Origin of the sequence: Pseudomonas sp. Irchel 3A7, from assembly GCF_900187565.1 — a bacterium.
Classification (GTDB): Bacteria; Pseudomonadota; Gammaproteobacteria; order Pseudomonadales; family Pseudomonadaceae; genus Aquipseudomonas.
Genome location: NZ_FYED01000016.1, coordinates 115,343 through 173,013, shown reverse-complemented (window position 1 = coordinate 173,013; position 57,671 = coordinate 115,343). Strand labels below are relative to the sequence as shown.

Here is a 57,671-nt window from a genome sequence, read left to right as displayed (position 1 = left end):
CGGGCCACCGGTTTCGACTTTCCAGCCACTCTGGCCGTCACGATTGAGCAGGCACAGTTGCAGATCGCTCCAGCCCTCGAGGTGATGAGCGGCGGCATTGATCACAGCCTGACGGTCAGTGGCGGCGGTGAGTTTGCGCGACAGGTCGAGCAGTTCGGTCGTTTCCTCCTGGGTGTCGCGCAAGGCCTGCAGCTGGCGCCGCTGTCGTGCCGCGAGGTTGCCGGTGAGGGCCGCCATCAGCAGGAAGAACAGCAAGGTCAGCACGTCTTCTTCGCGCTGGATGTGAAAGGAAAAATTCGGCGGAATGAACAGGAAGTCGTAAGTCAGAAACGACAACACGGCACAGGCCAGCGCCGGGCCGAGGCTGCTACGCACCGCCACCAGCAACACGGCGGCGAGGAACACCAGGGAAATATTCGGCAGCGGCAAGACACTCGCCACCGCCCAGGCCAGGGCACTGGCGAGCACGGTCGCGATCAGCGCCAGCGCGTAGTCAAACCACACCAGCGAATGAACCGGACGTAGTCGTGGCTGATCCTGTTCGATATCGCTGTCGATGACGTTGATTTCCAGCCCGCGTGCATGGCGCAACAAACGCGCCGCCAAACCACCACCGAACAATCGACGGCGCAAACGCTGGCGGGACTGTCCGACCAGCACCAGGCTGGCGCGACGCTCGGCGGCATGCTGGATCAGGGTCTTGGCCACCTCGCCGGCCCGCAGCAACACCACTTCGCCGCCCAGGCGTTCGGCCAGTTGCTGGGCACTTTGCAGGCGCAGGCGCGATTGCTCGTCACGCACACTGCCAGTGTCCACATGCACCAGGCTCCACGGCAGATGCCGGCGCTGGGCGACGCGGCTGGCGTGGCGCACCAGACGCTCGGCCTGGGCATCGCCATCGATGCCGACCAGCAAGCGCCCGCGCACGGCGGGCGCCGCCTGACCGAGCTGACGATACCCCTGGGCCAGATCGTTATCGACCTGAGCCGCGGCGGTTTGCATCGCCAGTTCACGCAACGCGGTGAGGTTGGTCTGGGAAAAGTACGCATCGATGGCCGCCCGCGCCTGCTCCGGCACATAGACCTTGCCGTCACGCAGACGCTCAAGCAGCTCGCGTGGGGGCAAGTCGATCAACAGCAGTTCGTAGGCTTCTTGAAGCACCCAGTCCGGCAGCGTTTCGCGGATCTGCACGCCGGTGATGCCACGCACCTGATCGTTGAGACTCTCCAGATGCTGGACATTGACCGTGGTGTACACATCGATGCCGGCGGCGAGCAGTTCCTGAATATCTTGCCAACGTTTGGCGTGACGACTGCCCGGGGCATTGGTGTGGGCCAGTTCGTCCACCAATACCAGTTTCGGTTTGGCAGCGAGCAAGCCGTCGAGGTCCATTTCTTCGAGCATCACGCCACGGTATTCCGAGCGCACCAGCGGTTGCTGCGGCAAGCCGCCGAGCAGCGCTTCGGTCTCGGCGCGGCCATGGGTCTCGACCACACCGGCAATGAGCTTCACGCCTTGACGCAGTTGAGTGTGGGCCGCTTGCAGCATGGCGTAGGTCTTGCCGACCCCGGGCGCGGCACCGAGAAAAACCTTGAGCCGGCCACGACCGTCGCGGGGCAGGTTGGCTAACAGCGCGTCGGCGCGGCCGGAGTCGCTCATGTTCGGGATTCTCTTATTTCAGATGTTCATGTAGTGGCTGTTCTGCCGTCTTCGCGAGCAGGCTCGCTCCCACATGGGAATGCGTACCCCTGTGGGAGCGAGCCTGCTCGCGAATGGCCGCACCGCCGCTCTACAACTTTTCCAGCGCCCTGTTCAGCGCCAACACATTCACCACCGGCGGCCCCACCAGCGGCTGTTCGATGTGCGCGTCCAGCAGGTTTTGCAGGGTCGCGACCGGCAGGTTGCGCGCCGCGGCGACACGCGCCAGTTGATAGGCAATCGCGGCCGGTGGCAAGTGTGGATCGAGGCCGCTGCCGGAGGTGGTGACCATCGCCAGCGGCACCGGCCCCTGACCGGGCGCCAACAGTTTGTTGGCGTCGTCGATCACCCGAGCGGCCAGGGCCGGGTTGCTCGGCGACAGGTTGCTGGCACCGCTCGACACAGTGGCAAATGCACCGGCCGATGGCCGTGGGTGGAACCAGGCGTCACCGACGAAATCCTGGGCAATCAGCGAAGAACCGCGGACCTTGCCGTCGGCATCGCGGACCAGGCTGCCATTGGCCTGATCGGGGAACGCAACCTGCGCCACGCTGGTGACCACCAAGGGGTAGGCAACGCCGGTGATCAGGGTCATCAGGACCAGCAGGCTCAGGGCCGGGCGTATCATTGTGGACATTTCAAAATCCTCGAATTCAATGAACAAATACGGCGTTCAGTCAGATGCATAGTGTCGTGTTCTTCGCGAGCAGGCTCGCTCCCACAGGGCAATGCGTTGCTTTTTGTGGGAGCGAGCCTGCTCGCGAAGGCGGTGTGTCTGGCACACCGCTCACGGGTCAAACCAGATGCAACGCCGTCAACAGCATGTCGATGGCCTTGATGCCCACGAACGGCACCAGAATCCCGCCCAGTCCATAGATCAGCAAGTTGCGGCGCAGCAATGCCGCCGCGCTCGCCGCCTGCACCCGCACACCGCGCAATGCCAGCGGAATCAGCACGACAATGATCAAGGCGTTGAACACGATCGCCGAGAGAATCGCGCTTTGCGGGCTGCTCAGGTGCATGATGTTCAACACGCCGAGTTGCGGGTAGATCGCGGCAAACAGCGCCGGCAGGATCGCGAAGTACTTGGCCACGTCGTTGGCGATGGAAAACGTCGTCAACGCGCCGCGGGTCACCAGCAACTCCTTGCCGATCTGCACCACATCCAGCAGCTTGGTCGGGTCGCTGTCGAGGTCGACCATGTTGGCCGCCTCGCGTGCCGCCTGGGTGCCGTCGTTCATCGCCATGCCGACGTCGGCCTGGGCCAGGGCCGGGGCATCGTTGGCGCCGTCACCGCACATGGCGACCAGGCGACCGTCGTTTTGCTCGTGACGAATGCGCGCCAGTTTTTTCTCCGGCGTGGCTTCGGCCAGCACGTCATCCACACCCGCTTCAGCGGCGATCGCCGCAGCGGTCAGCGGGTTGTCGCCGGTCACCATGACCGTACGGATCCCCAGTTTGCGCAACTCGGCAAAACGTTCGCGGATGCCGGGCTTGACCACGTCCTTGAGGTGGATCGCGCCCAGCAGTTTGCCGTCGGCGCAGACCAGCAACGGCGTACCGCCACTCTGGGCAATCCTGTCGATTTCCCGAGACAGCGGCGCGGCCAGATCGGCGCGTTTGAGACCGACGAAGGCCAGCAGCGAATCCACGGCCCCCTTGCGATAGACACGACCCTGATAGTCGACACCCGACAGCCGGGTTTCGGCACTGAACGGCACGGCAGACAGCAACTCAGCGGCCGGCTCAGGCTGCGGTTGAGTGCCACGCAGGTATTCGACGATGGATTTACCTTCTGCCGTGTCATCGGCCAGCGAGGCAAACAAGGCGCCCTCGGCCAGTTCCCGGGCAGTCACTCCCGGAGCCGGAACCACAGCGGTGCAACGACGGTTGCCGAAGGTGATGGTGCCGGTCTTGTCCAGCAGCAGGACATGCACGTCCCCCGCCGCTTCCACGGCGCGACCGGACTTGGCAATCACATTCAGGCGAACCAGGCGATCCATCCCGGCGATACCGACGGCGGACAACAGGCCGCCGATGGTGGTCGGGATCAGCGTGACCAATAACGCCACCAGGAACACCAGCGGCAGGCTGCCGTTGGCGAAGTGCGCGAACGGTTGAAGGGTCACGACCACCAGCAGGAAGATCAGGGTCAGGCCGATCAACAGGATGTCGAGCGCCACTTCGTTCGGGGTTTTCTGCCGTTTGGCGCCTTCGACCAGGGCGATCATGCGGTCCAGTGTCGACTCACCGGGGTTGGCGGTGATCTTCACCAGCAGCCAGTCAGACACCAGCCGGGTATTGCCGGTAACGGCCGAACGGTCGCCGCCGGACTCGCGGATCACCGGTGCCGATTCACCGGTGATCGCCGCTTCGTTGACCGCGGCGATGCCTTCGATCACTTCACCGTCACCGGGGATCATCTCCCCGGCTTCGACGCGCACTACATCGCCCTTGCGCAGGCTGGTGGCGGGCACCACCTGGAAGGTGCCGTTGCTGGTTTTGCGGCGCGCGCTCAAGCCTTCACTGCCCGCCTTGAGGCTATCGGCGCGGGCCTTGCCGCGGCCTTCGGCCAGGGCTTCGGCGAAGTTGGCGAACAGCACGGTGAACCACAGCCACACCGCGATCTGCGCGGCGACGAAGGTGGGTACCGCCGTGTCCGGGACGAAGCACAGAACGGTGGTCAGGATCGCCGTCAGTTCGACCACCAGCATCACCGGTGCGCGTTGCAATTGCCGAGGGTCGAGCTTGACGAAAGCTTGCAACAACGCTGGGCGCCAGAGGGCCGAGATCGCGGTTTTCGGTTGTTCCGGTGCCTTCGCGGCAACCGGTTTTACTACGGGCATATTCATCAAATAGTCCTCAGCTCTTTAACCCAAAAGCAACCATGCTCAAGTGGTCAGCAATCGGCCCCAGCGCCAGGGTCGGCAGAAAGGTCAAACCACCCACCAGCAAAATGGTCACGGTCAGCAGGGTCACGAACAGCGGGCCGTGGGTCGGGAAGCTGTTCTGCCCGATCGGTGCGGTTTTCTTCATCGCCAGGCTGCCGGCCAGAGCCAGGACCGGAAGGATGTAGCCGAAACGACCGATCAACATGCCCAGGCCCAGCATCAGGTTGTGGAACGGCGTGTTGGCGCCGAAGCCGCCGAACGCGGAACCGTTGTTGGCACTGGCCGAGGTGTAGGCGTAAAGCAACTGGCTGAAACCATGGGGTCCGGGATTGCTCACCGATGCCACCGGGCCGGGCAGGCTGGCGGCAATCGCGCCGAGTACCAGTACGCCGATCGGCATGACCATCAGGGTCACCACCAGCAATTGCACTTCCTTGGCTTGCAGTTTTTTGCCGAGGTATTCCGGGGTCCGGCCGATCATCAGGCCGGCGAGGAACACCGCGATCAATACGTTGAGCAACATCCCGTAGAGCCCGGCGCCGACGCCGCCGAAGATCACTTCGCCGACCATCATGTTGACCAGCGCCACCATGCCGCTGAGCGGGTTGAGGCTGTCGTGCATGCCGTTGACCGAACCGTTCGATGCCGCCGTGGTGGTGACTGACCAGAGCACGGTGGCCGTGGTGCCGAACCGGGCTTCCTTGCCCTCCAGCGGCGCGGTTTGTTCGACAGCGACGTTGTTCAGGGTCGGGTTCGGTTGGTATTCGGCCCACAACGAAGTCGCACCACCGATCAGGAACAACGCCAGCATGCAGGCGATGATCGCGCGGCTCTGACGCAGGTCCTTCACGTAGTGGCCGAAGGTGAAGACCAGCGCGACGGGAATCAAGATGATCGACGCCAGCTCGAACAGGTTGGCCCAGGCCGTCGGGTTCTCGAACGGATGCGCCGAGTTGACGCCGAAGAAGCCACCACCGTTGGTACCCAGTTGCTTGATCGCAATCTGGCTGGCGGCAGGACCGAGCGGGATCACCTGATCGACACCCTGCATCGTCACCGCATTCACGTATTGCGCGAAGGTTTGCGGCACGCCTTGCCAGACCAGGTACAGCGCCAGCAGCAGGCACAGCGGCAGCAGGCCGTAGAGGGTAGCGCGGGTCATGTCGACCCAGAAGTTGCCCAGGGATTGGGTGGACTTGCGACCGATGCCACGGCAAAGCGCGACCAGCACAGCGAGACCGGTCGCGGCACTGACGAAGTTCTGCACGGTGAGGCCGGCCATCTGGCTCAGATAGCTCAGCGATGCTTCACCGCTGTAGGCCTGCCAGTTGGTGTTGGTCATGAAACTGATGGCGGTGTTGAACGCCAGCGTCCACTCCTGGCCCGGCAGGTTTTGCGGGTTCAGGGGCAGATGGTCCTGGAACAACAGAATCGCGAACAGCAGCAGGAAACCCGCGAGGTTGAAGGCGAGCAAGGCCAGGGCGTACTTCTGCCAGCTCTGTTCGGCCTGCGGATCGACCCCGGCCAACCGGTAACAACCCCGTTCGACCGGGCCGAGGATCGGCGTCAACCAGGTGCGCTGGCCTTCCATCACCTTGTAGTAGAAGCGCCCGAGAAACGGCGCCGGAACCAATACCACCGCAAAAAAAACGAGGATCAGCCAATAGTCATAACTGTGCATAGCCGCTCCTAGTTCCGGTCCGCGCGCAACAGCGCAACCAACAGATAAATGAACAGCCCCACTGCCAACAGCAGTGACACCCCGTCCAGAACGCTCATGGAAGTTCTCCGTGTTACGGCGCATTGCCGCGTGTGGGTTCATTGTCGGAAGGAAGGCTGTAAAGGAACGAGATCGAGGCCGCGCGCGGGGAATAAAGAAAGCGTAAAGAGTGGGTTTATGCTGGGGTTACAGCTATGTACTGACGGTTTTTTTCCAGATCGGCCCTCGCGCCAATCAGCTCTTTGAGCAAGAATGTCGACCATCGTGCTTATTGCTGGAGAAACAACATGAATGTAATCACCACCGACCTGCCCGGTGTTCTGATCATCGAACCGAAGGTATTTGGTGATGAGCGAGGCTTTTTTTACGAAAGCTTCAACGCAAAAGCTTTTGCGGATGCGACGGGGCTGACCACTCAATTCGTCCAGGACAATCATTCGCGCTCTCAGAAAGGTGTGTTGCGCGGTCTGCATTACCAGCTGGAAAACACCCAGGGAAAATTGGTTCGCGTGACGGTCGGTGAAGTACTCGATGTAGCGGTGGACATTCGCCGCAGCTCGCCACATTTCGGTAAATGGGTCGCTGTGCGCCTGTCCGCCGAGAACCATCGCCAGCTTTGGGTTCCAGAAGGTTTCGCTCACGGCTTCGTGGTATTGAGTGATTTCGCCGAGTTCCTCTACAAAACCACCGACTACTATGCCCCGTCGGCTGAGCGCAGCATTCGTTGGGACGATCCGGACCTGGCCATCGACTGGCAACTGGATGAAGCACCGCAACTGTCCGCCAAGGATCAGGCGGCTGCGTTCTTCAAGGATGCTGAAGTGTTTTCCTGAGTCCGGGCATCTGGGTTCGTCAGAGGCTTGGTGCTGAATGTGCCGACGTTTTCGCGAGCAGGCTTGCTCCCACAGGGGATTTTATTGTTCACAAATCCAGTGTGGGAGCGAGCCTGCTCGCGAAGACGGCAGACCGGGCAACAACGCCCCCAACTGGCGCACCAAAATACAGCTATAAATCGCCGAACATCCCCGATACGACGCCTTTTCATCCATAACGACGACTGTCACCACACTGGCACGCCCACTGCACACGTCCTCCCCGAGCTTTCCAAACCGTTCAGGGAGCAAAGGCATGAACACACAACTCAAACCCACGCTGGGCACGCTACACCTGTGGGGCATTGCGGTCGGGCTGGTGATTTCCGGAGAGTATTTCGGCTGGAGTTACGGCTGGGGCGTGGCCGGGACGCTGGGCTTTCTGGTGACCTCTTTCATGGTCGCCACTATGTATACCTGCTTCATCTTCAGTTTCACCGAACTGACCACTGCGATTCCCCACGCCGGTGGTCCCTTTGCCTACAGCCGCCGTGCCTTTGGTGAGAAAGGTGGATTGATCGCCGGGCTGGCGACGCTGATCGAATTTGTCTTCGCGCCGCCGGCCATTGCCCTGGCAATCGGCGCTTACCTCAACGTGCAGTTCCCCGCCCTCGACCCGAAACACGCCGCAGTCGGCGCGTACGTCGTATTCATGGGTCTGAACATCCTCGGCGTGAAGCTGGCGGCGACCTTCGAACTGGTGGTCTGCGTGTTGGCGGTCGCTGAGTTGCTGGTGTTCATGGGCGTGGTCGCCCCAGCCTTCAGCTTCAGCAACTTTGCCCTCAATGGCTGGGCTGGTTCGGATGTGTTCGGTGCACCGGCGATTGCCGGGATGTTCGCGGCGATTCCGTTCGCGATCTGGTTCTTCCTCGCCATTGAAGGCGCAGCCATGGCCGCCGAAGAAGCCAAGGACCCAAAACGCACGATTCCCAAGGCCTACATCAGCGGTATCCTGACCCTGGTGTTGCTGGCCATGGGCGTGATGTTCTTCGCCGGTGGCGTCGGCGACTGGCGCACCCTGTCGAACATCAACGACCCGCTGCCGCAAGCGATGAAAACCGTGGTCGGCGAAAGCTCCGGCTGGTTGCACATGCTGGTGTGGATCGGCCTGTTTGGGCTGGTGGCGAGCTTCCACGGCATCATCCTCGGCTACTCGCGGCAGTTCTTCGCCCTCGCCCGTGCCGGCTATCTGCCGGCCTCCCTGGCGAAACTGTCGCGCTTCCAGACGCCGCACCGGGCGATCATCGCCGGCGGCGTGATCGGCATCGCCGCGATTTACAGTGATGGCTTGATCAATCTGGGGGGCATGACGCTGACGGCAGCGATGATCACCATGGCGGTGTTCGGCGCCATCGTGATGTACATCATGAGCATGCTCAGTCTGTTCAAACTGCGTAAAACCGAACCGAACCTGGAGCGCACCTTCCGCGCGCCGTGCTACCCGCTGGTACCGTTCATTGCACTGGTGCTGGCGGTGGTGTGCCTCGTAGCCATGGCCTGGTTCAACACACTGATCGGGCTGATTTTCCTCGGTTTCATGGCGGTGGGTTTCGTTTACTTCCAGCTCACCTCGCAACTGCGTGCCGATGCACCAGCGGATGCGATGCTGACCGGGCTTTAAAACGGCCAATGTGGGAGCGAGCCTGCTCGCGAATAAACTGAGGCTGTCGCGGGGTACCTTGCCGACCAGCGCTATCGTTGGCGACTATCGCGAGCGAGCTCGCTCCTACAAGGCCTATCAGGCATAGAATGGAACCACTGCGAAAATCATTCGCTCAAAAGTGGTAGGCACGATCGATTGGCGAAACCCGCCAATCGGCCTGCTTTCAAGGAGAACCCTATGCCCTGGTATGCCTGGTTGATTCTGATCGTTGCAATCGGCTCGATCGTTGGCGGATTGATGATGCTGCGTGACACCGCCAACAAGGTCGAGTTGACCGATGAACAACGTAAACGCGTGGCTGAACGCAACGCGGAAGCGGACGCCAAGGATGCGCAGGACCGCTGAACTGATCTGATAAGGAAATTGTAGGATCGAGCTTGCTCGCGATGAATTCAAAAGCGCCGCGTTTAACCGGAAAACACGCGTAATCGTTTACGACCATCGCGAGCAAGCTCGCTCCTACAAGGACCTGGGACTATTTTTCCCAATCCGCCTTGGCAATGTGCAAGCCATGCAACCCCTTGTACGCCGCACGTTCCGGCTGGCTCCAACCCTCCAGCAACGAATCCTCCAACCGATAAATTTCCACCCCCAGCGGACGACATACGCTCAACGGATCCTGCGCATCCGGTCCCCACATGGCCAGGGAAAGATCACCGCCCGGGCAGGTCGAGAGTGCGCACAGCAGATCGATCTCGGCAAAGAACTCCAGGTAGTCACCCTGCTGCGCCGGGCAGGCTTTCATGAAGTACATGTCGTCGTGATTCAGGCCCGTGCACTGAAAAATGTTCAGCACGTCGTGCACATCGAATTCAGTCAGGCCATGGGGCAGTACCGCGCGGGTCAGGTTGGAGTGGCAGTGATGATGAAAATCTTCGCCGGTGAGCATTTTGTTCACATAGGGATCGCAACGGGTGCCGAGCAAATCGTGCAGGCGGCCACCATGCTCGTCGATGCCGTAACCGGCCAGGCTGTCATCGGTGATGGTCACCAGCGGCCGTAGAAAAGGCAGGTTCGACCACAACCGATCATGGGTGCTGACGTGCGCGCCCTGCAGCTGGCGAGTGCGCGAAGCCCACAGGCGTTCGCGCGGATCGTGGGCATTCCACACGTTGAAGTCGCCCACCTGCGGACCGACAGGCGTCGTCACCCTGAACACATGTCCGGCCGGGACATGCCAGGCGCGGCCGGTGCGAATGGGTACCTCGAACGACTCGATCAGCGTGCGCCCATCCTTCGCGTCGCGCACCCGCTCGTAAAACGCCTTGTCCACCTGCAAGGCCGAACCTTTGCTGACTTGATAGGCCGCCGGATAGTCTTTGTACATGGCACGAATCCTCGATCAGTGATGGGAAGAAGGGGCAAGCATTTGCAACAGCAGATGCTCGGAATCATCGAGATACAGGCTCATCGCCTCCTCGGCGGCGCGTTTGTCACCCTCGACCAGCAGCTCATGGATCAGTCGGTCGCGAGCCAGCCAGGGCGCCTGAAAACTCGATTCATCGGGAGCGGTGCAGAACACCAGGCGCAATTGCGCGACGACGTTGGTGAAGAACTCATCGAACAACGGACTGCGCAGCAACCCGACGATGTGTTGATGAAAGGCCAGGCTGTGGGTGCCGACGTCGCGCCAGTCTTCGCGCTCACGCGCCAGCTCGGTGGCCTCCAGGGCTTCGAGCATCCGGTCGGATTGATAGTCGCGAAGCGGGCGACTCATGCTGATGGCCTGCAGCTCCAGGGTGCGCCGAACCTTGAACAGATCCCGCACATCGTCAAAGCCCAAGCGGCGAACCATGACGCCTTTGTTGCGAACATAACGGGTCAGGCCTTCCTGCCCCAGGCGATGCAGGGCTTCACGAATGGTATTGCGCGAGGCGTTGTAGGCCGACACCAGATCGTTTTCCACCAGCGCCATGCCGGGCAGCAAACGCCCGCCGATAATGTCCGCGCGCAATTCCAAGGTGATGTGATCGGCCAGTGAAAGTCCGTTGCTCATGCTCATTGCCTCAAGATTGTTCAACAATCGTCAAGCAATGAGTAATCACTATTCGTGCCAGTACTTGTGTGCGTTTGAACCAAGTTCGACGCATCTGCATGCTTTTTAGAAGTAGAAGTACAGTCACCATCCAATTTTCATTGGTTAATATGGCGCATTGATGTGGAGATATCAGATGCGTTACTCGCAGGACCATAAAGCCCAGACCCACCAACGCATCATCAAGGAAGCCTCAGAACGCTTTCGCCGTGACGGTATAGGCGCGACCGGCCTGCAACCTCTGATGAAAGCGTTGGGTTTGACTCACGGTGGTTTTTACTCGCATTTCAAATCCAAGGACGAGTTGGTAGAAAAGGCATTGCAGGCTGCCGGCGATCAGGTCGCCGGCATTTGCGCCGAGCTGTTTGCCCAGGAGCGCCCGCTTGAAGCATTCATCGACGCCTATTTGTCTGAATGGCACCAGACTTCGCCCCACGAAGGTTGCCCGCTGCTGACCATGTCATCGGAACTCGGTATGCGCGGGCAGCCGAGCCCAACCTCCGACGAGGTGTTGAACGCCCGGCTTCAACAGATACAAGGCACGCTTGAAGGTGAAAACGTGGTGGACCGAAGCATCGTCATCATGTCGACACTGGTGGGGGCGCTGCTGCTTTCGCGCAGCGTCGAGAATCCCGAGTTTGCCCGGCAGATTCTCGACGTCACGCGGACTCACCTGAACGAGTCCCAGGCCTAGCCGTTCCAGCGCTTGAACAACACGCTGGCATTGACCCCGCCAAAGCCGAAGCCATTGGATAAGGCGTACTCGATGGCCATCGGCCTGGCCTGGCCGTGGACGATATCCACACCCTCGGCAGCAGGGTCCGGGTTATCGAAGTTGAGCGTCGCCGGTACGACCTGATCACGGATGGCCAACAGGGTGAAGATTGCTTCAAGCCCGCCTGCCGCGCCGAGCAAATGCCCGGTGGCGGATTTGGTCGCTGTCACAGCGATCTTGTTATCCGCACCAAACAGCGACTTGATTGCCGCCAACTCACCCAGATCGCCAACCGGAGTCGAGGTCGCGTGCGCATTCAGATGCTGAACCTGCTCCGGCGAAACGCCCGCCTGAGCCAATGCCAAAGACATCGCGCGACGCGCACCGCTGCCATCCTCGGGACCCGCAGTCAGGTGATAGGCATCGGCACTGGTGCCGTAACCCACCAGCTCCGCCAGGGGTTGTGCGCCACGGGCCAACGCATGCTCCAGGGACTCGATCACCAACAGACCGGCGCCCTCGCCCATGACAAAGCCATCACGGCCACTGTCGAAGGGGCGTGAAGCACGCTCGGGGGTGTCGTTGTACCCGCTGGACAAGGCGCGCGCGGCAGCGAATCCCGCGAGGCTGACCCGATCGATCGCAGCCTCCGCACCGCCACACACCGCGATGTCCGCTTCGCCGCAACGAATCAGCCGCGCCGCGTCGCCAATCGCCTGGACCCCGGCCGCGCACGCCGTTACCGGGGCACCCAGCGGGCCTTTGAAACCGTGCTGGATCGACACATGGCCCGCCGCCAGATTGACCAGAAACGACGGGATGGTGAACGGCGACAAGCGCCGAGGACCACGGCTATCCGTCGTACGCACCGCATCGGCAATCGCCCCGAAACCACCCACACCGGAACCAATGATGGTCGCCGTGCGCTCCTGAGCATCGGCGCTCTGCGCCTGCCAACCCGCCTGCTCCAGCGCCTGACGCGCCGCTTCGATGGCGAACAGAATGAAACGGTCCATTTTTTTCTGCTCTTTGGGTGGCGTTGAACGGTCCGGGTCAAAACCCGCTTCCGGATCGTCCACCAGTGACGGCACTGCGCCGCCAACCTTGGCCGGCAGATCGGCCACCACTTCTTCCGGCAAATTACGCAAACCGGAGCGCCCGGCCAACAGACGCTGCCAGACCGCTTCGACTCCACTACCCAGCGGAGACACCAGGCCCATGCCCGTTACAACCACTCGACGATCACTCATACCGCAATACCTCGTGCCGATTTATCGCGCTTCATTTGTAACGCGTAGCGGCTTTGCTTTTGGAAAGGTTAGGCGCCATCACGTGACGGGCCGCGACGAAGGCATCCCAGTCAGCCGCATCCGGCAGGGACGGAATGGTGACCAACTCACCCTGATCCAGGCCCGACAGCGCGGCGTCGACCATCTCGCCCGCTTCCATGACCATCTCCGCCGGGATCTGCGAAGCATCAATACCGGAACGCTCCCAGATTTCAGTACGTGTTACCCCTGGCAACACAGCCTGAACCTTGACCCCGGTGCCATCAAGCTCGGCGTTCAACGATTGGGTAAGGCTCAACACATAAGCCTTGCTGGCGCTGTAGGTGGCATTGAAACGCTCGGGAAACAACGCCACCACCGACGCGATGTTTATGATCGTACCCCGGCCCGCCTTGGCAAAACTGGCCGCTGCAGCCGAAGCCAAGCGCGTGACCGCTGTCACGTTCAACTGAATCATTCGCTCCAGCTGATCGGTGTCGGCATTGGCCAACAACCCATCCGCCGCCACACCGGCGTTATTCAACAGCAGACTGATACTCGAATCGCTGCGCAGCCGTTGCTCGAGTTTGAGCACATCATCCTTTTGCGTCAGATCCGCCTTGAGCACTTCGACCTGAACGCCATACTCGGCGCGCAACTTGCTGGCCGCCTCGTCGAGCCGCTGCTGATCGCGAGCCACCAGCAACAAATCAAAACCACGCGCCGCCAGACGCTGAGCGTAAACCGCGCCAATACCGGAAGAAGCACCGGTGACGAGGGCCGTACCTTGAGACTGGGCAGAATTCATGACTGTGCTCCGCAGGAAATGCTTGTGGGAAGGCCAGGCGCCTGGGCTTTAGGGCACCTGGACGGGAAACTCATTTATTATAGACATAATCTAATCTGAATATGATAGCCGTAATTTTGATGATGCCGATAGAAGGCATGTCTGGTAGCGTTCGCCGAAAAGCAAAAAGGCCGGTCAATGACCGGCCCCTTGGCGTTGAATAATTAGCTTAGTTCACTTCCAGCTTCTCGCGATTGCGATCCAGAATCGCCTTGCCGATGCCCTTCACTTCCAGCAACTCGTCCACCGAGGCGAACGGTCCATTAGTTTCACGATACGCAACAATCGCTTTGGCCTTGGCTTCGCCGATACCGGACAATTCGCGCTGCAAGGTGGGCGCATCGGCGCCGTTCAGATCGACCTTACCGCCCTGTGCCTTTGGCGACACCTCTTGCACCACCGGTGCATTACCCGCCTCCGCCTTCACAGCGGGCGCGGAAATGGCCGCCGCCGAGACACTGGTGAGCAGGGCAAAAACCAGAGAGTAGAAAAAACCAGTACGCATAATGAAGCTCCATGACATCGGTTGAGGAAGCAGCTTTTCCGAAGCTGCCTCCCAAACTTAGGCGATGTCTGGAGCCTGTCAAAAATATGTCCGTTACAGGATATGAAACAATCAGGGTTCGAGGCGACGCTGCTGATAGATCCAGTCAACGATCTCGCCATCGGGGGTGTAGCCACTGACGGTGTCGCGCAGGAGTTGGCGGACGCGTGCGTAATCGTCCTGATCAACGGCAACCAACAGCTCGCGCAAGCGGCCTTTGAGCAAATCCCAGGACAAATGATCCTCGTTGGCGCTCATGATCATCGGATGTTGCGTTGCCGAAACGTTGTCGCCAATCAGCAACTCCTCGTAAAGCTTCTCGCCAGGACGCAAGCCGGTGAATTCGATCGAGATATCGCCTTGCAGGTTTTTCTCCGAACGAACGCTCAACCCGGATAGATGAATCATCTTCTCCGCCAGCTCGACGATCTTCACCGGTTCACCCATGTCGAGCACGAATACATCGCCGCCCTGCCCCATGGAACCGGCCTGGATCACCAGCTGCGCGGCCTCGGGAATGGTCATGAAATAACGGGTGATCTTCGGGTGAGTCACTGTCAGCGGCCCACCGGACTTGATCTGACTGTGAAACAGTGGAATCACCGAACCGGACGACCCCAGCACATTGCCAAAGCGAACCATTGTGAAACGGGTCTTGTTGACCCGGGACACATTAGCCTTGTCGCCGAACAGAACCGGTGCAATCTCGCGACTCAAGGCCTGCAGCGTCAACTCGGCCAGGCGCTTGGTGCTGCCCATCACATTCGTCGGACGAACCGCCTTGTCGGTGGAGACCAACACAAAATTGGACACACCCGATTGCAACGCAGCCTGTGCAGTATTGAGCGTGCCGATCACATTGTTCAGGACGCCTTCGGCGATGTTGTGCTCGACCATCGGCACATGCTTGTACGCCGCAGCGTGATAGACCGTGTCCACGCCCCAGGTCTTCATGACATCCAGCAGCTTGTCCTGGTGACGAATGGAACCGAGGATCGGCAACAGCTGGACAGGAACCGACTCGCGACAGCCGCGCTGCTCCAATTCCGTCAGAATGCTGTAGAGATTGAATTCACTGTGATCGAACAGCAAAAGCGTTGTCGGGCCCAATGTAAAAATCTGCCGGCAAAGCTCCGCGCCGATCGACCCACCTGCCCCCGTGACCATGACTGTTTTGCCTTTGATACAACGCTCGAGCAGATCCGGTTGCGCCGGCACCGAATCGCGCCCCAGCAAGTCAGCGATGTCCACTTCCTGGATGTCTTCGACCTTTACCCGGCCACTGGCCAGATCGGTGAAATTCGGGACGCTGCGGATGTGCAGCGGGAAACGCTCCAGAAAAGTCAGAATTTCCCGACGTCGAGAGCGGGTAGATGACGGCAGCGCCAGAAGGATTTCCTGAGCGCCCGTCACGTCGATCATTTGCTGTATATGTTTGGGCTTATAGACCTGCAGTCCGGCGATCGAACGATCGGCAATGCTTGGATCGTCATCGATAAACGCCACTGGACGCATCGCTCGTCCCATACGAAGCGCCGCAACCAGCTGATTGCCGGCCACGCCAGCACCGTAAATAGCGACTTTGGTGAGCCCGTCATCACGATTGGTGAATGGCACATGCTGGGCGGCAGTGAACCAGTCCCCCATGAAATACTGGCGCATGCACAGTCGCAATCCTCCGATGATGACAAGGCTTAGCCACCAGTAGTTGAAAACGATGGATCGTGGCACCACAGCCTGATGGTTGCTATACCAAAAGACGGTAACGGCCAGAATAAGAGACGAAAGGCTAACGGCTTTAATAATCGCGATAAGGGCATCATTGCCGAAATAACGCATAACGGCGCGGTACATGCCAAAGCGTATGAAGAGTGGGATGGCGATAACCGGTGCGCAAATAAAAAGCCAGAAATGCACCCGGACAGGGTTGTACAAATCGTCAATGCCAAGGCGCACAATAAATGCAAGCCACAACGCAGCCCAGACGAGCAAGACGTCCGTAAGAACCTGAATCAGTCTTTTTTGCCGCCGGGGCAGCCCCAGCAAAAAAGCTCTCAAAACATCCATAAGTCTTTCAAGCACCTCAGTCGCTCCGTTTAACTGAAATTGATGTTTAATACTTCGTCAACCCGACATGGGCAATCGCGCCCCAAGCCTTCCAGAGCCGTTTCAGTCGGTATTGTAGACTCCCTGCACGATGCGCTGGAGAAAAAGCGCCGATACTCGTAGCAAGAGGACAGCCCCTACGCAAAGCTTCTGATGCCAGGAGGAAGGCCTTAGGCCGCCACAGGGTTGGCAATCCCGAAAATTTTGATCTGCCGCTCAATCAGTACACAGAAAACCAGTGCTCCCATCGTCGATCTGATGCGAAAAAAACGCGCGCAATGCTTGTGTTCAGAACCTGTTGGGATCGGAACGGGCTCAGCCTCTAAAGCGACAAGCGCAAAGACCTAAGTGATCGACGACCGGTGCTCAGCTGACCGTATGCAACGAAAATCAAGAAACTAACGCGTGGTTACTATCGAAACCACCTCTTGGCAAGGTTAAATTTATGGATAGACGCGCACGCATTCAGAGCCCCCCCACCGTACGATCTATCACGTGAATTCTACTATTCATCTCAGTACAAAGAGGTATGAATATGCGATTGCCTACCTGCTCTGAAGGTGCCTTGCTGCCAAGTGCTGCCCCCACGGAGTACCGGGTTAGGCACGTATGACACCGGTGGCTCGACCTTAGTCACCCGATTCACCACGGCCGATGTAGCGAAGGTTGGAAAGCTGCTGCAAATCCGAGTCTTGCTCTAACGCACTCCTTTAAGTAGTGCATTTCCGAAAATGTCGCAGCTCATAATGATTCATGGCGAATCAAGTTGTCGCCGCTTATCGTCCATTACGGAAGGGTTGGCGAGGAGATGTCAAGGCTCATTTACTATGATACGATCGCAAAATCTATAAAAGATTATTACATAAGGACGCAGATGGAATTCCCAGCATTTGGTGATGCAGACGCATATGCAACACTCGGACAATCCTGTGCCGATTTCATTGTAAATCTGGGAAGCACAGCTTCAAGTTGTTATAACGGAGTGCGCCCTGTTGGTATTTTGGTCTACCAAGCAATCCCTTACCTGCTGACCAATGACCCCCTAGCATTAAACTACATCACCTTGCTCCTGAATCTCACCTGCCTTTTAATGCTTGTTACAGCCGTATTATTTTTATTCCGAAATCTAAACAATTCGACGCCAGGCCAACGACGTCGAATTGATATCATTGGTGAAACCGCAGTAGTAATCTTCACCTTGATAATTTGTATCGGGTACATTCCTGTTCGCTTGTCCGACATCCAAAGCCTGGCTTTCTTCATCGCATCACTGTCAATACTATCAAACGAAAAAAACAGAGCAAAAACAATTCCACTAATAATAGCTGGACTATTGGCGGGAACTTCTGTTCTTTTGAAGCAAAACTACGTCGTATCAATATTTTTTCTGGTGATTTTTTGGGTTGCGTTCGACCTTAAAAATCAAACCACTAACAAATTCAAACACATCTTCCTGTTTTTAGCCGGAACGTCTGTTTGTTTGATACAAGTCGCCATGGCTTATCATCATGCAGGTGTTTTGTGGTTTTACGAACCAAAAATCATGGCATTGTATGACCCTTCAAATATTCAACCATATGTCGAGCTTGTTGCCTATACAGATCCCGCCCACTCCGTGTATTTGACGCAATTACCAACACCGGTGTCAAAGCTGGAATTCACTGCCGTTAAATTTTATGAAGGTTTCGCAAAATTCTATTGGTCCGTCTACTTAGACAAGCCACCTTTTGATATAAGCCCATATATTCTTGTTTTTAGTAAAATACAGCTAATCTTCCTACAACTCCTGCTCGCTGGAATGTTTTTGGCTGCTTTAGCTACAAGCCTTTTTAAGAACAAATGGATAACAGTGACCTCTCTCGTTGCAGTATCTTCTGGTTTATTGACTGCTGCGATAATGCACACTGAAAACAGATACTATGTGATGACAAAGCTTTTATGCTTCATTGTGGTAGCAGTGGTACTAGTCAATTGGATTAAAAAAATTCGACCGAGACAAAATGCTTGACTATTTGAAGCCAATCAAATACCTGCAGAAACACCATTCTGGCGGTTTTTCCCTGGATTTTCCGCCTGATATGATGTCGCCGACTTGTTGCCTGCAGATGAAAAATCCAGAAAATCAATTTGGAAGATGACAAGCACAATGTTAACTCTATCGACTGTCACCCCAGTGTACTCCGGCCAAGATTATCTTCATGATTTTGTTCTGGAACTCGATAAGGTTCGTATCAAACTCAAGCTTGAGTCTGCACCTATCCAGCTCCAGGAAGCCATTTTTGTCGTAGATGAAGCAATTGATAACTCGGCATCTATTTTGACTGCCTTATCCAAAGAGTTCGACTGGATACGCGTTATTTATCTATCCCGAAATTATGGTCAGCACCCAGCAACGATAGCCGGAATTCTCCACTCCTCAGGTGATTGGATTGCGACACTTGACGAGGACCTGCAGCACCCGCCAAGTGAAATAATCACACTTCTGTCCCAAGCGATCTTGCAGAGCAAAGATGTTGCATATGCCAAGCCCGTTTCGGCGGTTCACGAAAGCTTGATCCGAGATCTTGGCTCACGTGGATTCAAGAGAATGATGGAAATCGTTACCGGCAATAAAAAAATATCTTCATTCAACAGTTTCCGGCTTATGAGAGGCGGGCTTGCAAGAGCAGCAGCCAGCGTTTGTTCTCACGACACATACTTCGATATTTCGCTGACATGGTTTACTAATCGTATCATTTCTGTACCTTTGTCCATAAAAGATCAGCGAGTAATCAGCGGGGAAAAAAGTGGCTATTCACTCAAACAACTACTTTCCCATGCACGAAGAATGGCAATATCAAGCAATACGAAGCTACTACGCTATGCCGGGTTCGCTGGGCTGATCGCTTTTATTGCCTCGATCGTTCTGGTGATTACAACGATTGGTAAGTATTTCTTTTTTCCTGACGGCATAGATGTTCATGGTTGGCCATCCCTATTCACAAGTATTCTGTTTTTTGGCGGATTGCTGGGCATGCTTTCCGCCATTATTGCGGAGTATCTGATGGTCGCCATTCTTCACCTCAATGGCAAGCCTACTTTTTATACAGTCGATAGAAGCCAGGACAATCTCTTGTCCCAATACTTTAATGAGTAATCCATGATTGTTCTTCAAAGTAACCCATCGCTCGACGCCAAGTGCAAAAGAATTGTTCTTATCTTTGGCCTTGGATTAATTGGTAAGGAAATATTCAACTCCTTATTGGCCCAAAGCTATACATACACAACGCATAAATTTGATTGGAACGACAGGGGGCAGCAAGCACAGGACGCTTCCACCTTGATGGCCGAAATCAAAACCATTGTTGCCTGTGAAGCTTATGACAAAGCCGTCGAAGTAGCAGTTGTATGGGCGGCCGGTAGAGCTGGCTTTTCTTCTGGCGACAATGAAATGGCAACTGAAGAGTTATCCTTCAAAGCAATTCTTGATCTTTACAGAAAGCTTGTTGACGCATGCCCGTCAGGTAAATTCAAGTTTCACCTAGTGAGTTCTGCGGGAGGGATATTTGAATCTCAGAGTCATATTGGCGCTGAAAGCACGCCGTCTCCTTGCAGACCTTACGGACACCTTAAACTCAAGTTAGAGATGCTCCTTTCGGAGGTATTGGACAAGGACTCCTGTTTTATATACAGACCAAGCTCCGTGTATGGACTGTTGAATAGCGGTCGCTCGGGTCTAATCTCTACACTGATAAAAAATGGACTATTAAACAAAGAAGTTCAAATATTTGGCAGCATGGATACATTGAGGGATTATGTGTTCAGTGGTGATATTGGAGAATATATAGCGAATAAAATAACAAAAAAACCGGACAATTACGGCACCCATTTCCTGGTATCCGGACGCCCTACTTCCATATTGCAGCTGAAAATCACGGTAGAGCGAATACTAAACAAAAAAATATATATTTGCTCCAGCCTGTCAGGGTCTAACTCGGAGAATATTACCTTTAATCACTCTTGCCTGCCATATGACTGGCGTCCAACTGAAATCAATCTTGGCGTAAAAAAAATTTACTCCGAGTATTTTTTACAAGACCATTATTGAATAATTTACCAAATAGATATTCAAGGAGCATCGGACGTGCCGCCCGAGCTCCATGAAGATCAATCGGTGCGATTACTGATGGGGACTTTTCGAAGCCAAGCCGGGTGAGAATACATAGAAACGCGTCAAAGCATACATTGTTAAGGTGTATACGATAGCTGCAACAATTTGAGCCAGTATTACTGCCAACCCGAATTTGTCCAACGCGATGTGCAGAACAATAAAGTTCAGGGCAAAGGCTACGAAGAATGCGATCAGGTATCGCATGCTTTCTTTTACGAAGCTACCGTTACTACGAAACACCATCTTCTTGGACAATACAAAACCCAAAATGAACCCTGCCGCATAACCGGAGACATTCGCGAGCGATGGCGAAAGACCGGCCCACATTGCCAGAAATATGACGGCAAAACCCACCAGGGTATTAAACAGGCCACTGCCTAAGTAACGCCCTATATAGCTCGACTCAACCTGCCATCTGGACATAGTACTGAGCCCCCAATGGCAATCGTTTGAGCCACGGTTCAAGTTTACGCAGGAAAGCTAATTGTTTAGGGAAAAACAGCGTATAGGAATGTTGCTCCCTCGCATACCCAGCCTTTCGCGCCAATTCGAGGGCAGTACTCAGATTCAACATCTCGGCATCTGCATCGAATGGGCAGCGCTCAAAAATCCAGCGCGTCATGGGATTGTAAGGATTATGTTCAAACATGAACATTTGCCCATCCCTACTTAGGGATTTTCGGCACAGAACAAGCGCCGGCAAGCGCTCGGTGACTGGAATATGATGGAAGACGTTGGCGGCAATAATGGCATCAAACTGCACGTCGCCCAAGGTTGACCAGTCGGAGAACAGGACTGCTTCCGGCAACTGAGTCGAGGCGACTTTCAACGATTCCGGGGAGACGTCGTAACCCCATATTTCGCAGTCCGGGAAGTAGCTCTTCAGAAATATCAGGCTTCTTCCAGCACCGCAACCAAAGTCGAGGATACGAGTAATTTTTTTTCCCTTCAGGCGCGAAGCCATTAGCGCGATCTTGTACTCGGCAAAATAGGCGTCTTCATTCAACGCATCGGGGATGGTCTCACCGAGAACCTGATTATACTCATCCGCAAACTTATCAAACTCGGGTTTGTTCATGTAATCCCGTTCCTTGCCATGTAGTGCTACCAATAATGAACTGCTGCTTGCCGTTTAATTTCAGATAAGTCCGCCCCAGGTATTCCCCTACCATTCCTATACATAATGTTTGAATACCACCGATAAACAGCATAATGGCAATCAATGATCCCCAGCCTGCTTGATATTCTGGATTAAGTATTTTCGCCCCACCCACAAAAACAACTGTAACCAAACTGAGAGCTGTCAGCACAAACCCCAGGTAAGTAGCGATTCGCAGAGGCAGAATCGAGAAGCTTGTGGCCATTTTCAGCCAAAGTGACAACAGTCGCCGAAAGTTATAATTACTTTCTCCCTCATACCGTGCGAGGTGGACAATATCGATAGTGGTAAAGGACTGTGTGACATTCAGGATCAGGCCATCGACATAGGCATATGGACCATCATACTTGACGATATCTTCAACGATTTCTCGCCGCATGGCCTTGAATGAAGAAAGATACAAGTCTTTAGGCTTGTCCAGCAAAACCGAAGCGACAGCGTCGTTGAATCGGCTGCCAGCCTTTTTCCACCAGGCATGTTGTCGATTCAGATATCGGGTGTAGCAGACGTCATAACCACTTTCGAGCGCTCTCACCATGTCTCCGAGGGCGGTTGGAGGGTGTTGAAGATCATCGTCCATGATTGCGACAAATTGACCGCGAACGTGATTGAGCCCTGCCATTATTGCATTGTGTTGCCCGGCGTTTTTTCGCAGGTCGATGCCGCGTACAAAATCATGTGTCGCAGCAAGGGACTGAATGACCGCCCAGCTATTATCGGGTCCGGCATCATTTACGAGGATCAGTTCGAACGAGCCTGACAGCCCCTCCTTAATCATCGCTTCCTGTGTCTGCTGTACCAGCGTCGGCAAAATGGTAGCACTTCGGTAGACAGGCACAACGATCGACAACTTTATATACTTATCTTCTATGATCATCATACGGCGTCATCAGTCTCATTTTCTTCATTTTCCGAAGCTTTGGTTTCTTTCTCGACCACTTACCGACTGTCGGCAACCGGACACTGGCCGATTTCTGAATTACCAGTTGAATCCGCTCATCTCCAGTGCCCCCCCCAGACTGAAAATCAAGCCGCAGGTGCCAACTTCTGATAAGGGGGATGCGGCCGAGCGCCGGACGTTCGTGATTGTACGTCCAAAGTCAGTCCGCGCCATAGTCTTGAGCTTCGGAAGCGACCAAACAACTCCTGAACCAGTCACCCCGAGCCCTCGGATCGTATCGTTCGGCATGTGGATTTTGTACTCGAAACAAATCCACTGCCCGCCCTGACCCGAAGCGGCAGCCCCATTCCGAAGGCCTATTTTACATTGGCCCGGCCCTGGTTCATCCTGCGATCTATCGAACGAATGCACAACCCGAGCATTAATCGTAATGCGATGTAGCAGTCTATACGTGAAAGGAAAGCGAGTGCGTGTGCCTGGAGGTGAACCAGACACACGTCCATTGGATGGCAAAAATACAGGGTATGGGTGTCAGTAATTAAGGTATTGAATTAACGCACTAACTGCAAAAGTACATCTTCAAAAAATTTCAGCTCATTTTTACGTATCGGCTTTGCTGGAACTCCTGTAACGACGGTGTACGGCTCTACATCTTTCGTCACAACCGCACCGGCCCCCACAAATGCGCCTTCACCGATTTTGACGAAAGGAAATATGGTTGCATTTGTACCTATGGTTGCATAGTTGCCTATTTCGACCATGCCTGTAATAGCTGCGTTACCCATCACGTGAACGCCATCACCAATAGTGCACTCGTGGTCAACAGTAGCGTTAGTATTTATTATTGTATGTTTCCCAATGGTACTGAACTTGTGCACTACAGCACCTGGCATGATCTGACAGCCAACTCCAACTGATGCTGTAGGTTCAACAAAACTCCTTTCATGAATGAGGGTTACGGGACTTAGTCCGGCCCTTTCTAAATACTCCGCCGTTCTTACCCTTGCGTAACCATGCTCACCGCCAATACAAACCACATAGTGCGTGACTCGAGATACACTTGACCTAAGGACATTGACATCGTTAATAAACAACGCTGGCGTTTCAAATGGAGCAGCTTGAAGTGTATTATCAAAAATGATGTCAGCCAGACCACTATTACTTTCTTTTAACATCTCTTCGATAATCCGGGCCTTGCTTTTAGCCCCCCATAGCAAGACAGATGGTAATTTGCTATCAGATTTCGTTTCGCATGTATTTTGTGTCATTGCCTATACGTCCGTTTTTAGCGTGGCTGCATTTAACTTTCGACCCGAAAGGAAGTATAGCAAATTGATACGCAAGGCAGCACCATCGAAATAATAAAATCCAAGCCGTACAACCGCTCGACTTCAATCCGTGCGCACTGATCAGATATTCGCTGCGTATATAGGTACGTAAGGCATCCTTGATGCAATAGCTTATTCACAAGCGCGCTGCGCGGGTCCAATTTCAAATGATCAACACGGAAAATCCTTCGGGGCGCACGCTTATGTGACGATCAACCTTGCGCATCGTCTTCCGACGCTTTGAGTTGTAAATCGCTAATCATCTTATGTTGTCGATCGATATAGGATTGTTGATTTTCGATATAATTAGCTTGATTACTGATATACTCGCAAAGCTCGGTCTCGCGCCTTTGCTTACCTTCATTGAGCCTTCCAATATACCAAACAAATACTTCTTGAAGAATATCAGGACCATACCCTGTTACATCAACACCCCCTCCAATAAATTTAGCAGGCAACGTCTCACAAACCATCGACACCGCTTTCTTGTACTTTTTGATTCTTAGAAAATGTTCAAAAAGTATTTGCGCAAACTGCTCCTTTTCGAGTTCATCCATCCATTCGGAAGCCTTATATGGATCCCAATTATCAATATTTTGAATTTGTAGATATGATGTGCGATTGCACTCTTGGTATTTCTTGGCAAGAGAAGCATACAATGTAACACTATTCCCCAGGGAATCAGGAAGTGACATCCCATTCTCTACCGCCAGAACCTTTTCAAGAAAGAGCAGTTCAAAACCTTGTGATATACGAACCCACATATCGTAATCACATACACGCTTTAGCAAAACACTGGGATCAAACCATCCAGTTTTTAAAAAAACGCTTCGACGAATCAACGTAGAACAATTAGGTATGATATTACGCTGTAATAGAGTTTCTCGATCAAAAACCTCTCCGAGAATACTGGATGAATCGCCTAAGTTCATTTGCGCTTGAGCATAGACCATCCCCGCATCAGGATTGCATTTCGCAACTTCAATCAACGAACTTAGAAGATCAGGCTTCCAGACACAATCATCGAATTGCCAGGCAATAAACTCACCACTGGTTTGCCTGAAGGCAAACCCACAAGTGAATGCAGGCAGACCAATATTCTCCTCAAACCGGACATGACGAACGCGGGAGTCTTTGGCAGCAATATCAGAAATAGTGGAAGCCGAATCATCAACGGACCCATCATCAACTACAAATAGCTCGAAATCAGGCATATCTTGCTCTAATACGCTCATAATTGCATCACGCAGGTAACCTGATGCATTTCGGCTATATGTTGGTAGAAGTACAGAAACCAGAGGCATAAATATCACTCCAGTATTAACTCGCACCATTCAATCCTGACTATATCTAAAGAGACAATATAATCAAATTTTCATCAGTTCGACATTATCTTTAATCAGTGTAGCAAAAAAATCGAAGCAGCACGCACATCAAGCGACTTGGGCTCACGACTTGAACAAGCACTATTCTTGCAGGGCGATGCGACCAACACTAATATGTGTTGAAGAATTGTAGGTCGCTCACGCTGTGAGCGACCATAAAAACAGAGGGGCTTTACTATACATCTGAATGTCCGGGCATTCCGAACTACCACACACACTCACGCAAATAATATCTCTACTCTTGTTTGAGTTTCCCAGTTACGCCGGCCACTCCATCCAACGTGCCTTTGAGCATCATTTTCAAACACGCGCTCCGCGACGTCGAAAAGAGCCCAAAGAAAACCAATGCCCGCAAGCATCTCGCCATATCTGCAAACTTCCAATTCAATGGCATATAGGATCTGCGTTGAAGAAGTATGCTATTTCTAAACATATAATAATAGCGAAACGGCGAATGATACGGAACTGTCCTCCACCGTAAAAACCAGAACCTTATTCTGCGGTCACCAATTGAATGAAGCATCACTGCATCGGGTACTCCAAAGAGTCTGTATTCTTTAGATTTAGCCCTAAAGCACCATTCAGTATCAACATGATCGATAAACAAACTCGCGTCCATATCACCAATTTGGTCAATGGCGGAGAGAGGGATAAGCGAGCCAGAAGATATCAAGAAATCAGCTTCGATCGGCCCTCCACCCTCGACACAGGGTGTTCGCTTGAATCCCAAAACACCTACGCGCACAAAGCTCGATAACACCCCCCCCTGCGTGTCTTTGTAACACGGAGCAACAGCGGCTAGCGGTATACCTGCAAGTCGCAAACCAGTAGCTGCCAAATTCAACTTTTTAATCATATTCGCGTCTGGACAACTATCCTGATCGAATAATGCAACGTAGGTGGAACCAGATTTGCGCGCATATTCGATACCGACATTCTGCGCATGAGCAATTCCCAAATTATCACCCAGTCTTAACACAACCAGATTATTAAGATGCCCCTCTGACACCACAAAACTCTCTAAACACTCAGGGGAGCCATTGTCCACAATGACAATGTGATCAACCTGAAGTGCCAGCGAATTAAGCAAATTCTTTAAGTTCGCCAAATCGGGATGGTAGGTGATGACTACGGCACAGACTGATGACACCTGACTATTCATAAAAAACTCGAAAAATAACGCCGTTCCGGCAACACTTTGAAAGTCCACGATTGGAAACCTCAAGAGTAATCACTTGAAAACTCTCTTGGTACGTCTGTAAAACGCGAAAAACAGCGATTTAACACCACCTGATGCATGAATCTGTCGTAAGCGGCTGAACAGTTGAACTGAACTAGTTCGGGCTAAGTAATGACGTCTAACAAGCGTTCGATCGGGTGCGTTTAATATAGTCTCAAACCGCGTGACCAGAGGTCTTACTATCAGATCCCAGTGGAAACGCTCAGAATATTGAAGCGATTTTTTGTGAAACTTTTCAAGCGCGTTTCGATCATTCATCACGAATGCTATGGCCTTTACCCAAGCATCCTCATCTTCATAATCAACAGCTATACCTACTTGTTCAACAGCTAGGGCATCACCAAAGACATCGCCTTTGGTAGCGATTATTGGCAGACCGCACCAGAGATAATCCAGCATCCTGGTGCGAAATGAAAAGCGAGTCTCAGGATTATCAAAGTGAGAACTGATGCCAATGTCCGCGTCCAATAGAAAATTATGGCGATCGTGATAGTCGACCCAGCCAAAATTGAAATGAACGAACTTCCCGCTCAGTCCCAACTCAGAAGCCAGTTCGACGGCCCTGGCACACATATCATGTTGAACAATATCTGGATTAGGATGGGTCACACCAATGAACACAAGGTGTACACGCCGCCCCTCCGAAACTAATCGATGTACTGCTCTAATTGGTGTCAGAGGATCGAACCACTGATAAAGCCCGCCCCCCCAAACAAGAACAAAATCATCGTGGGGAATATCAAACTGCGAACGTAGGGCCCGTTTGGTTAGCACTGGTTTCAGCGCAGACAAACCAAATGGCAAAATCGAGATAAGATCTGAAACATTTGCGTGACTGGCTTGCGGCCATCGATGAGCATTTACACGCCCCGCCAGCGTCAAGGCTCCCAGCCAAAACTGCAGTTGTTTTTCACTCGCGCAAAGAAAGTGATCAGCATAAACAAGTTGTTCGTGAAGCACATCAGATAAAAAATTACTGGTCCCCCCCCTCACATCAAGATCCAGACCTTCAGAAGCCTGGTGATACTCAAGAGGAACAGGACAGTAGAGGTCGGCAACCAAGGTCGCTTTGTTTTTTTTCAGAAATGGATGAGTTCTAAGTGCATCCCCTTGGACAATGATTATGTCGGCGGACTTAGCCCATGGCTTGAATCTCGAATCAGCAACACTGCACATCTCGAAAGAGAAGCTAACATTATCGTCGATTCGAGGCGCGCACAGTTTTACCGTAAAAAACTCAGAGAGTACCTTTGCAATTTCTACACATCTAATTGCTGGACCGGCCATCTTCAGTCCGACAATGTCACTGCATAAAACCATGACTATTTTTTTTGTCACGCAGCGCCAGCCTTAATGAAGTAGAAATTCGCAACAATCAATGAAAATAATGCAATCAGCAACACAATATGCTTAATCGTTAAACGACTTAAAAAGGCTGTAATTTTTCTCTTCAACAGAATTTTGATCAATGTGACTGGGTGATCTGAATTCGCCAATGCAATGGCAATCAGTGGCAAATTATGTGAATGATAACGCTTAACATAGCTAAACCGGAATCGTGACAATGCTGTCGATGGGGGGCTTTCAGGAATTTTTGAAAGTGCAACTTTCCAAATCGGCGCAATGGACTCGTGAGAATAATTTTCATCCACAAAATCGTAGGCGCCCTGTGTTACCTTTTCATTTAAACCCTTGTCATCTATTAACCTTTTTATCGCATCAATCCAAGCCTCGGTAGTATTTTTTACTAAGATCCCAGACTCTCCTGAACGGATAGATTCAATATACGGGCTTGTGTTGCTGTATACACCAGGAATATGGCAACCACCATACTCTCTAAATTTATTGTTAGTTTTAGAAGCGTTGAATTCACTTTCCATCAGCGGCGCGAGACCAACTGTCCATTTTCGAGAAATTTTGAAAGACAGAAAAGCCGCATAATCCGAAGAGCCAGGAAACCACTGAACGTTATTCAGGGCACGCAAGCTATCAGATATGCCTCCGATAAACTCGAAACGAATGTCGGGACGCTCTTTACCAAGCTGCTTGACTACCGGTTCAAGGAACTTGAATTCCTCTTCCTTGAAACCTCCAGCGTATCCAACCACTGGGCTTGAATCCGATCTGGATTCTGTACTGCTCTCAATTTCTCGAATAAGTGACATGTCAAATGGAACAGGCAAAAGATCACATTTGACTCCTGGAAAGCGTTGAGCAATGAAGTCAGCCAGCATCTTATTGTGAGTAATTACAAATGCTGCCCCTCGAACAAATTCGTCCAGAGCACTTACAACCCTTTCCGACTGGTAATAACGTGCCAATTCACTTGTGCCAGTTATTTTCCAAAAGTTATCATCCAAATAATAGGCATAAGTAATGCCGTTTTTTCGTAAGTACGCAGGAAGCCAGCGAAACCTGGGATCGCTTACACGGCAAAAAATATTCGAACCACTACTTAAAGATGCCCAATCAATATTTGTCAACAACTCTGTATGGCAATTACCTTCACCGACTACATCATTCAGCAGGCGAGAAATAATCCTCGTCGTGGAAATATCACCCTCAATCCAAAAGTTAATTCTGTTGAGCGACATAAAAATTCCATAATTACCAGGTTGACTTACGTATCTTTGCGGCTTTCAGCTTACTTATTAAAATCCAGTTTTATCTACAACGAATTCTGATAAATAATTACTATTATTTATTAACAACACATAAAAAACAAACAACACATCACAATAAAAAAGGCCGCCAGAATAATTAGCGGTTTACCACTTACCCCATAAAACGCTCCAGCACTGAAGTACAGTGACTGGAGCATTTCAAATCACAACTTAAGAATCGACGCTAATTCTGACGATTTCCTTAAGCTTAGAGACAATGAAATCAACATCCTGCTTGGTAACGCCCATGTGCATTGGCAAAGAAATAAGTTCTTTACTTATCTCATGCGCCACAGGGCACGTGCCAGCACCGAAGCTATAAAGCTTATACTCGGTATTATCACGATAATGCACCCCAGGATATATCTCATTCTCATTCAGGGCCATTAACACTTCGTCACGCTTTGCAACACGAACCTGGAACAGATGGCGGGAAGACTCGCATCCTGGTGCTACTTGGACGATACGGATCAACTCGTCCTCTTCCAGCCCCTCCTGGTACCATGCTGCCAGTTGACGACGATAAGCATTGTCCCGATCAAGATATTTCAAGGAGACAAGGCCAATGGCTGCCATGATTGAGTTACCATGGTATTTAAAGCCTAACTCCTCAACATCATACATCCACTTATAAGCGCCCTGACTGGCAGTGCGAGCATAAGTATCCTTATTGATGCCAAGCCATGTCAGCTTACGGGCATGAGCATCATCTTCAGCGTCAGCAAAGCAAATCATCCCAGAGTCAGCTGTAGCCAGGTTTTTCACAGCTTGGAAACTGAAGACAGTTACGTCGGCATCATGGCCAATGTGCTTACCATCAACTCGAGTTCCCGACATATGCGCAGCATCAAGCACAACTTTGATGCCACGATCTTTACAGAGCTTGAGTACTTTGTCGTATTGACCAGTATTACCACCCAGCCCAACAAAGATTAGAGCCTTTGTTTTATCGGTGATTTTCTTCTCAACATCAACTGGATCAAGGCAGAGAGACTCATCGACATCGGCAAATACCGGGGTGAGTTTTGCTTCAAGAATCGCGTGGTTTGTCGAAACGAAAGTTAATGGTGTCGTAATGACTTCGGCATCGTCAGACCAACCATACTTGGCTTTCATCATATGGAAAGCCAGATGCAGGCCGACAGTGTTTGAACTCAGAAAGTGAGCATGCGGCAGGCCAGTATACTCTTTCCAGGAATCTTCAAATTGAATAGTCTTGAAGCCAAGTCCTGTCCAGCCTTTTTCAAGACACTCTCGAATCCCTTCAAGACATTCATCTACTCTGAAATTCGGAACAAATAATTGAACAGCCACAATATCACCCCAAACTATTAGTCAAATAATTATTTATAACCACATTTGGATCACCATCAGCGACGACGTTACCGTGATCAATCCAAATCACCCTATTACAGAGACGCCGCAGCAGTTCTGGCTGGTGAGACACAAACACCATTATACTCGACTTATCAATAAATTCATGCATACGCGCAAGCGCTTTGTCGATAAATTCGGCATCACCGCCCGCAAAAAGCTCATCCAGGATAAGAATATCCGGATGCACAGCCGTGGCGATTGCAAAGGCCAATCGCATATACATACCAGTCGAATAATATTTGACTGGCGTATCAATAAACTCAGCCAAACCTGTAAATTCTATAATCTCAAGTTCAATTTCCTTGAGCTTTGCCTTGCTATACCCGAGAATGGCGCCATTGAGATAAATATTCTCACGACCACTCAACTCAATATTGAATCCGGCGCCAATTTCCAACAAAGGTGCAATCCGACCATTTACTTTTACAGCACCTTCCGATGCATAGTAAATACCACAAATAGCTTTTAATAATGTGCTCTTACCTGCGCCGTTGTGCCCTACAATCCCGACCCTATCACCGTGAGCTATTTCGAGATTGATATTTTTAAGAGCACAAAACTCAGAATACTTAGCTTTTTTTCGTCGTTTTAACAGCCCAGCGAAAAACTCTTTTAAAGACTGCCCCTTGTCGTGATACAAACGAAAGTTGAGCGTCAGATTTTCTATCGTAATACTTGAATTCATATCGGTCACAATTTATAGACGATGTATCGATCATGTTTTTTGAATGTATAAACACCCAAAATCATGCTGATAAGTGCCAATGCTGTTACCTGCCCATAAACCTCAATCGACGCTAACCCGCCTTCATAGAGAGGATGGCGGAAAATCTCGACGAACCAAGTGAGAGGATTCAGTGAAAACAGCCATCTATATTCCTCAGGAACAATCGTCACCGGGTAAATAATGGGGGTCAAGTAGTACGCCGCCTGCAACACGACAGCTATGATATTCGGCAAATCACGAAACGACACTGTTGCTATGCTCAGCATCAACGCCAATCCCAGAGCAAAACAAAACAATAGTAAAAAATTGACTGGAAGAATAAAAAGAGAAAACGTAAGTGGAGCACCGATTGCGAGCGCAATTATAAACAGACACAACGTACTGAAGATCGCATCAACAAGCAGACTTACCGAAATAGAAATAACAAAAATCTGCTTGGGAATATGTATTTTCTTTATTAAAGATTCATTATTAAGCAGTGCCTGCATGCCTTGCGAAAGGCAGTTGGAAAACAATGTATAGGGTACAAGACCGGAAAATAGAAAAACCGCAAAGGTCTTGAGCGGCCATCTCATAATCATTGAAAACACGATCGAGGTTACGACCATGGTCAACAGGGGATTCAGCAATGTCCAGAAGGCCCCTAGCGCAGTCCGCCTATAACGCATCGTAAGCTGCTGCCAAATCAACTGCTTAAGCACTAGATTGTATTGGAAGAGCTCTTTGAAAAAAACACTAAACACAATATTTTATCCATGGCCACGGGCCAGATTACTTTATCACTCAAAAGAAGCCAGCCTCTTTCAACAGGCGGCCAACCAATTCACTTAAATTTAAAACATCACAATATTAATACCTATTTCGAACCTATAAAATCGCAACCCATAATAACCAGCCCCCCCATACTCCAAAAATTTTAATTCAAGAAACTGACTTGCCTTGGGTTACAACCGCCTTCTGCTCTGCTTGAGATACACATAGCCTACCCAATTCACCGCTCCCGCCAGCGAAATTCAGAACAACTATTCTCAACCACCGGTAGCATACCAGCAGGCAGAGGCTTAATGAAACCTGACACTCGGAGAAAGCGCAACCCTTGACCTACCCCGTCGATCACCTCACTAGACCACCTGCTCCTGATTCTTGAAACCTCAGGACTTTCAGCCCCCGCGCGGATGAGGTTTTCGTATTGCAGCTACCCGCGTCGCTAATGGCTCCCCTAAGCCGAAGGACAGGCTACGAAACAACTCACATCATGGCCTGTAGCCAGCAAAACACCTTAATCGACACGTCAGGCGCTTTCTGCCTCTAATTAGCCAGCCTCCACCGCGCCACCTTTAAGAACCCAACTTAAGAAGATCAGGGGTAGGTAGGCCACAATCAATCCAACCCCTCCACTTAAACCACCGAACATCACTACCATTGAAATGGGAAGCAACCAAAAGGCATTCAAGGCCAGAACCCCTAAAGTCACAGCTTTGTGGCTTGAATACACTCTAGACGCATTCTGATAAGCGTGACTACGGTGCGCCTGATAAACTTTTTCCCCCCGCAACAGCCTCCGGGCCAGTGTCCAGGTCGCATCCACAATAAAGACACCAAGTAATATCAGCCAGCACCAGAGTAAATTCGGGTCAACCCACGCTGCAACTATGGACAGGGTGGCCAACACCACCCCGAGAAATCCACTACCCGCATCCCCCATAAAAATCTTTGCCGGGGGAAAATTCCACCAAAGAAAACCTGCGACTGCCGCTACCAGAATCAAGGGAGCCCAGATCAATTCGCCATTACCACTAAACCAATAAACCAGGCACATGCCCAGACACACGCTAATCGCTTGAACGCTGGCTAACCCGTCGATGCCATCCATAAAATTATAGAGATTGAGCATCCACACTATGTAAATTGCAGCCAGGATGTGGCCGAACCATCCTAAATTGAACGCGCTACCAAAGAACTCAATCGCAGGAAGACCACTTAAAAAGTAGATTGCCCATGCTGCAGCAATAAAATGTCCTAGTAGCCTCCATCTTGCCGCGATGTGGCCATGGTCATCAGCGAAACCTATAACCGCAACAAACAATCCGGAGCCCAGCAAACCGTAAGCAGCAGCAGCCTCCGTATATCCCTGGTTTATCAGGATGGGAAGCGCCAGAGCAAATGAGACTACAATAGCTACTCCTCCCCCTCGCGGTGTAGGCACTGTATGAGAGCTACGCTCATTGGGAATGTCCATCAAACTCTTTCTCAGGGCATATCGACGCAACACCAACGTCAACCCGCAGGAAACAGCGAGTATTGCCAACAGCAACCACGAAAAAATCATTTTATTTGCGCGTCCTGGAAGTGGCCCGCGGTTCGGCGCATGGCTCTGTCTATATTTACGGGCGGAACCCACCCCAGTAATTCCCGATTTTTGCTGATGTCTACCTGCAATGACCCGCAGATACGTTGGGCGACAGCTCCTTTGTTCAGGAGTTTAGCCAGCAGCACTAACAGCCATGCAGGCAATGGCAAGAGCCGAGGCTTCTGATGGAGTGCATTTGCCAAGCGAAGTAGCATTTGGGTTGTAGATAGGTCATGACCGTCACTCACGAGAAAGATCTGGTTTGCCGCGGCAGGATGATCTATACAAGTAACGATAAGATCCGCAAGGTTGTCGATTGCTACCAGACTTCGCTGATTGCGAATGGCACCAAAGGGCAACGGAATTCCCTTGTTGAGCCAGCGCAACATACTCAAAAAATTGGCTTTGACTCCGGCCCCATAAACCAAAGGAGGCCGAATAATAACTACCTCCATGCCAGTTTCACTGGCAAGTTGTTTCAGCGCTTGCTCGGCCTCGTATTTGGACACTCCATAAGGGTCCCTTGGGGCCGGTGCGTCATCCGCTTTGAACGGCCTGCCTGGTGGAGTGCTTTCGCCGTTGACTTTGATCGAACTGATAAAGATAAAGCGTTTGACTCCAGAGTCTGCGGCAAGCTTTGCCAGCCGGAGAGTCCCCTCCACGTTGACCTTGCGAAACTCGGCCAAGGCGTCAGTGGCAGTTTCATTCATCACGTGAACCCGGGCAGCAGCGTGCACAACCACCCGAATGTCATTCAGCGCAGGAAGACCTTGAGGATCATTGAGGTTTAAGGGGACGACAGCACACAAGCCCTGCACCCTGGTGGTCCCACGCGCAGCTGCAACAGGTATGAATTTTTTATCCACCAACAACCTGAAGACCAACGCCTCGCCAACAAACCCGCTCGCCCCTGTGACCAATACCTTTGGGACTGTCATCGAGCTTTTTTTCCTATCAACGCGGTGGCCCAACAGATAAAAAAGAAGAGAATCTTGTCCCGCACCCGACGCCTGCATTGCCAGGCGCTGAAGGATAGTTTCATCAGTTGTGTTCGCCGGGATAGCGGCCAATCCATGCCCACGGGTTTTCTCTTCGGCTCTACCAAAGTCGCTATAAGCTGCACTTGACCAAACCACCAACCGTCATGAATGGTTTTATATCGAGCCATCATTGGGCTTAGGCCGGTATTGGCGCCGACTTGGTTACGTTCATGCTGACGATATTCCATGGTTGGCACCGGGTCGATAAACCAGAGAAAACCATGGCTGCGAGCGAAGGCATAGAAATACCAGTCATGAAGACTGACACCTTGCAGTTGATGCCAGTTTGCTAGCATTGCAGACTTCAATGAGCCGACCAGCTGCTTACTCATGACATAGGTACAGCCCGGACCTGCGGCCTCAAACAGATAATCCCATTCAACCTGGGGCTGTGCCTTGTCCAACAGCAATGTTCCACCGTCCGGCCAGAATGCCGTGACATTACTGGAATAAGCATCAACCCCGCGAGATGTAAGACTTTGGGTTGCACGCTGCAATTTGTCGGTATGCCAGATGTCATCCTGATCAGCTAAGGCGACAAAGTCGTAACTTTCGACGTCGACATCTCGAAGTAGCCTGAAGAAGTTACGGGATGCTCCACCGAAGCGACCGGAATCCGGTAGCAAAATGATACCTGGATGCTTGACAGCATAAGCTGCGCACCAGGCTTCGGTGCCATCAGTCGAAGGATCAATACTGATATATAGGGTAACATCTACTGCTGTTTGGGCGAAGATCGAGACAATTTGCTCCTCGATCCACTGCATTCCGTTATAGGCAGCCAGCAATACTGCGACCTTGGGATTTTCTACTGGCATGCCATTCCTGCTTGCATGGATCGAATGCTGGATTTCCTCTCGATTTAGAGAGAATCCGAGTCCAGTAACTTTCGCAGATACTGACCGTAACCGGTTTTTTTCAGAGCTTCTGCTTGAGTACCTAATTGCTCGGCCGTGATCCAACCACTGTTGTATGCGATCTCCTCCAGGCACGCCACTTTCAGACCCTGACGGTGTTCAATGGTATGTACAAAATGGCTCGCTTCAAGCAACGAGTCATGGGTCCCGGTATCCAGCCAGGCAAAGCCGCGACCGAGCATCTCGACGTTGAGGATGTTTTGCTCCAGATAAGCACGGTTGACGTCTGTAATTTCCAGCTCGCCGCGTTCGGACGGCTTTATACTCTTGGCGATTTTTACAACCTGATTGTCATAGAAATACAGGCCGGTTACGGCGTAATTGGACTTAGGCTTGAGCGGTTTCTCTTCGATGCTCAGTGCCCGACCCGAGGCATCGAACTCAACCACACCAAAGCGCTCCGGGTCCGAGACGTGGTAACCGAACACAGTCGCACCACGCTCCTGGTTGCTGGCAGAGCGCAAATTTTCAGAGAAATGCTGCCCATAGAAAATGTTATCTCCCAAGATCAGGCAGCAAGGATCCTCGCCAATAAACTCTTCGCCGATGATGAAAGCCTGGGCAAGCCCATCAGGACTAGGTTGCTCCGCATAGGTCAACTGAATGCCGTACAAACTGCCGTCCCCCAGCAGCTTACGGAAGTTGGGCAGATCATCCGGAGTGGAGATGATCAAGATTTCGCGCATACCTGCGAGCATCAGCACCGACAGCGGATAAAAGATCATCGGCTTGTCGTAAATTGGTAACATTTGCTTTGAAACACCCAAAGTCAGCGGATGCAAGCGAGTCCCCGAACCACCCGCCAGAATGATTCCTTTGCGATTGATCTTGTTCATTTATTGAAAACTTCCATAAGCATTCGGTTTACGCCACTTTGCCAATCCGGCAAACGCAGTGAAAAAGTGTCACGCAGTTTCTGAGTATTCAGACGTGAGTTCAGTGGTCGGCGTGCCGGAGCTGGATAAGCGCTGGTATTGATTGGATTGATCACTTTCACGACCAGTTGCTCACCACATTTGCGTGCAATGTCGATCACATGTGAAGCATAGCCATGCCAGGAAACTTCACCACCGGCGACAAGATGATAAATGCCGGCCAACTCCGGACGCTGCTTAACCTGCACCACGGCATGAGCGGTAACATCTGCTATTAATTCGGCACTTGTCGGCGCACCAATCTGATCGGTGATAACCGTCAGAGTTTCGCGCTCTCCGGCCAACCGCAACATAGTCTTGGCGAAGTTCTTGCCGCGAGCGGAAAACACCCAACTGGTACGAAAGATCAAATACTTGCACCCTGAGGCGGCAATCGCCTGCTCACCAGCAAGCTTACTGACCCCGTAGTGATTGACCGGCGCAACAGCATCAGTTTCCTGCCACGGAATACTGCCCTGACCACTGAACACATAGTCAGTAGAGTAGTGAATCAGCCAAGCATTCAGGGATAATGCCTCTTCAGCCATCACGCGACTTGCCTGAGCATTTATAAGATCGGCAAGCACCGTCTCGGACTCGGCTTTATCTACCGCATTGTAAGCAGCAGCATTGACAATGACGTCCGGCTTAATCAAACGGATAGTTGTACGTAATGAGTCCAGGTCCGCTACGTTTCCGCACACGCCATCGACAGAGTGACGATCCAAAGCTATCAATTCACCTAATGGTGCCAAGGAGCGTTGCAACTCCCAACCCACCTGGCCATTTTTTCCGAGCAGGAGAATTTTCATGCCTTGTTTGAACGACCTGCGTAGTTCTGATCAATCCACTGTTGGTAGCTACCGCTCTTGACGTGGGCAACCCATTCAGCGTTGTTGAGGTACCATTCGACCGTCTTGCGAATACCGGTTTCGAACGTTTCTTCCGGGGTCCAGCCCAGCTCACGCTGGATTTTACTGGCGTCGATGGCGTAACGCTGATCGTGACCCGGACGATCCTGAACGTAAGTGATCAGGCTGGCGTGTGGGCGATGAGCGGAGTCTGGACGCAGTTCGTCGAGCAGCGCGCACAGGGTATGCACGACTTCGATATTTTGCTTTTCGTTATGACCGCCGATGTTGTACGTCTCGCCGATAACGCCTTCGGTTACGACCTTGTACAGCGCGCGAGCGTGATCCTCGACGTACAACCAGTCACGAACCTGATTTCCTTTGCCATAGACCGGCAGCGGTTTGCCTTCCAGCGCATTGAGGATGATCAGCGGGATCAACTTCTCGGGGAAGTGGCACGGACCGTAGTTGTTCGAGCAGTTCGTGACCAGGGTTGGTAAGCCATAGGTGCGAGCCCAGGCGCGAACCAGGTGATCGGAACTGGCCTTGCTGGCGGAATAGGGAGAACTCGGCTGATACGGCGTGGTTTCGGTGAAGAGATCTTCCGGACCTTCGAGGTCTCCGTAAACTTCATCAGTCGAAATATGGTGGAAGCGGAAGTTGGCTTTACGCGTATCGTCCAGCGCCGTCCAATAGTGGCGTGCGGCTTCCAGCAGAGTGTAGGTACCGATGATGTTTGTCTGAATGAATTCAGATGGCCCGGAGATAGAGCGGTCGACATGAGACTCTGCGGCCAAGTGCATGATTGCATCTGGTTGGTGTTCACGCAGGACACGGTCGATCTGGTCACGGTCGCAGATGTCAACACGTTCGAATGCATAACGCGAGTTCTGGCTAACTTCGGCCAACGACTCAAGGTTACCGGCATATGTCAGCTTATCGACGTTAACGACAGAGTCGGTGGTGTTGGAGACGATATGACGGATGACTGCCGAGCCGATAAATCCGGCACCGCCGGTTACTAGAATTTTCACGCGAAACCATACCCTTAAGTTACTGACAGGGCCGCCAACCGAGCGCTGTCTAATCCATGAGTGCTAAAGCCATTAAGCCGGCTTCTGCCAGAGCCAGTCTGAACCGATGCAGAAACATGCCTCATCGGACCAGCGCAGCATTTTACAGCTTAATGAAGGTTTTACTAATGGATAAAGATAAGCTGTGGCTAAAGTTTAGTACGCCTCCCCCACGATGGCGCACTCAGAGAAGACGCTTGCGTGAGACTCTGTACGTACGTCCCAGAGCCCAGCTAATAATCGGCCCGATCACCATACCAACGAGCAACGCAGCAACCAAAACCAGCGACACTGGCAGTTGCGGCCCGGCCCAGCCCAGGAATAGCAGGGTAACGGATTGCTGATTCTCTAGAACGAACGCCAGGATCGCCAGAACCAGCAACAGGACGAATACCGCGATCAATACGCGCTTGAGGTTACGCATGAGCGGCTCCTTGTAGAGTGGCGACGATCAAAGCCCTTCCTCTTCTTCCTCGTTCACACGGTCGCGCAGTTCTTTGCCTGGCTTGAAATGTGGCACGAACTTGCCGTCGAGACTGACGGACTGACCGGTTTTTGGATTGCGCCCTACGCGCGGTGCGCGATAGTGCAGAGAGAAGCTGCCAAAACCGCGGATCTCGATGCGATCACCGGTGGCCAGACATTGGGACATTTGCTCAAGCATGGTCTTGATGGCCAGCTCCACATCCTTGGATGAGAGCAGCCCTTGATGGGTGACAATTCGTTCGATCAACTCCGACTTCGTCATATTTTTCCCTTCTTTTTCAAGCAGCTAGGAAAATCGCTCCCACGGTTTTAGCATGCCCCAACGAATTTGAACAGTCCAACTTTTGACATCCCCCTGCACACCGCGCAATACCCGGTTTTCAGGCCGGCGAGCCATAGCGTTCACCTGCATATAACCAGCATGGTGCGCGTCATGTATCCCGCCGGATTGAAGCCGAAAGGAAAATCATCTTCATCCTTGGCATCATCAGACCTTGTCACAACCTTGTAGCCACTCCCCTTGCACTCCTTCGCCGCTCGCTTGCGGCACTTATCCCAACCCGACCCCAGCCCCGAACAATCAACCTCAATACCACTGCCCCCGCGTACTGCGTGAGTCTTGGCACTGGTGGCACATCCCGCCAGCGTCAGTACTGCTATCGCTACAATGAGCTTGTTCATTCACTTCCTTATGCCAGGCGCTCAGCCCGACCGCCGTTCGCTTCAGAATAAAGACTAGCTGTAATTAAGCGATTGATCCCGTTAAAGAAAGAGACATCCTTTAACGGCCATTTGTTTCAAGCTCAACCGAAGCCAGGCCATACACCCTAAGACCCCGGTCAAATTCCAGGCACAAAAAAGGGCGACCGAAGTCGCCCTTTTTTACAGAAAGTCAGAACTTAGTTCTGTTTTTCCGCTTGTGCAGCACGCAGCAGGTCACCCAGAGTGGTGGCTACTGGAGCATCCGTAGCTACTGGCTTGTCGCGCAGGCTCTGGATGGCTTCTTTTTCGTCTTCAACGTCTTTCGACTTGATCGAGAGCTGGATTACACGGCTCTTGCGGTCAACGCTGATGATCTTGGCTTCTACTTCTTCGCCTTCTTTCAGAACGTTACGCGCATCTTCAACGCGGTCACGGCTGATTTCGGAGGCTTTCAGAGTTGCTTCGATATCGTCGGCCAGAGTGATGATGGCGCCTTTAGCGTCAACTTCCTTCACGATGCCTTTAACGATGGCGCCTTTGTCGTTCTCTTGAACGTACTCGGAGAACGGATCGCTTTCCAGTTGCTTGATACCCAGGGAGATGCGCTCGCGCTCTGGGTCAACCGACAGGATAACGGTGTCCAGCTCGTCGCCCTTCTTGAAGCGGCGTACGGCTTCTTCGCCCACTTCGTTCCAGGAGATGTCGGACAGGTGAACCAGACCGTCGATGCCGCCGTCCAGACCAATGAAGATACCGAAATCGGTGATCGACTTGATGGTGCCGGAGATTTTATCGCCCTTGTTGAACTGGCCAGAGAAGTCTTCCCATGGGTTCGACTTGCACTGCTTGATGCCCAGGGAGATACGACGACGCTCTTCGTCGATGTCCAGAACCATAACTTCCACTTCGTCGCCGACTTGTACGACTTTCGAAGGGTGGATGTTCTTGTTGGTCCAGTCCATTTCGGAAACGTGTACCAGACCTTCAACGCCTTCTTCCAGCTCAGCGAAGCAGCCGTAGTCGGTCAGGTTGGTTACACGAGCGGTAACGCGAGTGCTTTCTGGGTAACGGGCTTTGATAGCAACCCATGGATCTTCGCCCAGTTGCTTGAGGCCCAGGGAAACACGATTGCGCTCGCGATCGTACTTCAGAACCTTGACATCGATCTCGTCGCCAACGTTGACGATTTCGGAAGGATGCTTGATACGCTTCCAAGCCATATCGGTAATGTGCAGCAGGCCATCGACGCCACCCAGATCGACGAATGCGCCGTAATCGGTGAGGTTCTTGACGATACCTTTGACTTGTTGGCCTTCCTGCAGGGATTCCAGCAGAGCTTCGCGCTCGGCGGAGTTCTCGGCTTCCAGGACGCTGCGACGGGAAACGACAACGTTGTTGCGCTTCTGGTCGAGTTTGATGACCTTGAATTCCAGCTCTTTGCCTTCCAGGTGCGTGGTGTCGCGCACTGGACGGACGTCAACCAGAGAACCTGGCAGGAACGCACGGATGCCGTTAACGTCGACAGTGAAGCCGCCTTTAACCTTACCGTTGATAACGCCCTTGACCACTTCTTCGGCTGCGAAGGCTGCTTCCAGAACGATCCAGCATTCAGCGCGCTTGGCTTTTTCACGGGACAGCTTGGTTTCACCGAAACCGTCTTCAACCGAGTCCAGAGCAACGTGAACTTCGTCACCGACGTTGATGTTCAGTTCGCCAGCGTCGTTGTAGAACTGCTCCAGCGGGATCAGTGCTTCGGACTTCAGGCCAGCGTGAACGGTTACCCAGCGAGCCTGGTAATCGATATCAACGATAACACCGGTGATGATGGAGCCTGCCTGAAGGTTCAGGGTCTTTAGGCTTTCTTCAAAGAGTTCCGCAAAGCTTTCGCTCATTTTAATTCCTGTTGATGAGGGCGAAGAATACGCCCATCTCCACATCCCAGACGATGTGGGTTAGTTTCATTTAAAAGAAGCGCCACAGGACTATGACTGGTCCCCTGCGGCCCTCTTGGTCACCCGGCGATATCGCGAATGGCGATCTCGCTCATGATGCGTTCCAGCACCTGGTCGATGGATAATTCCGTGGAATCCAGCTGTATGGCGTCAGCCGCCGGCTTGAGCGGGGCTACCGCTCGCTGGGTGTCACGCTCATCGCGCGCACGTATCTCATCTAGCAGACTCGACAGACTAACACCATCGACTTTGCCCTTCAACTGCAAGTATCGACGGCGCGCACGCTCCTCGGCACTGGCAGTGAGGAAAATCTTCAGCGGCGCATCCGGAAAAACCACCGTGCCCATGTCACGCCCATCGGCCACCAGGCCCGGCGCCTCTTGAAAGGCGCGCTGGCGCTGCAGCAGCGCCTCGCGCACCGCAGGCAATGCAGCCACCTGGGAGGCACCCGAACCGACGCTTTCCGTACGGATCACGTCGCTGACTTCGTCGCCTTCCAGAATGATGCGCTGCAACTGACCGTCGGTCGCCGCAATGAACTGCACATCCAGATGAGCGGCCAGTTTTTTCAGCAACTCTTCATTGGTCAGGTCGACGCCATGGTTATGCGCGGCGAACGCCAGCAACCGATAAAGCGCACCGGAGTCCAGCAGGTTCCAGCCCAGGCGCTTGGCCAGTATCCCGGCGACGGTGCCTTTTCCGGAGCCGCTTGGCCCATCAATGGTGATGACCGGTGCAATGTTTTTCACGACTGAGCCTCTTGGGCAACGCGAATACCGACCTGCGCGCACAGCGCGAGGAAGTTGGGAAACGACGTCGCGACGTTGGCGCAATCATGGATGCGGATCGGCGCAGAGGCACGCAGCGAGGCAACACTGAACGCCATGGCAATCCGGTGATCGCCGTGACCGTGCACTTCGCCGCCACCGATCAGGCCGCCATCGATAATGATGCCGTCCGGCGTCGGTTCGCACTTGACGCCCAGCGCCAGCAGACCATCCGCCATGACCTGGATACGGTCCGATTCCTTGACCCGCAGCTCTTCGGCGCCACGCAGCACGGTACGCCCTTCAGCGCAGGCGGCAGCCACGAACAGCACCGGGAATTCGTCGATGGCCAATGGCACCAGTTCTTCCGGAATCTCGATACCTTTGAGTTTAGCTGCCCGCACACGCAGGTCAGCCACCGGCTCGCCGCCGACTTCACGCTGGTTTTCCAGGGTGATGTCAGCGCCCATCAGACGCAGGATGTCGATCACCCCGGTGCGGGTCGGGTTGATGCCGACGTGTTCGAGCACCAGCTCCGAACCTTCGGCGATCGATGCGGCCACCAGGAAGAACGCCGACGACGAGATGTCGCCCGGCACTTCGATGTGGGTCGCCGTCAGCTTGTTGCCGGATTCGACCGACGCGGTAGCGCCATTGACGGTGACCGGGTAGCCGAAACCGCGCAGCATGCGCTCGGTATGGTCACGGGTCGGGGCAGGCTCGGTCACGGTGGTTTTGCCATCGGCGTACAGACCCGCCAGCAGCAGGCAGGATTTAACCTGGGCACTGGCCATTGGCATGGTGTAGGTCAGGCCTTTGAGCTTGTTGCCGCCCCGGATGGTCATCGGTGGACGACCTTCTGCAGCGGTTTCGATCACGGCACCCATTTCACGCAGTGGATTGGCCACGCGATTCATCGGGCGCTTGGACAGCGAAGCGTCGCCGGTCAGGGTGCTATCGAAGTTCTGCGCGGCCAGCAGGCCGGACAGCAGGCGCATCGAAGTACCCGAGTTGCCCAGATAGATCGGACCCGGCGCAGGCTTCAGGCCATGCAGGCCGACGCCGTGAATGGTCACGCGACCGTGGTGCGGACCTTCAATCACGACGCCCATGTCACGGAAAGCCTGAAGCGTCGCCAGGGCGTCTTCGCCCTCGAGGAAACCTTCCACTTCGGTGACGCCTTCGGCCAGGGAGCCAAGCATGATCGAACGGTGGGAAATCGATTTGTCACCCGGTACGCGAATCCGACCGGACAGGCGGCCACCAGGTTGAGCCAGGAAAATCAGATCGTTGGAATTCATAGCGTCCACATAGGCCCTGCGGGCCAGGATTTTACTGAAATGCTCGCGGGCAACCCGGGCGCGAGTGAAAACGCCCAACAATTGGTGCCCATCCCCTGCATCGACCGCGTCGCGCAAGGCGTCGAGGTCGCTGCGAAATGTATCGAGTGTGCGCAGGACAGCCTCGCGGTTAGCGAGGAAAATGTCGTGCCACATCACCGGGTCGCTTCCGGCGATTCTTGTGAAATCGCGGAAACCGCCCGCAGCGTAACGGAAGATCTCAAGGTTTTCATTGCGCTTGGCCAATGAATCGACCAAGCCGAACGCCAGCAAGTGCGGCAAATGGCTGGTTGCCGCCAACACTTCATCGTGGCGCTCGACCTGCATGTGCTCGACATCGGCGCCCAATTCGCGCCACAAGCGGTCGACCACTGCCAAGGCTGTCGGATCGGTCTGGTCCAGCGGCGTCAGAATCACTTTATGACGGCGAAACAGCTCGGCATTGGAGGCTTCCACCCCACTCTGCTCGGAACCGGCAATCGGGTGCCCCGGCACGAAACGCGACGGCATGCCGCCAAACGCTTCGGTAGCGGCACGCACGACATTACCCTTGGCACTGCCGACGTCGGTCAGGATCGCCCCACCCAGATTCATGCCTGCCAGCCGAGCCAGCAGTTTTTCCATGGCGAGGATCGGCACCGCCAACTGGATAACGTCGGCACCCTGGCAAGCCACTGCCAGGTCGTCTTCACAGCGATCCACCACGCCCAGCTCAACCGCCAGCTTGCGCGACTGCGGATCGAGATCGACCCCGACCACTTCGTGGCACAGGCCACTTTCACGCAAACCCTTGGCAAACGAACCGCCGATCAACCCCAGACCGACCACCACCAGGCGCCCGATCATAGGTTCAGCAGATTGCAACGCAGTGACATCAACCACGAGCCAGAACCTTGGTCAGCGCCTCAAGGAAGCGGCTGTTTTCCGCTGGCAGTCCAATGGTGATGCGCAAGTGATTCGGCAGGCCGTAGTTGGCCACCGGACGCACGATCACGCCTTCGCGCAGCAAGCCCTGGAACACGGGAGCGGCTTCGCGCCCGACATCGACACAAATGAAGTTGCCTTTGGAAGGAATCCAGCTCAACCCCAACTCACGGAAACCCGCTTCCAGTTGTTGCATGCCGGCTTCGTTCAGGCGACGGCTTTCAGCCAGGTACTCGGCGTCCTGCAGTGCGGCGCAGGCAGCGGCCAGGGCCAGGCTATTGACGTTGAATGGCTGACGCACGCGGTTCAGCACGTCGGCGACCACGGCGGTGGACAAGCCATAACCGACACGCAGCGCCGCCAAACCATAAGCCTTGGAGAAGGTGCGCGAAACCAGCAGATTCGGGTAGGCAGCCAGGAAATCCAGGCCGTCCGGCAAGTCGCTGCCTTCGGCGTACTCAATGTAAGCCTCGTCCAGCACCACCAGCACGTGCTCCGGAACGTCCTGCAGGAATTCGTCCAGTGCCTCGGTATCAAACCAGGTCCCGGTCGGGTTATTCGGGTTGGCGATGAACACCACACGGGTATTGGCATCGATCGCCGCGAGCATCGCCGGCAGGTCATGACCCCAGTTTTTGGCCGGGATCACCTTGGCCTGGGCACCCACCGCCTGAGTCACGATCGGATAGACCGCAAACGCATGTTCGCTGAACACCGCATTCAGGCCTGGCGCCAGATAGGCACGCGCAACCAATTCAAGGATGTCATTGGAGCCGTTGCCCAAGGTCACCTGATTAAGCTCGACACGGCATTGCTCAGCCAGCAGGGTCTTGAGCGCGAACCCGTTGCCGTCAGGATAGCGGGTCAACTCGGCCAGCTCTTCGCGGATGGCCGCCAATGCCTTGGGGCTGGCGCCCAGCGGGTTTTCGTTGCTCGCCAGTTTGACGATGCTGGCCGGATCAATATCCAGCTCGCGCGCCAGTTCGTCCACGGGCTTGCCTGGAACGTAAGGCGAAAGTTGTTGCACGCCCGGCTGTGCCAGAGCGAGGAAATTGCCACTCATTTGCTACCGCCCTTAGAGAACTGCTTTCGGGTAGGAACCCAGCACTTTGAGTGCTACTGCTTCCTGACTGATCTTTTCCAGCACACCTTTTACCAGCGGATCGCGGTGGTGGCCGACAAAGTCGATGAAGAACACGTAGGTCCATTTACCGCTGCGCGACGGACGGGTCTCGATTCGCGTCAGGTCGATGCCGTTATCATGGAACGGCACCAGCAACTCATGGAGCGCACCGGGTTTGTTGCTCATGGAAACGATGATCGAGGTCTTGTCGTCGCCGGTCGACGGGACTTCCTGGTTGCCGATCATGAGGAAACGCGTGGAGTTATCCGGACGGTCCTCGATTTTCTCGGCCAGGCGGGTCAACCCGTACAAACCGGCCGCCATGTCGCCGGCAATCGCCGCCGAGTTCCACTCGCCCTTGACCCGCTTGGCCGCTTCGGCGTTGCTGGACACCGCCACGCGCTCGACATTCGGGTAATGCGCATCCAGCCACTTGCGGCACTGGGCCAGGGACTGGGCGTGGGAGTAGATACGACTGATGCTGTCGGTCTTGGTGTTTTCACCGACCAACAGGTGGTGGTGAATCCGCAGCTCGACTTCACCGCAGATCACCATGTCGTGTTCGAGGAAGCTGTCGAGGGTGTGGTTGACCGCGCCCTCGGTGGAGTTTTCCACCGGAACCACGCCAAAGTTCACCGCACCGGCCGCCACTTCACGGAACACTTCGTCGATCGCCGCCATCGGCTTGCTGATCACCGCGTGACCAAAGTGCTTCAGGGCCGCCGCCTGGGTGAAGGTGCCTTCCGGGCCGAGGTAAGCCACTTTCAACGGCTGCTCGAGGGCCAGGCACGAGGACATGATTTCACGGAACAACCGCGCCATCTCTTCGTTGCCCAGCGGTCCCTGGTTGCGCTCCATGACGCGCTTGAGCACCTGAGCTTCACGCTCAGGACGATAGAACACCGGCACTTCGCCTTCGGCCAGCGAGGCCATCTTTACTCGCGCGACTTCCTGGGCGCAGCGCGCACGCTCACTGATCAGCTCCAGGACTTTCTCGTCCAGGGCATCAATGCGCAGGCGCAGTGCCTTGAGTTCTTGCTCAGACATTAGCCGTGTTCCTTCTCGAACTCTGCCATGTACGCCACCAGCGCGTTGATCGCGTTGATGTCGACGGCGTTATAGATGGAAGCGCGCATGCCGCCCACGGAACGGTGACCCTTGAGGTTCAGCAGGCCACGTTCGTCGGCGCCCGCCAGGAACGGCTTGTCCAGACGATCATCCGCCAGGCGGAACGGCACGTTCATCCACGAGCGGTCCGACTTGTTGATCGGGTTGCTGTAGAGACCGCTGGCATCGATGAAGTCGTAGAGCGTGCGCTGCTTCACTTCATTGAGCTTGCCGATGGCTTCGACACCGCCCTGTTCTTTCAGCCACTCGAATACCAGGCCGGACAGGTACCAGGCCAGGGTCGGCGGAGTGTTGTACATCGAGCCGTTATCGGCCGCGATCTTGTAGTTGAGCATGGTCGGGCACAGGGAACGGGCGTGACCGAGCAGGTCTTCGCGAACGATGTTGACCACGATGCCGCTCGGGCCGATGTTTTTCTGGGCGCCGGCGTAGATCATGCCGAAGCGCGAGACATCCGTCGGGCGCGAAAGAATGTCCGACGACATGTCGGCCACCAGCGGAACATCACCGGTTTCCGGGATCCACTGGAATTCCAGGCCGCCGATGGTTTCGTTCGGCGCGTAGTGAACGTAGGCCGCGTCCTTGGACAGCTTCCACTCGTTCTGGCCGGGGATGGCGAAATAGTCGTAGGGCTTGGCGGTAGCGGCAACGTTGACGTGGCCGTAGCGCGACGCTTCTTCAATGGCTTTCTGGGACCAGATACCGGTGTCGATATAGTCGGCAGAGCCACCTTCGGGCAGCAGGTTCAGCGGAATCTGGGCAAATTGCTGGCTGGCGCCGCCTTGCAGGAACAGCACTTTATAGTTCGAGGGGATATTCAGCAGATCACGCAGATCCTGCTCGGCCTTGGTGGCAATGGACACGAACTCATCACTGCGATGGCTCATTTCCATGACCGACAGGCCCTTGCCGTGCCAGTCGAGGAGTTCACCCTGGGCGCGCTGCAGGACAGCTTCGGGAAGCGCCGCAGGACCGGCGCAGAAGTTATAGGCTCTCTTGCTCACATCCAATCTCGCTCTGATTTGGTGGTATCACGCAATAAATCACATTATCAATCGACACAGGGTCCCTGCTGAAGCAGACAACCTGTGGGAGCGAGCCTGCTCGCGAATGCTTCACCGCGGTGTTTCAGAGATACCGCGGCGCCTGCTTCGCGAGCAGGCTCGCTCCCACAGGGGATATCCATGGGTGTCGACATTTTCCGTACGGACAAACAACAAGGGGGCGAATTTTCATCCGCCCCCTCATGTCCACTTACTCTTGTGGCTCTTCGTCAGCAGCGGCGTCGAGTTGCTGGTCTTCGGCGGCGTCGTCGTTCACGACCTCACCGACAAACCCGGCACCCTCTTCACCTTCAAAACCTTCACCTTCGAGCTCTTCACCCTCGACTTCCGACGGTTCCTGAACCCGCTCAAGGCCGACCAGGGTTTCATCCTTGGCCAATTTGATCAGGGTCACACCCTGGGTGTTACGGCCCAGGCTGGAAACTTCATCGACACGGGTACGCACCAGGGTGCCCTGATCGGAAATCAGCATGATCTCCTCGCCGTCCAGCACCTGTACCGCGCCGACCAGACGGCCGTTACGCTCGTTGCTGACCATGGCGATAACGCCCTGGCCGCCACGCTTGTACTCAGGGAACTCGGTGATCGCCGTACGCTTGCCGTAACCACGCTCGGAAGCGGTGAGGATCTGGCTGCCTTCTTCCGGGATCAGCATGGAAATCAGCTTCTGGCCTTCCGGCAGACGCATGCCGCGCACACCGCGAGCGGTACGGCCCATGGCGCGAACGTCGGATTCCTTGAAGCGCGTCACCTTGCCGCCATCGGAGAACAACATGACTTCACGTTCGCCATCGGTGATCGCGGCAGAAATCAGCACGTCGCCTTCGTCCAGTTCCAGCGCGATCAGACCGACGCTGCGCTGACGGCTGAAGGATTCCAGCGGGGTCTTCTTCACGGTACCGTTGGCGGTAGCCATGAAGATGTAGTGACCTTCGGTGTATTCCTCGACCGGCAGCATAGTGGTGATGTATTCACCGTCATCCAGCGGCAGCAGGTTGACCAGCGGACGACCACGGGCCGCACGGGATGCTTCAGGGATTTCGTAGGTTTTCAGCCAGTAGACCTTGCCCTTGCTGGAGAACAGCAGCAGCGTGGTGTGGCTGTTGGCAACCAGCAGGTGAGCGATGTAGTCCTCATCCTTGACGCCGGTGGCCGACTTGCCTTTACCGCCACGACGCTGGGCCTGGTACGCAGCCAGCGGCTGGGACTTGGCGTAGCCACCGTGGGAAATGGTCACGACACGGTCTTCTTCCGGAATCATGTCGCCCAGGGTCAGGTCGAGACGGGCGTCGAGGATTTCGGTGCGACGTACATCGCCGTACTCGGCGCGGATCACTTCCAGCTCTTCGCGGATCACTTCCATCAGGCGCGTGGCGCTGTTGAGGATGCGGATCAGCTCGCCGATCTGGTTGAGGATCTCTTGATACTCGGCCAGCAGTTTTTCGTGTTCCAGACCGGTCAGACGGTGCAGACGCAGTTCCAGAATGGCTTGCGCCTGTTCCGGCGACAGGAAGTACTTGCCGTCGCGCAGGCCATATTGCGGATCGAGGTTTTCCGGACGGCACGAATCGGCACCGGCACGCTCGACCATCGCCACCACGGCCGAGGACTCCCAAGGGGTGCTGACCAGCGCTTCCTTGGCTTCCGATGGCGTTGGCGAGGCTTTGATCAGGGCGATGACCGGGTCGATGTTCGACAGGGCAACTGCCTGACCTTCCAGAATGTGTCCACGCTCACGCGCCTTGCGCAGTTCGAACACGGTACGACGGGTCACGACTTCGCGACGGTGACGGACGAAGGCTTCCAGCAGGTCCTTGAGGTTCAGGATCCGCGGGCGGCCGTCGATCAGCGCGACGATGTTGATACCGAACACGGCTTGCAGCTGGGTCTGGGCGTAGAGGTTGTTGAGGATCACCTCCGGCACTTCGCCGCGGCGCAGCTCGATCACGACGCGCATACCGTCCTTGTCGGACTCGTCGCGCAGTTCGGTGATGCCTTCGAGCTTCTTCTCTTTGACCAGCTCGGCGATCTTCTCGATCAGACGTGCCTTGTTCAGCTGGTAAGGGAGTTCGGTGATGACGATCTGCTGACGACCACCGACCTTGTCGATGTCTTCGATGATCGAGCGGGCACGCATGTAAATACGGCCGCGACCGGTGCGGTAGGCCTCGATGATGCCGGCGCGACCGTTGATGATCGCGGCGGTCGGGAAGTCCGGACCGGGGATGTATTGCATCAGCTCGTCGACAGTCAGCTCGGGGTTGTCGATGAGCGCCAGGCAACCGTCGATGACTTCACCGAGGTTGTGCGGCGGAATGTTGGTCGCCATGCCCACGGCGATACCGCTGGAGCCGTTGACCAACAGATTGGGAATACGGGTCGGCATGACCGCCGGGATCATTTCGGTGCCGTCGTAGTTTGGCACCCAGTCCACGGTTTCCTTGTGCAGGTCAGCCAGCAGCTCGTGCGCCAGCTTGGTCATGCGCACTTCGGTGTATCGCATGGCCGCGGCGTTGTCGCCGTCCACCGAACCGAAGTTGCCCTGACCGTCGACCAGCAGGTAACGCAGCGAGAATGGCTGCGCCATCCGAACGATGGTGTCGTACACCGCGGTATCACCGTGCGGGTGATACTTACCGATCACGTCACCGACAACACGGGCAGATTTCTTGTACGGCTTGTTGAAGTCGTTACCCAGCTCGCTCATCGCGAACAGCACACGCCGGTGCACGGGCTTCAAGCCGTCGCGCGCATCCGGCAGTGCCCGCCCGACAATTACGCTCATCGCGTAGTCGAGGTAGGACTGCTTCAGCTCGTCTTCGATATTGACCGGGAGGATTTCTTTGGCCAGTTCGCCCATGAGAAGCCTGATTCCTTTTTCTGGTGAAACCTCGTCACATCCATATGGGACGAACGAAGCTCGCCGCTGCAGGCTGAGTGCCATGCACCGACTTACGACAAATCAACGAGTTATGCCATGGATCTGCGCAGTAAAGGTCGCCCCATCGGGCAACCCTGGAAACCGCCGGATGTTATCACAAGAGCCGCCACGCACCTATCCCCCAGATGCGCATGGAGTGTAGTTAGTTGACTGATGGCAGGCTTGAAGGGGATCAGAGGGGCTTAGAGCCGGGTTGAATGAAGAAACCAGGTCTGATTCGGGCTGATTTGTTGACTTTTAGGGCCTCTTCGCGGGCAAGCCCGCTCCCACAGGGATCGGTGGCGCTCACAAAACCTGTGGGAGCGGGCTTGCCCGCGATAGCTATTTATCAGGCGCCAGAGATGATCAGTGCAGACGCTTGCGACACATCAACTGCGCCATTTTCGCCGTGTCCGGCCGCTCGACGATGCCTTTTTCAGTGACGATGGCATCGATCAGATCCGCAGGCGTCACGTCGAACACCGGGTTGAACGCATCGACCTCAGCCCCGACCCGCTTGCCGCCGACCTCAAGCAACTCACGGCCATCGCGCTCTTCGATCGGAATGTCGTCGCCGCTGGCCAGGTTCATGTCGATGGTTGAACTCGGCGCCACCACCATGAAACGCACACCGTGGTGCATGGCGTTGACCGCCAATTGATAGGTGCCGATCTTGTTCGCCACGTCGCCATTGGCCGTGATCCGGTCCGCACCCACGATCACCCAGGTAATGCCCTTGGTTTTCATGATATGGGCCGCGGCGGAATCGGCATTGAGGGTCACCGGGATGCCTTCGTTGGCCAGCTCCCAGGCCGTCAGCCGTGAGCCTTGCAGCCATGGACGGGTTTCGTCAGCGTAGACACGCTCGACCATACCCTCGATGAACGCCCCGCGAATCACCCCCAGCGCCGTACCGAAGCCACCAGTGGCCAGCGCACCCGTGTTGCAATGGGTCAGGATCGCCTGGGCGTTGCCCTGATGCTTGCGGATCAGATCGACACCCAGTTGCGCCATGGTCAGGTTGGCTTCGCGATCACTTTCATGAATGGCGATGGCCTCGGCCTCCAGCACCGCCAGCGGATCGGCATTGCCTTTCAGGCGATCCAGCCGGTCATGCATGCGATTCAAGGCCCAGAACAGATTGACCGCAGTGGGGCGGGAATCGGCGAGCAGCGCGAAATCCTCCTCCAGCGCGGCGTACCAGTCGCCCCCTTCAGCAATCCGGGCGCGGGCTGCCAGCACGATGCCATAGGCCGCGCTGATGCCAATTGCCGGTGCGCCGCGCACCACCATCGAGCGAATTGCCTCGGCCACGCCAGCTGCGCTGGTGTAGGCAATCCAGGTTTCCTCGAACGGCAAAATACGCTGATCCAGCAGATACAGGGCACCATCACGCCAATCGATGGCCTTCACCTTCTCCGCAGCCAACAGTCGATCGCGCATCCCACACCCCGCACTCATGAACAAAAGCCGTCGATTATAGCGATCCCCCCGCGAAGACGCTCGGGTATACTTCGCCATCCTTTACAAAAGCACTGGAACCGCCCCTCGATGCCGAACACTGCCGCTGCGCTCGACCTGTTATTGCTGCCGACCTGGCTGGTACCCGTCGAACCCGCCGGCGTTGTCCTCAAGGACCATGGCCTGGGTATCCGCGACGGGCGCATTGTCTTTATCGGCCCACGCTCCGCCGCCCTGAAGCTTAACGCAAGCGAAGTCCGCGAACTGCCGAACACGCTGCTCAGTCCCGGGCTGATCAATGCCCACGGACACGCGGCAATGACCCTGTTCCGTGGCTTGGCCGATGATTTGCCCCTGATGACCTGGCTGGAAAACCATATCTGGCCGGCCGAGGCCAAATGGGTCGACGAGGATTTTGTACGCGACGGCACGGATCTGGCCATCGCCGAACAGCTCAAAGGTGGCATCACCTGCTTCTCTGACATGTACTTCTTCCCGAAGGTTGCCAGCGAGCGCGTACACAACAGCGGCATTCGTGCGCAGATCGCGATTCCGATCCTCGATTTCCCGATCCCCGGTGCCAGCTCGGCGGACGAAGCCATTCGTCAGGGCGTCGAGCTGTTTGGCGATCTCAAGCACCACGAACGCATCAAAGTTACCTTCGGCCCCCATGCACCCTACACCGTGGGCGATGAAAACCTGGAAAAAATCCGGGTGATCGCCGAAGAGCTTGACGCGTCTATTCACATGCACGTGCACGAAACCGCCTTCGAAGTGCAGCAAGCGGTCGAACAGCGTGGCGAGCGCCCACTGGCCCGCCTCGCTCGCCTGGGCATGCTGGGGCCGCGCTTCCAGGCGGTCCATATGACCCAGATCAGCGATGAAGACCTGGCTCTGCTGGTAGAAAGCAACACCAACGTGATTCATTGCCCGGAATCGAATCTGAAGCTCGCCAGCGGTTTCTGCCCGGTGGAGCGCTTGTGGCAGGCCGGGGTCAACGTCGCCGTGGGCACCGATGGCGCCGCCAGCAACAATGACCTGGACCTGCTCGGCGAAACCCGCACCGCTGCGCTGCTGGCCAAGGCCGTCGCCGGTTCGGCCACCGCCCTGGATGCCCATCGCGCGCTGCGCATGGCCACCCTCAACGGCGCACGCGCCCTGGGAATCGAGGCCGATGTCGGCTCGCTGGAAGTCGGCAAAGCCGCCGACATCGTGGCGTTCGACCTCTCCGGTCTGGCCCAGCAGCCGGTCTACGACCCGGTTTCGCAGCTTATATACGCCACGGGCCGGGACTGCGTGAAACACCTTTGGGTCGCCGGCAAGCAGTTGCTCGACGATCGTCGCCTGACACGCCTGGATGAACAACAGCTGGTCACCACCGCCAAGGCCTGGGGCCAACGCATCAGCGGCCGTACCGAATAGTAAGCCACTCCGGACTCAGCACCGGGGCGACAGGATTTTTCAAGTTTTTGAGGACTTAAACCATGAGCAACGTCGACTACGCCGAAATCGCCAAATTCGAAGCCCTGGCACATCGCTGGTGGGACCGCGAAAGCGAGTTCAAACCGCTGCACGACATCAACCCGCTGCGGGTCAACTGGATTGACGAACGCGTCAACCTGGCCGGCAAAAAAGTCCTCGACGTCGGCTGCGGCGGCGGCATCCTCAGCGAAGCCATGGCCCAGCGCGGCGCCACCGTCACCGGCATCGACATGGGCGAAGCGCCGCTGGCGGTCGCACAATTGCATCAGCTGGAATCCGGTGTGAATGTCGAATACCGGCAGATCACCGCCGAAGCCCTGGCCGAGGAAATGCCGGAGCAGTTCGACGTGGTCACCTGCCTCGAAATGCTTGAACACGTGCCAGATCCATCCTCGGTGATCCGCGCCTGCTTCCGCATGGTCAAGCCCGGCGGCCAGGTGTTTTTCTCCACCATCAACCGCAACCCGAAGGCGTACCTGTTCGCCATCGTCGGCGCCGAATACATCATGAAGCTGTTGCCCCGCGGCACCCATGACTTCAAGAAGTTCATCCGCCCTTCCGAACTCGGTGCCTGGAGCCGCATGGCCGGCCTGACCGTCAAGGACATCATCGGCCTGACCTACAACCCCTTGACCAAGCACTACAAACTGGCGGCCGACGTGGACGTCAACTACATGATCCAGACCCTGCGCGAGGAGTAAGCCGATGCGAATCAGAGCAGTTCTTTTCGACATGGACGGTACCCTGCTCGACACCGCGCCGGACTTCATCGCGATCTGCCAGGCGATGCGTGCCGACCGCGGCTTGCCGCCCATGAATGACAAACACATTCGTGATGAAATTTCCGGCGGCGCCAAGGCGATGGTCGCGGTGACCTTCGCCATGGACCCGGAATCGCCGGGCTTCGAGGAGCTGCGCCTGGAGTTCCTCGAGCGCTACCTCGTGGGCTGTGCAGTCCACAGCAAACTGTTCGACGGCATGGGTGAACTGCTGGCCGACATCGAGAAAGCCAACCTGATCTGGGGCGTGGTCACCAACAAGCCCCTGCGCTTTGCCGAGCCGATCATGCAACAGCTTGGGCTGGCCGAACGTTCGGCGCTGCTGATTTGCCCGGATCATGTGAAGAACAGCAAACCGGACCCGGAACCGCTGATCCTCGCCTGCAAGATGCTCGACCTCGACCCGGCCAGCGTGCTGTTCGTGGGCGACGACCTGCGCGATATCGAATCGGGCCGCGATGCCGGCACCCGGACCGCAGCCGTGACCTTCGGCTATATCCACCCGGATGATAATCCGCGGCATTGGGGTGCGGATGTGGTGGTCGATCACCCGCTGGAGTTGCGCAAGGTGCTTGATAGCGCGCTCTGTGGTTGCTGAGAGCCGGTTTCAGGTGCTGGGAATGTGGCGTGAATGCTGACGCCTTCGCGGGCAAGCCCGCTCCCACAGGGAACGGGTTGTTCACACATTTTGTATCCGCCACAAAAACCTGTGGGAGCGGGCTTGCCCGCGATCGGAAGCGCCGCGATCTGTCTTCTGTTTTGTGAGGTTTTTTATGTTTGATTATTCCGCTCGCCCCGACCTGCTCAATGGCCGGGTCATTCTCGTCACCGGCGCCGGTCGTGGCATCGGTGCAGCCGCCGCAAAAACCTATGCCGCCCACGGCGCGACCGTGCTGCTTTTGGGCAAGACCGAAGCCAACCTGATCCAGGTCTATGACGAAATCGAAGCCGCCGGCCACCCGCAACCGGCCGTGATCCCGTTCAACCTGGAAACCGCCCTGCCCCATCAATACGATGAGCTGGCCGCGATGATCGAGAGTGAATTCGGTCACCTCGACGGCCTGCTGCACAACGCCTCGATCATTGGTCCGCGCACACCGATCGAGCAGCTCTCCGGCGAGAATTTCATGCGGGTGATGCAAGTCAACGTCAACGCCATGTTCATGCTCACCAGCACCCTGTTGCCGCTGCTCAAGCTGTCCCAAGACGCCTCAGTGGTGTTCACCTCCAGCAGCGTCGGCCGCAAGGGTCGTGCGTACTGGGGCGCTTACGGCGTTTCCAAGTTCGCCACCGAAGGCCTGATGCAGACCCTGGCGGACGAAGTCGATACTGTGGCGCCGGTACGTTCCAACAGCATCAACCCGGGCGCGACCCGCACCAGCATGCGGGCCCAGGCCTATCCAGGGGAAAACCCGCTGAACAATCCGACACCCGAGGAGATCATGCCGGTCTACCTGTACCTGATGGGTCCGGACAGCACCGGTATCAACGGCCAGGCATTCAACGCCCAGTAATACCGTACGTCGCTTTTGTGCCGCGCCGACTTCTCGTCGCGGCATTTGAGCATCCTGTTCTTGTACAAAGCAGATTAAACTTGTACGAAATGTCCTACGGGACTGACGGACCAGTATGACGCGCAGCCCAAAGCCGCTCTCACCCAGCTTGTAAGACAGCCTTACTGCTCAAGGGCGCGCGCCATATGAAATCACCTTCCCAGACCAACGCAATTGACTTCGACAGCGCCAAATTGCAACGCCTGGGCTTTGGTCAGCAGCAACCGACTCTGGAACGGCCAGTCAGTCTTGCGCAACTGCGCCAGCAGCTGAGCATGCAGCTGCAAACCAGTCTGGAACCACAACGCATTCTCGGGCTTTTTTTCCGTGAGGTTCAGCGCCTCGTACCGCTTGATGCCTTGAGCTATGAGCACAAGAGCAGCGACCTGCGCCTGGAATTCGGCCAACGCGGTCACCACTCGATCAGCTACAGCCTCAGCCACGAAGGCGAACACTTGGGTGAGCTGGTGTTTCGTCGCAACCAGCGTTTCAGCGAGCAGGAACAGGGCAACCTCGAATCGCTGCTGGCCGCGCTGCTCTACCCGATGCGCAACACCCTGCTCTACCGCGCCGCGACCCAAAGTGCATTGCGCGATCCGCTGACAGACACCGGCAACCGCATCGCCATGGACCAGACGCTGCTGCGGGAAATCGAAGTCTCGCGGCGTCACCTGCACCCGTTGTCGCTGCTGATGCTGGACATCGATCACTTCAAGCAGATCAACGACACCCATGGGCACAGTGTCGGCGATGAAGTGCTTAAAGCGGTCGCCGCCTCGATCAAGCAACAGTTGCGCAACGTGGACATGGTGTTTCGTTTTGGCGGCGAAGAGTTTCTGATCGTACTGTCCAACACCAACCGCGAAGCAGCGGCCCTGGTCGGCGAGCGGCTGCGTCTTGCAGTGCAGACCGAGGAATTTGTGGCTGAGGGCCGTTCGATCGAACTGACCGTGAGCCTGGGTTGCTCGACCCTGCTGCCCGGCGAATCTGCCGAGAGCTTGTTGCGAAGGGCTGATAATGCGCTGTACGTCGCCAAGCGCGAGGGGCGTAATCGGTTGACGATGGCGGGTTGAGTTTCAAGTAACAGCACAAAACAGTGTGGGAGCGAGCCTGCTCGCGAATGGTCTTTCAATCAACATCATTGTTGAATGGCAGATCGCATTCGCGAGCAGGCTCGCTCCCACAGTTGTGTTACATGGAACCTGGATCAGCTCTCGGCCAATGCCAATCGCTCACGGACTACCGGCGTTCGCTCCGCGTACTCCAGTTGCATGCATCGCTCCAGAAACAGGTACATGTAGTCGTAGCTCTTGCACACGGCCTGACGCAATTCCACTTGCAGGGCCTTGCTCGGATTCATGCCTGCCAGCGTGCAGATGATTTCCAGCGCTTCCCAGGGATGGGCATCGTCATACTGGGCGTGCATCTTCAGCCATTTCATGGCGCGCTTGCGGTCTTCCTCGGGGAAGGATGCCGCGTACACACCATTGGAACAGACCAGCGCCGACCACTCGCCGGTCGCACCTTCAATGGCGTAGTTGGTGGCGGCAATGGCC

53 protein-coding genes (2 of these 53 running past the window's edge) are annotated in these 57,671 nt (G+C 54.8%); 12 read left to right on the top strand and 41 right to left on the bottom strand.

The window, feature by feature from the left end; translation table 11 throughout:
* From CKW21_RS24865 to kdpF, 5 genes are all read right to left on the bottom strand, one after another.
* Nucleotides 1-1,659, bottom strand: the 5' portion of a protein-coding gene (locus CKW21_RS24865) for a sensor histidine kinase KdpD (RefSeq protein WP_095196526.1). 987 nt of this gene lie to the left of the window's left edge; 1,659 of the gene's 2,646 nt are visible here — the first part of the coding sequence; the start codon lies at nucleotides 1,657-1,659; its stop codon lies beyond the left edge, outside the window.
* A 130-nt stretch (nucleotides 1,660-1,789) separates the two neighbouring features.
* A complete protein-coding gene (gene kdpC / locus CKW21_RS24860; RefSeq protein WP_095196546.1) occupies nucleotides 1,790-2,335 on the bottom strand; it encodes a potassium-transporting ATPase subunit KdpC in 546 nt (181 codons plus the stop codon).
* A gap of 157 nt (nucleotides 2,336-2,492) precedes the next feature.
* Nucleotides 2,493-4,550: a potassium-transporting ATPase subunit KdpB gene (gene kdpB, locus CKW21_RS24855; protein WP_095196525.1), complete on the bottom strand. Its 2,058-nt coding sequence runs from the start codon at nucleotides 4,548-4,550 to the stop codon at nucleotides 2,493-2,495.
* A gap of 10 nt (nucleotides 4,551-4,560) precedes the next feature.
* Nucleotides 4,561-6,270, bottom strand: a complete 1,710-nt coding sequence (gene kdpA, locus CKW21_RS24850) for a potassium-transporting ATPase subunit KdpA (RefSeq protein WP_095196524.1) — start codon at nucleotides 6,268-6,270, stop codon at nucleotides 4,561-4,563.
* Nucleotides 6,271-6,278: 8 nt separating this feature from the next.
* Nucleotides 6,279-6,368 (bottom strand): K(+)-transporting ATPase subunit F, encoded by a 90-nt coding sequence (gene kdpF, locus CKW21_RS24845; RefSeq protein WP_007899818.1) that lies wholly within the window; start codon nucleotides 6,366-6,368, stop codon nucleotides 6,279-6,281.
* A 228-nt stretch (nucleotides 6,369-6,596) separates the two neighbouring features.
* Here kdpF and rfbC point away from each other — a divergent pair, with 228 nt between their 5' ends.
* The 3 genes from rfbC (at nucleotide 6,597) to CKW21_RS24830 (ending at nucleotide 9,189) form a co-directional block, all read left to right on the top strand.
* Nucleotides 6,597-7,142 (top strand): dTDP-4-dehydrorhamnose 3,5-epimerase, encoded by a 546-nt coding sequence (rfbC, locus tag CKW21_RS24840; RefSeq protein ID WP_095196523.1) that lies wholly within the window; start codon nucleotides 6,597-6,599, stop codon nucleotides 7,140-7,142.
* A gap of 295 nt (nucleotides 7,143-7,437) precedes the next feature.
* Nucleotides 7,438-8,802, top strand: coding sequence for an ethanolamine permease (gene eat / locus CKW21_RS24835; protein ID WP_095196522.1), 1,365 nt, complete (start codon nucleotides 7,438-7,440; stop codon nucleotides 8,800-8,802).
* A gap of 219 nt (nucleotides 8,803-9,021) precedes the next feature.
* Nucleotides 9,022-9,189, top strand: a complete 168-nt coding sequence (locus tag CKW21_RS24830; protein ID WP_009050155.1) for a DUF2897 family protein — start codon at nucleotides 9,022-9,024, stop codon at nucleotides 9,187-9,189.
* Between the two features lie 130 nt (nucleotides 9,190-9,319).
* Here CKW21_RS24830 and CKW21_RS24820 read toward each other — a convergent pair whose 3' ends face one another.
* Both CKW21_RS24820 and CKW21_RS24815 read right to left on the bottom strand, forming a co-directional pair.
* On the bottom strand, nucleotides 9,320-10,171 hold the full coding sequence (locus CKW21_RS24820) for a DUF1989 domain-containing protein (protein ID WP_095196521.1): 852 nt from the start codon (nucleotides 10,169-10,171) through the stop codon (nucleotides 9,320-9,322).
* 15 nt (nucleotides 10,172-10,186) lie between these two features.
* Nucleotides 10,187-10,840, bottom strand: a complete 654-nt coding sequence (locus CKW21_RS24815) for a GntR family transcriptional regulator (protein WP_095196520.1) — start codon at nucleotides 10,838-10,840, stop codon at nucleotides 10,187-10,189.
* A gap of 175 nt (nucleotides 10,841-11,015) precedes the next feature.
* Here CKW21_RS24815 and CKW21_RS24810 point away from each other — a divergent pair, with 175 nt between their 5' ends.
* The gene (locus CKW21_RS24810; RefSeq protein ID WP_095196519.1) at nucleotides 11,016-11,573 is read left to right on the top strand and encodes a TetR/AcrR family transcriptional regulator; all 558 of its coding nucleotides are present in this window, start codon (nucleotides 11,016-11,018) and stop codon (nucleotides 11,571-11,573) included.
* On the opposite strand, the gene fabF is transcribed toward CKW21_RS24810, so the two are convergent.
* The 4 genes from fabF to CKW21_RS24790 form a co-directional block, all read right to left on the bottom strand.
* Nucleotides 11,570-12,844 carry a beta-ketoacyl-ACP synthase II gene (fabF, locus tag CKW21_RS24805; RefSeq protein ID WP_095196518.1) on the bottom strand — a complete coding sequence of 425 codons (1,275 nt, stop codon included), beginning with the start codon at nucleotides 12,842-12,844 and terminating at the stop codon, nucleotides 11,570-11,572. The two genes, CKW21_RS24810 and fabF, sit on opposite strands and share 4 nt — an antisense overlap.
* Nucleotides 12,845-12,875: 31 nt before the next feature.
* The gene (locus tag CKW21_RS24800; RefSeq protein ID WP_095196517.1) at nucleotides 12,876-13,670 is read right to left on the bottom strand and encodes an SDR family oxidoreductase; all 795 of its coding nucleotides are present in this window, start codon (nucleotides 13,668-13,670) and stop codon (nucleotides 12,876-12,878) included.
* Nucleotides 13,671-13,878: 208 nt separating this feature from the next.
* The gene (locus CKW21_RS24795; protein ID WP_095196516.1) at nucleotides 13,879-14,214 is read right to left on the bottom strand and encodes a helix-hairpin-helix domain-containing protein; all 336 of its coding nucleotides are present in this window, start codon (nucleotides 14,212-14,214) and stop codon (nucleotides 13,879-13,881) included.
* A gap of 111 nt (nucleotides 14,215-14,325) precedes the next feature.
* A complete protein-coding gene (locus CKW21_RS24790; RefSeq protein WP_095196515.1) occupies nucleotides 14,326-16,320 on the bottom strand; it encodes a nucleoside-diphosphate sugar epimerase/dehydratase in 1,995 nt (664 codons plus the stop codon).
* 913 nt (nucleotides 16,321-17,233) lie between these two features.
* Between CKW21_RS24790 and CKW21_RS24785 the strand changes: the two genes are divergently transcribed.
* A complete protein-coding gene (locus tag CKW21_RS24785; protein WP_141233019.1) occupies nucleotides 17,234-18,367 on the top strand; it encodes a hypothetical protein in 1,134 nt (377 codons plus the stop codon).
* Nucleotides 18,368-18,381: 14 nt separating this feature from the next.
* Here the strand turns inward: CKW21_RS24785 and CKW21_RS31970 are convergent, their stop codons facing one another.
* Nucleotides 18,382-18,504, bottom strand: coding sequence for a hypothetical protein (locus CKW21_RS31970; RefSeq protein WP_256590331.1), 123 nt, complete (start codon nucleotides 18,502-18,504; stop codon nucleotides 18,382-18,384).
* Between the two features lies 1 nt (nucleotide 18,505).
* On the opposite strand from CKW21_RS31970, the gene CKW21_RS24780 reads away from it, so the two are divergent.
* The gene (locus CKW21_RS24780) at nucleotides 18,506-19,495 is read left to right on the top strand and encodes a glycosyltransferase (RefSeq protein WP_170948720.1); all 990 of its coding nucleotides are present in this window, start codon (nucleotides 18,506-18,508) and stop codon (nucleotides 19,493-19,495) included.
* A gap of 3 nt (nucleotides 19,496-19,498) precedes the next feature.
* Entirely contained in the window at nucleotides 19,499-20,446 is a 948-nt protein-coding gene (locus CKW21_RS24775) for an NAD-dependent epimerase/dehydratase family protein (protein ID WP_095196512.1), read from the top strand.
* Nucleotides 20,447-20,518: 72 nt separating this feature from the next.
* Here CKW21_RS24775 and CKW21_RS24770 read toward each other — a convergent pair whose 3' ends face one another.
* From CKW21_RS24770 to mtnA, 28 genes are all read right to left on the bottom strand, one after another.
* Nucleotides 20,519-20,932 (bottom strand): GtrA family protein, encoded by a 414-nt coding sequence (locus tag CKW21_RS24770; protein ID WP_095196511.1) that lies wholly within the window; start codon nucleotides 20,930-20,932, stop codon nucleotides 20,519-20,521.
* Nucleotides 20,913-21,587: a trans-aconitate 2-methyltransferase gene (locus CKW21_RS24765; protein WP_095196510.1), complete on the bottom strand. Its 675-nt coding sequence runs from the start codon at nucleotides 21,585-21,587 to the stop codon at nucleotides 20,913-20,915. Before CKW21_RS24765 ends, CKW21_RS24770 begins: the two co-directional genes overlap by 20 nt.
* Nucleotides 21,568-22,548, bottom strand: a complete 981-nt coding sequence (locus CKW21_RS24760) for a glycosyltransferase family 2 protein (protein ID WP_095196509.1) — start codon at nucleotides 22,546-22,548, stop codon at nucleotides 21,568-21,570. Before CKW21_RS24760 ends, CKW21_RS24765 begins: the two co-directional genes overlap by 20 nt.
* Nucleotides 22,549-23,120: 572 nt before the next feature.
* The gene (locus CKW21_RS24755; RefSeq protein WP_095196508.1) at nucleotides 23,121-23,837 is read right to left on the bottom strand and encodes a NeuD/PglB/VioB family sugar acetyltransferase; all 717 of its coding nucleotides are present in this window, start codon (nucleotides 23,835-23,837) and stop codon (nucleotides 23,121-23,123) included.
* A 272-nt stretch (nucleotides 23,838-24,109) separates the two neighbouring features.
* Nucleotides 24,110-25,201, bottom strand: a complete 1,092-nt coding sequence (locus CKW21_RS24750; protein ID WP_170948719.1) for a glycosyltransferase family A protein — start codon at nucleotides 25,199-25,201, stop codon at nucleotides 24,110-24,112.
* A 316-nt stretch (nucleotides 25,202-25,517) separates the two neighbouring features.
* Nucleotides 25,518-26,492, bottom strand: coding sequence for a glycosyltransferase family 2 protein (locus CKW21_RS24745; protein WP_095196506.1), 975 nt, complete (start codon nucleotides 26,490-26,492; stop codon nucleotides 25,518-25,520).
* 21 nt (nucleotides 26,493-26,513) lie between these two features.
* The gene (locus tag CKW21_RS24740; RefSeq protein WP_170948718.1) at nucleotides 26,514-27,809 is read right to left on the bottom strand and encodes a glycosyltransferase family 4 protein; all 1,296 of its coding nucleotides are present in this window, start codon (nucleotides 27,807-27,809) and stop codon (nucleotides 26,514-26,516) included.
* A 47-nt stretch (nucleotides 27,810-27,856) separates the two neighbouring features.
* Nucleotides 27,857-29,116, bottom strand: a complete 1,260-nt coding sequence (locus CKW21_RS31240; RefSeq protein ID WP_141233016.1) for a glycosyltransferase — start codon at nucleotides 29,114-29,116, stop codon at nucleotides 27,857-27,859.
* A gap of 240 nt (nucleotides 29,117-29,356) precedes the next feature.
* Nucleotides 29,357-30,499 (bottom strand): DegT/DnrJ/EryC1/StrS aminotransferase family protein, encoded by a 1,143-nt coding sequence (locus CKW21_RS24730; RefSeq protein WP_095196503.1) that lies wholly within the window; start codon nucleotides 30,497-30,499, stop codon nucleotides 29,357-29,359.
* A 4-nt stretch (nucleotides 30,500-30,503) separates the two neighbouring features.
* A complete protein-coding gene (locus CKW21_RS24725; protein ID WP_170948717.1) occupies nucleotides 30,504-31,247 on the bottom strand; it encodes an ABC transporter ATP-binding protein in 744 nt (247 codons plus the stop codon).
* A gap of 5 nt (nucleotides 31,248-31,252) precedes the next feature.
* On the bottom strand, nucleotides 31,253-32,032 hold the full coding sequence (locus tag CKW21_RS24720; RefSeq protein ID WP_095196501.1) for an ABC transporter permease: 780 nt from the start codon (nucleotides 32,030-32,032) through the stop codon (nucleotides 31,253-31,255).
* Between the two features lie 569 nt (nucleotides 32,033-32,601).
* Nucleotides 32,602-33,618: a glycosyltransferase family 4 protein gene (locus tag CKW21_RS24715; RefSeq protein ID WP_095196500.1), complete on the bottom strand. Its 1,017-nt coding sequence runs from the start codon at nucleotides 33,616-33,618 to the stop codon at nucleotides 32,602-32,604.
* A complete protein-coding gene (locus CKW21_RS24710) occupies nucleotides 33,615-34,577 on the bottom strand; it encodes an SDR family oxidoreductase (RefSeq protein WP_095196499.1) in 963 nt (320 codons plus the stop codon). The genes CKW21_RS24715 and CKW21_RS24710 overlap by 4 nt, the downstream gene beginning before the upstream one ends.
* A complete protein-coding gene (locus CKW21_RS24705; protein WP_095196498.1) occupies nucleotides 34,574-35,497 on the bottom strand; it encodes a glycosyltransferase in 924 nt (307 codons plus the stop codon). The genes CKW21_RS24710 and CKW21_RS24705 overlap by 4 nt, the downstream gene beginning before the upstream one ends.
* A gap of 44 nt (nucleotides 35,498-35,541) precedes the next feature.
* The gene (rfbA, locus tag CKW21_RS24700) at nucleotides 35,542-36,432 is read right to left on the bottom strand and encodes a glucose-1-phosphate thymidylyltransferase RfbA (RefSeq protein ID WP_095196497.1); all 891 of its coding nucleotides are present in this window, start codon (nucleotides 36,430-36,432) and stop codon (nucleotides 35,542-35,544) included.
* Nucleotides 36,429-37,322: a dTDP-4-dehydrorhamnose reductase gene (gene rfbD, locus CKW21_RS24695; RefSeq protein ID WP_095196496.1), complete on the bottom strand. Its 894-nt coding sequence runs from the start codon at nucleotides 37,320-37,322 to the stop codon at nucleotides 36,429-36,431. Before rfbD ends, rfbA begins: the two co-directional genes overlap by 4 nt.
* A complete protein-coding gene (gene rfbB / locus CKW21_RS24690; RefSeq protein ID WP_095196495.1) occupies nucleotides 37,319-38,395 on the bottom strand; it encodes a dTDP-glucose 4,6-dehydratase in 1,077 nt (358 codons plus the stop codon). Before rfbB ends, rfbD begins: the two co-directional genes overlap by 4 nt.
* A 223-nt stretch (nucleotides 38,396-38,618) precedes the next feature.
* Nucleotides 38,619-38,858 (bottom strand): LapA family protein, encoded by a 240-nt coding sequence (locus tag CKW21_RS24685; protein ID WP_095196494.1) that lies wholly within the window; start codon nucleotides 38,856-38,858, stop codon nucleotides 38,619-38,621.
* Nucleotides 38,859-38,885: 27 nt separating this feature from the next.
* Nucleotides 38,886-39,182, bottom strand: a complete 297-nt coding sequence (gene ihfB, locus CKW21_RS24680) for an integration host factor subunit beta (protein WP_007899751.1) — start codon at nucleotides 39,180-39,182, stop codon at nucleotides 38,886-38,888.
* Between the two features lie 140 nt (nucleotides 39,183-39,322).
* The gene (locus CKW21_RS24675; RefSeq protein ID WP_095196493.1) at nucleotides 39,323-39,601 is read right to left on the bottom strand and encodes a hypothetical protein; all 279 of its coding nucleotides are present in this window, start codon (nucleotides 39,599-39,601) and stop codon (nucleotides 39,323-39,325) included.
* A 218-nt stretch (nucleotides 39,602-39,819) separates the two neighbouring features.
* Entirely contained in the window at nucleotides 39,820-41,514 is a 1,695-nt protein-coding gene (gene rpsA, locus CKW21_RS24670) for a 30S ribosomal protein S1 (RefSeq protein WP_047527094.1), read from the bottom strand.
* A 119-nt stretch (nucleotides 41,515-41,633) separates the two neighbouring features.
* Complete coding sequence (cmk, locus tag CKW21_RS24665) at nucleotides 41,634-42,323, bottom strand: (d)CMP kinase (protein ID WP_077047283.1); 690 nt, start codon at nucleotides 42,321-42,323, stop codon at nucleotides 41,634-41,636.
* Nucleotides 42,320-44,527: a bifunctional prephenate dehydrogenase/3-phosphoshikimate 1-carboxyvinyltransferase gene (locus CKW21_RS24660; RefSeq protein ID WP_256590332.1), complete on the bottom strand. Its 2,208-nt coding sequence runs from the start codon at nucleotides 44,525-44,527 to the stop codon at nucleotides 42,320-42,322. Before CKW21_RS24660 ends, cmk begins: the two co-directional genes overlap by 4 nt.
* Nucleotides 44,528-44,555: 28 nt before the next feature.
* Nucleotides 44,556-45,668: a histidinol-phosphate transaminase gene (gene hisC / locus CKW21_RS24655; protein ID WP_095196491.1), complete on the bottom strand. Its 1,113-nt coding sequence runs from the start codon at nucleotides 45,666-45,668 to the stop codon at nucleotides 44,556-44,558.
* 12 nt (nucleotides 45,669-45,680) lie between these two features.
* Nucleotides 45,681-46,775 carry a prephenate dehydratase gene (gene pheA / locus CKW21_RS24650; protein WP_095196490.1) on the bottom strand — a complete coding sequence of 365 codons (1,095 nt, stop codon included), beginning with the start codon at nucleotides 46,773-46,775 and terminating at the stop codon, nucleotides 45,681-45,683.
* Nucleotides 46,775-47,860 carry a 3-phosphoserine/phosphohydroxythreonine transaminase gene (gene serC, locus CKW21_RS24645; protein WP_095196489.1) on the bottom strand — a complete coding sequence of 362 codons (1,086 nt, stop codon included), beginning with the start codon at nucleotides 47,858-47,860 and terminating at the stop codon, nucleotides 46,775-46,777. Before serC ends, pheA begins: the two co-directional genes overlap by 1 nt.
* A 250-nt stretch (nucleotides 47,861-48,110) precedes the next feature.
* Nucleotides 48,111-50,780, bottom strand: coding sequence for a DNA gyrase subunit A (gene gyrA / locus CKW21_RS24640; protein ID WP_095196488.1), 2,670 nt, complete (start codon nucleotides 50,778-50,780; stop codon nucleotides 48,111-48,113).
* Nucleotides 50,781-51,206: 426 nt separating this feature from the next.
* On the bottom strand, nucleotides 51,207-52,283 hold the full coding sequence (gene mtnA / locus CKW21_RS24635) for an S-methyl-5-thioribose-1-phosphate isomerase (protein WP_095196487.1): 1,077 nt from the start codon (nucleotides 52,281-52,283) through the stop codon (nucleotides 51,207-51,209).
* Nucleotides 52,284-52,391: 108 nt separating this feature from the next.
* Between mtnA and CKW21_RS24630 the strand changes: the two genes are divergently transcribed.
* From CKW21_RS24630 to CKW21_RS24610, 5 genes are all read left to right on the top strand, one after another.
* Entirely contained in the window at nucleotides 52,392-53,723 is a 1,332-nt protein-coding gene (locus CKW21_RS24630; RefSeq protein WP_095196486.1) for a TRZ/ATZ family hydrolase, read from the top strand.
* Between the two features lie 62 nt (nucleotides 53,724-53,785).
* A complete protein-coding gene (gene ubiG / locus CKW21_RS24625; protein ID WP_007973655.1) occupies nucleotides 53,786-54,484 on the top strand; it encodes a bifunctional 2-polyprenyl-6-hydroxyphenol methylase/3-demethylubiquinol 3-O-methyltransferase UbiG in 699 nt (232 codons plus the stop codon).
* 4 nt (nucleotides 54,485-54,488) lie between these two features.
* Entirely contained in the window at nucleotides 54,489-55,160 is a 672-nt protein-coding gene (gene mupP / locus CKW21_RS24620; RefSeq protein WP_095196485.1) for an N-acetylmuramic acid 6-phosphate phosphatase MupP, read from the top strand.
* A 175-nt stretch (nucleotides 55,161-55,335) separates the two neighbouring features.
* On the top strand, nucleotides 55,336-56,076 hold the full coding sequence (locus CKW21_RS24615) for a YciK family oxidoreductase (protein ID WP_095196484.1): 741 nt from the start codon (nucleotides 55,336-55,338) through the stop codon (nucleotides 56,074-56,076).
* 185 nt (nucleotides 56,077-56,261) lie between these two features.
* Nucleotides 56,262-57,188, top strand: coding sequence for a GGDEF domain-containing protein (locus CKW21_RS24610; RefSeq protein ID WP_095196483.1), 927 nt, complete (start codon nucleotides 56,262-56,264; stop codon nucleotides 57,186-57,188).
* Between the two features lie 134 nt (nucleotides 57,189-57,322).
* Here the strand turns inward: CKW21_RS24610 and CKW21_RS24605 are convergent, their stop codons facing one another.
* A protein-coding gene (locus CKW21_RS24605) for a TenA family transcriptional regulator (protein WP_371917547.1) crosses the window boundary here: on the bottom strand, nucleotides 57,323-57,671 show its end. Its footprint extends 413 nt past the window's final position; 349 of the gene's 762 nt are visible here — the last part of the coding sequence; its start codon lies off the right edge, out of view — the gene reads right to left on this strand; its stop codon occupies nucleotides 57,323-57,325.

What these genes read in the sequence shown, in the direction of transcription:
- kdpC (WP_095196546.1), bottom strand. Translation starts at nt 2,335, where the DNA reads ATGTCCACAATGATACGCCCGGCCCTGAGCCTGCTGGTCCTGATGACC.
- kdpB (WP_095196525.1), bottom strand. Translation starts at nt 4,550, where the DNA reads ATGAATATGCCCGTAGTAAAACCGGTTGCCGCGAAGGCACCGGAACAA.
- kdpA (WP_095196524.1), bottom strand. Translation starts at nt 6,270, where the DNA reads ATGCACAGTTATGACTATTGGCTGATCCTCGTTTTTTTTGCGGTGGTA.
- kdpF (WP_007899818.1), bottom strand. Translation starts at nt 6,368, where the DNA reads ATGAGCGTTCTGGACGGGGTGTCACTGCTGTTGGCAGTGGGGCTGTTC.
- rfbC (WP_095196523.1), top strand. Translation starts at nt 6,597, where the DNA reads ATGAATGTAATCACCACCGACCTGCCCGGTGTTCTGATCATCGAACCG.
- eat (WP_095196522.1), top strand. Translation starts at nt 7,438, where the DNA reads ATGAACACACAACTCAAACCCACGCTGGGCACGCTACACCTGTGGGGC.
- CKW21_RS24830 (WP_009050155.1), top strand. Translation starts at nt 9,022, where the DNA reads ATGCCCTGGTATGCCTGGTTGATTCTGATCGTTGCAATCGGCTCGATC.
- CKW21_RS24820 (WP_095196521.1), bottom strand. Translation starts at nt 10,171, where the DNA reads ATGTACAAAGACTATCCGGCGGCCTATCAAGTCAGCAAAGGTTCGGCC.
- CKW21_RS24815 (WP_095196520.1), bottom strand. Translation starts at nt 10,840, where the DNA reads ATGAGCAACGGACTTTCACTGGCCGATCACATCACCTTGGAATTGCGC.
- CKW21_RS24810 (WP_095196519.1), top strand. Translation starts at nt 11,016, where the DNA reads ATGCGTTACTCGCAGGACCATAAAGCCCAGACCCACCAACGCATCATC.
- fabF (WP_095196518.1), bottom strand. Translation starts at nt 12,844, where the DNA reads ATGAGTGATCGTCGAGTGGTTGTAACGGGCATGGGCCTGGTGTCTCCG.
- CKW21_RS24800 (WP_095196517.1), bottom strand. Translation starts at nt 13,670, where the DNA reads ATGAATTCTGCCCAGTCTCAAGGTACGGCCCTCGTCACCGGTGCTTCT.
- CKW21_RS24795 (WP_095196516.1), bottom strand. Translation starts at nt 14,214, where the DNA reads ATGCGTACTGGTTTTTTCTACTCTCTGGTTTTTGCCCTGCTCACCAGT.
- CKW21_RS24790 (WP_095196515.1), bottom strand. Translation starts at nt 16,320, where the DNA reads ATGGATGTTTTGAGAGCTTTTTTGCTGGGGCTGCCCCGGCGGCAAAAA.
- CKW21_RS24785 (WP_141233019.1), top strand. Translation starts at nt 17,234, where the DNA reads ATGGAATTCCCAGCATTTGGTGATGCAGACGCATATGCAACACTCGGA.
- CKW21_RS24780 (WP_170948720.1), top strand. Translation starts at nt 18,506, where the DNA reads ATGTTAACTCTATCGACTGTCACCCCAGTGTACTCCGGCCAAGATTAT.
- CKW21_RS24775 (WP_095196512.1), top strand. Translation starts at nt 19,499, where the DNA reads ATGATTGTTCTTCAAAGTAACCCATCGCTCGACGCCAAGTGCAAAAGA.
- CKW21_RS24770 (WP_095196511.1), bottom strand. Translation starts at nt 20,932, where the DNA reads ATGTCCAGATGGCAGGTTGAGTCGAGCTATATAGGGCGTTACTTAGGC.
- CKW21_RS24765 (WP_095196510.1), bottom strand. Translation starts at nt 21,587, where the DNA reads ATGAACAAACCCGAGTTTGATAAGTTTGCGGATGAGTATAATCAGGTT.
- CKW21_RS24760 (WP_095196509.1), bottom strand. Translation starts at nt 22,548, where the DNA reads ATGATGATCATAGAAGATAAGTATATAAAGTTGTCGATCGTTGTGCCT.
- CKW21_RS24755 (WP_095196508.1), bottom strand. Translation starts at nt 23,837, where the DNA reads ATGACACAAAATACATGCGAAACGAAATCTGATAGCAAATTACCATCT.
- CKW21_RS24750 (WP_170948719.1), bottom strand. Translation starts at nt 25,201, where the DNA reads ATGCCTCTGGTTTCTGTACTTCTACCAACATATAGCCGAAATGCATCA.
- CKW21_RS24740 (WP_170948718.1), bottom strand. Translation starts at nt 27,809, where the DNA reads ATGGCCGGTCCAGCAATTAGATGTGTAGAAATTGCAAAGGTACTCTCT.
- CKW21_RS31240 (WP_141233016.1), bottom strand. Translation starts at nt 29,116, where the DNA reads ATGTCGCTCAACAGAATTAACTTTTGGATTGAGGGTGATATTTCCACG.
- CKW21_RS24725 (WP_170948717.1), bottom strand. Translation starts at nt 31,247, where the DNA reads ATGAATTCAAGTATTACGATAGAAAATCTGACGCTCAACTTTCGTTTG.
- CKW21_RS24715 (WP_095196500.1), bottom strand. Translation starts at nt 33,618, where the DNA reads ATGATTTTTTCGTGGTTGCTGTTGGCAATACTCGCTGTTTCCTGCGGG.
- CKW21_RS24710 (WP_095196499.1), bottom strand. Translation starts at nt 34,577, where the DNA reads ATGACAGTCCCAAAGGTATTGGTCACAGGGGCGAGCGGGTTTGTTGGC.
- CKW21_RS24705 (WP_095196498.1), bottom strand. Translation starts at nt 35,497, where the DNA reads ATGCCAGTAGAAAATCCCAAGGTCGCAGTATTGCTGGCTGCCTATAAC.
- rfbA (WP_095196497.1), bottom strand. Translation starts at nt 36,432, where the DNA reads ATGAACAAGATCAATCGCAAAGGAATCATTCTGGCGGGTGGTTCGGGG.
- rfbD (WP_095196496.1), bottom strand. Translation starts at nt 37,322, where the DNA reads ATGAAAATTCTCCTGCTCGGAAAAAATGGCCAGGTGGGTTGGGAGTTG.
- CKW21_RS24685 (WP_095196494.1), bottom strand. Translation starts at nt 38,858, where the DNA reads ATGCGTAACCTCAAGCGCGTATTGATCGCGGTATTCGTCCTGTTGCTG.
- ihfB (WP_007899751.1), bottom strand. Translation starts at nt 39,182, where the DNA reads ATGACGAAGTCGGAGTTGATCGAACGAATTGTCACCCATCAAGGGCTG.
- CKW21_RS24675 (WP_095196493.1), bottom strand. Translation starts at nt 39,601, where the DNA reads ATGAACAAGCTCATTGTAGCGATAGCAGTACTGACGCTGGCGGGATGT.
- rpsA (WP_047527094.1), bottom strand. Translation starts at nt 41,514, where the DNA reads ATGAGCGAAAGCTTTGCGGAACTCTTTGAAGAAAGCCTAAAGACCCTG.
- CKW21_RS24660 (WP_256590332.1), bottom strand. Translation starts at nt 44,527, where the DNA reads ATGATCGGGCGCCTGGTGGTGGTCGGTCTGGGGTTGATCGGCGGTTCG.
- hisC (WP_095196491.1), bottom strand. Translation starts at nt 45,668, where the DNA reads ATGAGTGGCAATTTCCTCGCTCTGGCACAGCCGGGCGTGCAACAACTT.
- pheA (WP_095196490.1), bottom strand. Translation starts at nt 46,775, where the DNA reads ATGTCTGAGCAAGAACTCAAGGCACTGCGCCTGCGCATTGATGCCCTG.
- gyrA (WP_095196488.1), bottom strand. Translation starts at nt 50,780, where the DNA reads ATGGGCGAACTGGCCAAAGAAATCCTCCCGGTCAATATCGAAGACGAG.
- mtnA (WP_095196487.1), bottom strand. Translation starts at nt 52,283, where the DNA reads ATGCGCGATCGACTGTTGGCTGCGGAGAAGGTGAAGGCCATCGATTGG.
- CKW21_RS24630 (WP_095196486.1), top strand. Translation starts at nt 52,392, where the DNA reads ATGCCGAACACTGCCGCTGCGCTCGACCTGTTATTGCTGCCGACCTGG.
- ubiG (WP_007973655.1), top strand. Translation starts at nt 53,786, where the DNA reads ATGAGCAACGTCGACTACGCCGAAATCGCCAAATTCGAAGCCCTGGCA.
- mupP (WP_095196485.1), top strand. Translation starts at nt 54,489, where the DNA reads ATGCGAATCAGAGCAGTTCTTTTCGACATGGACGGTACCCTGCTCGAC.
- CKW21_RS24615 (WP_095196484.1), top strand. Translation starts at nt 55,336, where the DNA reads ATGTTTGATTATTCCGCTCGCCCCGACCTGCTCAATGGCCGGGTCATT.
- CKW21_RS24610 (WP_095196483.1), top strand. Translation starts at nt 56,262, where the DNA reads ATGAAATCACCTTCCCAGACCAACGCAATTGACTTCGACAGCGCCAAA.